The sequence below is a fragment of the Methylophaga sp. OBS3 genome, assembly GCF_026319325.1.
Lineage (GTDB): Bacteria > Pseudomonadota > Gammaproteobacteria > Nitrosococcales > Methylophagaceae > Methylophaga.
In genome coordinates this window covers 1-57,671 of record NZ_JAPDMU010000005.1, presented here as the reverse complement: position 1 = coordinate 57,671, position 57,671 = coordinate 1, and the positions used below count along the sequence as shown (strand labels likewise).

Below are 57,671 nucleotides of genomic sequence, written 5' to 3'. Positions count from 1 at the left end.
AGCCAATGTTAGACCGTTTCACCGAAGAAACTGGTATCCAAGTCAACATGGTTACAGGCAATGCGGATGAATTGCTTAACCGTTTGCAAAACGAAGGACGTAATAGTCCTGCTGATCTACTGCTAACTACCGATGCAGGCCGTTTGCATCGTGCACATCAAGCAGAATTAGTTCAAGCAGTTCAATCTGACGTATTAAGAGATCGTATTCCAGCAGCTTACCGTGACCCTGATGGTTACTGGTTTGGCTTGTCATTGCGTGCTCGTCCAATCATGTATGTCAAAGGTAAAGTTGATCCAGCTGAGCTTTCAACCTACGAAAATTTGGCAGATCCAAAATGGAAAAACCAAATTTGTATTCGCTCATCTAGCAACATTTACAACCAATCATTAGTTGCTTCGATGATTGATGCTAATGGTCTTGAAGCGACTGAAGCATGGGCAAACGACTTTGTGAAAAACTTTGCTCAACCTCCACGTGGCGGTGATCGTGATCAGATCAAAGCGGCAGCAGCTGGCCAATGTAATATTGCCGTTGCCAATACCTATTATTTAGCCGGTATGTTTAACAGTGATGATGCTGTCGAACGCGAAGCGGCTTCTAAGATGGGTGTTTTCTGGCCAAACCAAGATGACCGTGGCACACACGTTAATATCTCAGGTGCTGCTGTCACCAAAGCGGCTAAAAACCGTGAAAACGCTATCAAATTGATGGAGTTTTTGACCTCAGACGAAGCACAACATTGGTATGCGGAAGTGAATGGCGAATACCCGGTCGTTGATGGTGTTGCCAGCAGTGCATTATTGCAAAAATGGGGTGAGTTCAAAGCTGATCCTTTGAATATGGCCATTTTGGGCGATAACAACGCTGAAGCACTTAAATTGATGGATCGTGCAGGTTGGCAATAATCATCTCAGCACGTAAAGTTGGCGGCTTTGTTTAGCGCCAACTTGCCTTAATGTCCAAAATTACATCATTCCAAAGCCTAGTACTGGCCGCCGCATTGCTCTTTGCAATGCCGGTTGCTGTTGTACTGGGCTTTGTTTTTGTTCCAAGTGGTGAAGTTTGGTCTCACCTAGCCTCAACAGTACTAAGTGACTACATAACCAACTCCCTACTATTAATGCTGGGCGTCACTATCGGCACCTTATCACTCGGTGTCAGCACAGCATGGTTAACCACCATGTGCCGTTTTCCAGGACGCGGCATTTTTGAGTGGGCGCTTTTATTACCCATGGCAATGCCTGCTTACATCATCGCTTATACCTATACCGGTATGCTGGATTATGCAGGACCAGTGCAAACCTTACTGCGTGACATTACTGGTTGGGGAATGGGCGATTATTGGTTCCCTCAAATTCGCTCGCTCAGTGGTGCGATGGTCATGCTGACGCTGGTGTTATATCCCTATGTTTATCTACTTAGCCGCGCCGCATTTTTAAATCAATCCGTCTGTGTACTAGATGTTAGCCGCACCCTGGGGAATGGGCCTTGGCGTACCTTTTACAGTGTCGCATTACCTCTAGCTCGACCAGCAATAATCGCCGGTTTGTCTCTGGTGTTAATGGAAACCTTAGCCGACTACGGAACGGTGCAGTATTTTGGTGTCAGCACCTTTACCACCGGTATTTTCCGCACTTGGTTTGGTCTTGGTAGTGCAGCTGCTGCAGCCCAGCTTGCAGCAGGCTTAATGGTGTTTATTTTTGCCCTTATCATGCTTGAGCGCTATTCAAGACGGCAGGCACGATACCATCACACCAGTCGTAGACATCAGGCTATCCAACGTTTTCACCTCAAAGGAAGCAAAGCTTGGTTGGCCTTTTCATTTTGCTTAGCCATTTTGGTTGTCGGCTTTTTATTACCTGCTGGGCAACTATTTAGTTGGACTTACGATGTTTCTGACAAAGTCATCGATGCCCGCTTTACACAAATGCTGTTAAACAGCCTGAAGTTAGCGACTTTAGCTGCAGGTCTAGCATTGGTCATGGCTCTACTTATGGGTTACTGCCAGCGTTTATACCCGGGTAAAACCATGCGCTTTGCCGTCAGACTAGCGAGCATGGGGTATGCCGTACCGGGCGCAGTTATCGCGGTGGGCGTCATGATTCCATTTGCATGGTTTGATAATACTTTAGATAGTTGGATACGTAGCCACTATGACTACTCAACGGGTCTGTTATTGAGCGGCACGATCATCGCCGTGATTTTTGCCTACTTATGTCGTTTCTTAGCGGTTGCCTTACAAACAGTAGACAGTGGACTAGGACGCATCACCCCATCGATGGATGAGGCAGGCCGTTCTCTGGGTTACCGCCCTTTCATGATGCTTCGAAGTGTGCATATCCCAATGTTGAAAGGCTCGTTATTAACTGCCTTATTATTGGTTTTTGTCGATGTATTGAAAGAGTTACCTGCAACCCTGATATTAAGACCATTCAACTTTAATACACTCGCTGTTCGAGCTTATGAGTTAGCATCAGATGAAAGGTTGGCCGAAGCTGCTCCGGCTGCGTTGGCAATTGTTGTTGCCGGTATTATTCCGGTCATTTTAATCAGCCGAACCATCACCCGCAGTCGCCAAACGGCGAGCCATTTAAACGATGCCACAGCACAGGATAATTAATGGCCATTCAGATCGCCCTTGATAATGTCAGTATCGCTTACGGTAGTAATGTCGTTGCCGAGCAAGTATCTTTTTCACTTCAAGAAGGTGAAATTGGCTGTCTGCTAGGACCATCTGGCTGTGGTAAAACCTCATTACTACGTGCGATTGCTGGCTTTGAGCCATTACGGGCAGGCTCGATTGAGCTTAATAATAAAATTGTCAGTGAGCCGGGTCGAAACCTGCCACCAGAGCAACGCCACATTGGCATGGTTTTTCAGGACTTTGCATTATTCCCGCACCTGAACATCGCTAAAAACATCGGTTTTGGGCTACGTAAATTTTCTCGTGAAGACCGTAAAAAGCGGGTTGATGAATTATTAGCGCTGGTTGAATTAACAGATTTTCGTGCTCTTTACCCACACCAGCTATCTGGCGGCCAACAACAACGTGTCGCATTAGCACGAGCGATGGCACCAAGACCCAATATCTTGCTGCTGGATGAGCCATTCTCAAGCATGGACTCTGACTTACGAGAACAATTAGCACGTGATGTTAGGCAGCTACTGAAACGTGATGGTATTACAGCGATTTTGGTCACTCATGATCAAAATGAAGCGTTTGCCATGGCTGATCATATTGGCGTTTTAGGTAAAGGTCAGCTCCATCAATGGGGGTCGGGCTACGATTTGTATCACCGCCCTGCCGACTTGTTAGTTGCTGACTTTATCGGTCAGGGAGTCTTAATCCCCGGACGTGTGATTGGCGAAAGTCAGGTGCAAACTGAGCTTGGTATTGTAACGGGTGAAATTGATGCACAAGACGATCTGCCCCAAGAGGTCGATTTGTTACTGCGTCCCGATGATGTTATTCACGATGACAATAGCCCATTAAAAGCGGAAATCGTTGGCCGCGCTTTTCGTGGTGCGGTTTACCTTTACAGCTTAAAACTAGAAAGCGGACAACCCGTACTGTGTTTGGTGCAAAGTCATCATGATCACAAAATTGGTGAGAGACTCGGCATTCGACTCGATGTCCAACACTTACCCGTTTTTCCAAAAAAATAACTAGCTCAGCCCTGATAAGTCGTCACTTTGACTTGAACTTGTCATCTAAACCTCCTAGTCTGTAGTGAGATAGTGTGAAAAATATTACGGAAGACGCCTAAGTTACATGGAATCGTTTCGGCAACCGATGTCGCATAACTATTCAAATCAAACACTTGGTCTTTTCGTTTAACGATCATTGGTCGTTTTCACTGCGTTAGCAAGTTAATACTGTACAAAGACAACGCCGTCAGTTTCTACAGCTTTTGCTGGCACGTTTGCTATCAAGAATTCTTGTCTTAAATACAGAGTGACAGCGCAATGAATCTAAAAAAGCTTTTTGCCCTTAGCCTATTAGTCCTCTTTACCAGCAGTTGTGCCGCCCCACAGATAGATCGCACAACCCAAATGGCTGATATCGAGACCAAGCCTGAAACGCCTCAACAAGCAAAACAATTGCTCTCTGAAAATCCAGAGCGTTCAGCGGTCTATATCTTTGTCCCCAAATTGCGCACCGATAACGCCCTCGCACAAAGTCTTAATGGCTTTCGCGGAGAGCTAAAAGTAGTCGACATGGTCAGCGGTCAAACCATTGCTATCTTGCCAACTAAACATGGCATTAAATTAGATTTACTACCCAACCATACCTATATGCTCAATATGGGCGAATATTGGCAAGCGGCTGATTATCAAGACCAAGCTGATTGGGCAATGGAATTAGAAATTTCGACAAAAACATTGGGCACAGATAGCTTTAAAGCTTTTGATGTCTACACCGATGGTGTTAATCACATCCAAAAAGCCGACATAAAACGCTTAACAACTGCCGAAACGCTGCAACGTCTGGCCGATTACAAGCTGATGCCAATCAAAATGCCAATGGACGAGCTGGCATTTTCAACCCAAGAAACCAAAACGCTATTTGATAATTGTTTAACACAGTCTGATTTAACGGTCTGTGAATCGTCATTAGCTGGCATGCCAGATAGCCAAATTCCACCGGCAGTCGCAGAGCATGTAGCCCAACTGCGAGCAGAATCAGAACAGAAACAGGCATTAGCCGATCTTGAAGCCTCTTTACCTGTGCAAGTTCGTCGTGACAAATATATGGTGCAATTATCACAACACCTCAAACAGCAGGAATACGCTCAGGCACTCCCACTCTTTGAAAAATTACAGGCTTTACCCGACAAAGCAGATCCCTCTTTAAAGTACTTTTATGGCGAAGCTTTATTAAAAACCTCCCAGCCAGCAGCAGCGTTAAAACAACTTTATAGCTATATCAGTGAGCAAGGAAGTAATGCTCCTCATTACTCACGCGCACTCGAACTGATTAACCAAGCAGAAGCTGCACTGTAAAAGTTTGGAAAGTATTCACAATGAAAAAACTGCTAATCGTGACAATTGCTATTTTTCTTACCGCCTGTGGCCCAAGAAAATTTTCAGTCAATGATAGTTATATTGATATTGCCTCAACAGCAAAAGCCTATCAGCAAACAAATGCGCCTGATAACGGCTTTTATTACACCCGAACGGTTGGCAATATAGCTAAGCCGAACAAACCATGGAGTGGTCATGTAACCACTGAAGGCACCAGCTTGTACATCATGGATTTTGGTTTTGAATTAAAACAAGAAACGTTTGGCAATTATTATCGCGTTCATATTTACCCGCACTATCAAGTGCCAATGAATACCTTTTCTCCTTGGATAGAAATCACCTTCAACAGAAATAGTGATGATGACGATAATCCGTTAATGTTCTATGCCAAGTTACCTGAAAACAAAAGTAGCACCGACAGCTTTGTAACAGAATGGTTTAGTTGTGATACCTGTAATCAAGCACGCGAACTTGATATCCAAAACGCAGCCAATAAGGCCAGTGAAACAACTGATAGGGTTTGGTATCGATTTGTCAGTACACCGGCAAACACACCTGGGTGGCAAGGACACATTGCTGCTCGTGAATCAACTCTGCAATCAGAAGCACAAAAAAAACAACGAGAATTAGAACAACTTGAAGCCAGCCTGCCGCCATCAGTGCTTCGTGATAAATATATGGTGCAACTTTCAAATCACCTTAAACAACAGCAATACCAAGAAGCCATCCCATTGTTTGCCAAATTGGCAGCACTGCCCGGCAAGTCAGATCCGTCACTTAAATTCTTTTATGGTGAAGCCTTGCTAAAAACGGGACAACCCGCTGAAGCATTGAGCAAACTGTATAGCTATATAGGTGAGCAAGGTACCTCTGCCACCCATTATTCCCGTGCCCTTGAGCTGATCAACCAAGCTGAGAGCCAATTGCAATAAGGGGTTTACTCCATGTTTCGTCATTTATTAATACTCGCAGCCTTAGGTATTGCTTCAACGAGTATGTTGTTGCACGCTGAAACCGTAGATGAATTTGAAACCCAGCTCGACCGCACCATTCGCTCCGCTTGTCATGGCTACATGGTAGATGCCCTACCCGATTTTTTATCGGGAATGCGCAGCTGGGTAAACGAGAACACACCATTTTGTCAGACAGTGAGAACGCTGCCGGAATCGGAGTCTGTTGTCCCGATATTTGAAAAACAACGCCAACAACAGTCAACCATATCCACTGCAGAATTTAATAGTGGCATGCGCCGATATTACGGGCGAAATGATGCCGTTTATGTCGAGTGTAATGATTGGATGTGTCAGCATATTCGTCAGCAACTCAAGCATGATGGCACTCCAATTTCATTGGCCGATTACCAGCAAGTCGAAACATACTGTGAACAGCGTTACGAATGTATCGAAAGCTGGTTTCAAACTTGGCCTCGCCCGTTACCTGAACTTTCCAACACGTCGACGGTAACATTATCACTTGATGCCCTACTCGGCTCGAGTCCGCAGCAAGAGGTTGAAACCTCAACAGACACAGCATCAGGTTTAACTTTTGACAATATGATGGGTGTGACAACACCAAAAGCGACTGCCAACAATAATGTGTTAGTAGAAAATGAGCCAGCGTCAGTGACATCATTAGACGACACTTTAAATACTGCTAGCAGCTCAGCAGATACCAGCTTAGATAATGTTTTTTCCGGTCGTGAAGAGATTGCGCTTAATCAAGCTATGTCACGTGTTAATCAATTTCATCAAAGACTACAGAGTACTTGTCAGTGCTCGGTACTCAGTGAAGGGTGTTATCAATTACCCGCTGAATCACTGCTAAACACAGCCCACGAAATTGAAGAAAAACGTTATGGATATTGCACCAACTGGGCAGGGTTAGAAGGTTTTCAACCTGAAACCAGTGAACAAGCAGAAACCATCGCAACGCATTTGGCCAAAATTGAAAAAGAGGTCAAACAACTAGATAACGATATGGAACAAGCCATCGCAGGTTGGCACCGTAAACAGGAACGCATCTTGGCACAGCAACGCCAAGAACAAGAAGACCGTGAAAATGCAGCCTACTTTAGCGGCCTTGCCTCAGTGTTATTACAAAGTGGTGCAGCGGTGAATGGTTTAATCACACCAGAGCAAGCCGCACAAAACTCAGTAAATGTTTACAACAGCATTTCGAGTGGAGACAGCGTCGCCTCTGCGTTTGGCTCATCGATCTCGTCAATTAACTCATCTGCAAGATCTGTCCCCTCATCCTCAGGCCGTTCATCATCAGTTTCTACCGGCGGCACCGTAAGCTTTGCCTGCCAGAAAACTGGCGACCACGTTTGCCGAGAATATTCGGTCAGTAATGCCAAAGCCGATCAGTTTAAGCAGCAATGTCAGAATAGTGGCTTCAGCGTTTTACCATCTTGTAATCGCAGCCAGCCTAACTGTCGTTTTAGCACTGCTGGCAGTACGCAAACCACTTACTACAATAATCCCATGGCATCGGAAATTCCGGTACTACGTGAAAACTGTATCGCTGGTGGCGGGCAGTTTTCACATTAGCCATGAAGCTTATTCAATATTCTGAATTTGCTCGCGCATTTGCTCAATCAAGACCTTTAAGTCCACCGCATAACGCGTGGTATCTGTATCAATAGATTTTGACGCCAATGTATTAGCTTCGCGGTTAAGCTCTTGCATCAAGAAGTCTAAACGGCGACCAACCGGCTCTTTACGGCCCAAGATATGGCGTACTTCGTTCACATGATTTTCCAAGCGGTCTAACTCTTCAGCGACATCACTTTTCTGAGCCAACAGAGCCGCTTCTTGTGCCAAACGCTCGGGTTCTAATTCCACTGTAAAGTCAGCCAATCGCTGCATCATGCGTTCATGGTTCTGCGCCAGGATTTGTGGCATTTGACCACGCACTTTAACCGCAATTTCGGCAATTTCTTGGCAGCGCTGTAACAGCATTTCAGCCAAGGCCTCACCTTCGCGTGCTCTTGTTGCAACAAAGTCTTGCAAGCTATTTTTTAGCAAACTGAGAACCGCAGCATTCAGCGCTTCAACATCAGTCTGCTGGGCACTGACAACACCCGGCCATTGTAATAAACGTAACGGATCTAATGGTGCTGTCGCTGGCGACAAATCAGATAAACGGACACAGGCATCGATCACTGATTTGGCTAAATTTTCATCAATATGAATAGCCTGACCATCAGCAATTGCTGGATTAAAACGCAAAACCGCTTCGACTTTGCCTCGCGCAATGTGCTGTGCAAATAACTTACGAATAGCGATTTCTTGCGGCCGAAAACTCTCATCCATGCGCAGACTGAGTTCTAAATAGCGATGATTGACGCTGCGAATTTCCCAACTCAGTACACCACTCTCAAGTGTCTGTTCTTGGCGTGCAAACGCCGTCATGCTTAAAGTCACCTTTACTTTCCTATGGCAGGTAAAGCGCACATGGTAACGAATCTGTCATGTAAAACCCATCAGCTTGAGACGTTAATCAGTATAATGAGGCGTTTTTTTAATGAGGTATTTCTTATGCGACCAAGTGGCCGTCAACCAGATCAATTACGTGATGTCACCATCACACGCAACTACACCAAGCATGCTGAAGGTGCGGTTTTAATTGAGTTTGGCGACACCAAAGTGCTTTGTACTGCAACGGTCGAAGAGAAAATCCCCCCCTTTCTACGCGGTACTGGCGAAGGCTGGGTAACCGCTGAATATGGCATGCTGCCACGCTCAACTGGTAGCCGTATGCAACGTGAATCTGCGCGTGGCAAACAAAGCGGTCGCACCATGGAAATTCAACGTTTAATTGGTCGCTCATTGCGTGCAGCGATTGATTTGAAAGCATTAGGCGAACGTACCATCACTATCGATTGTGACGTTATCCAAGCCGATGGTGGCACCCGTACCGCATCTATCACGGGTGCTTTTGTTGCACTTCATGATGCTATCGACTATCTGATTAAAAAGCGTAAACTCAAGAAAAGCCCGTTACATGGCCAAGTGGCATCGATTTCGGTGGGTATTTTTGACGGCACGCCGGTGTTAGATCTGGACTATCCAGAAGACTCAAGCGCCGAAACCGATATGAATGTTGTCATGAATGATGCCGGTGCTTATATCGAGCTGCAAGGTACTGCCGAAGGTCACGCCTTCCGTGCAGATGAACTGCAGTCAATGTTAGCGCTGGCAGCCAAAGGCATTGAAGAGCTGATGGAAAAACAACGTGAGGCACTAGCACAATAATGACGCAAATCGTATTGGCCAGCGGTAACAAAGGTAAGCTAAGAGAATTCTCACAGCTACTATCGCCGCTGGGCTTTACCTTGCTACCTCAATCTGAGTTTGATGTACACGAAGCCGCTGAGACAGGCCTGAGCTTTGTCGAAAATGCCATTATTAAAGCCCGCAATGCAGCAGCAATTACCGGCCTGCCCGCCTTAGCTGATGACTCAGGATTAGAAATTGATGCACTTCATGGTGCGCCGGGTATTTATTCAGCGCGTTATGCGGGTGAAGACGCTTCAGATATTGATAACCTCAATAAAGTATTGCACGCGATGCGTGATGTGCCTGAAGCTGACCGCACTGCTCGTTTCCAGTGTGTTTTAGTCTATATGCGACATGCTAACGATCCGACACCGCAGATTAGCATGGGCAGTTGGCAAGGCAGAATACTAACCAGTGCCACCGGTGAGGGAGGTTTTGGTTATGACCCGATATTTCATGTTGTTGAAACGGACTGTAGTGCGGCTGAATTAACCAGCGAGCAAAAGCATGCCATTAGCCATCGTGGTCGAGCGATGCGTCAATTTCTGGAAGCATTTCAATACGTCCGTCATTTGCCTTAAGCTCGGCAAGCGCAATGTTTAATTTCACAGCCTTACCGCCGCTCAGCCTTTATATCCACGTGCCTTGGTGCGTGCGTAAATGTCCTTACTGTGACTTTAACTCCCATAAAGCCAGCGATAACCTACCTGAACAGGCTTATGTTGACGCATTAATCGCTGATTTAGCACAGGAATGTCCATCAGTCTGGGGACGCACTGTACAAAGCATATTTATTGGCGGTGGTACACCTAGCCTATTTTCAGCAGAGGCTTATGATCGTTTATTTTCAGGTATTCGCGCCCTTTTGCCTTTAAAAGCTGATGCTGAAATAACCATGGAGGCCAACCCTGGCACCTTTGAGGCGGCACGCTTTCGGGATTATCGACAACTAGGCATTAACCGTTTATCGATTGGTATTCAGAGCTTTAATAATGCAGCTTTAGAACGTCTTGGCCGTATTCATAACGGTAATGAAGCCCAAAGAGCAGTCGAAATCGCCTATCAAGCTGGTTTTGATAATGTGAATCTCGATTTGATGTTTGGGCTGCCCGGTCAAACGGAAGCTGAAGCAATTACCGATGTAACCACAGCCATTGCTCTACAACCACAGCATATTTCTTATTATCAGCTGACAATCGAACCAAACACGCTGTTTTACCAACAACCACCGACCTTGCCTGATGATGACCCCATTATCGACTGGCAAGAAGGCAACCAAGCGCGTTTGGCTGATGCTGGCTATTTACAATATGAAGTCTCGGCCTACGCCCAGAAAGGCAAACAGTGTCGCCACAATGTCAATTATTGGCAGTTTGGTGATTATCTAGGGATTGGAGCAGGAGCTCATGGAAAAATCTCTGATGCGGCCACCCAGACGATAACCCGCCGGGTGAAACAAAAACAACCGCAAGCTTATCTGGATAAAGCGCACGATAGCCAAGTGTTATTGAAGACCGAGTTACTTCATGCTCGTGACATTGGCTTTGAGTTTATGCTGAATGCGCTTCGTTTGACTAATGGTTTTCCAACACCTTTATTTCAGCAGCATACAGGGATTCCACTAGGTCAGTTTAACGAGGCATTACAGCAAGCGGAAGCGATGGAGCTACTCGAATATGATGTCAGACATATCCGGCCCACAGATAAAGGTAAACGTTATCTCAATACGCTAATTGAGCTATTTCTGCCGGAATAGTATGCTTTTACTAAATTTTAAAACGGAGTTTGTGCCATGTTAAAAACCAGTTTAATTGTCAGCAGTATAATGCTTTTGTCACTGGCGCTTCCGGCACAGGCTGATGTTTTATCGATTGCAGATCCAACTTACACCACACCCAATAGCGCGACCGGCGTATTAAGACCCACCCGCGGTATGAGTATGGCGCAGGTTGAAGCTAAGTTTGGTGCTGCTGCAGAAAAACGTACTGCGATTGGTGAGCCACCAATTACACGCTGGCGTTATGCTGATTTTGATGTGTTTTTTGAGCACAACCTTGTTATTCACTCAGTTGTAATGCGTAAAGAGCAATAGTCAGTTAAGACTATTCAGAAACTGGAATTTCTTCGCCTAAGAAACGACGTCTTGCCCAATTAGGTAAGGTACCAACACGTGCGTGGTGTAATGAGTCAGACTCAATCACAATCAGCACTAATGTGGAAAGCAGAATCGGTAAAATACTCAAGCCACCGATAAAGGCAAATACAGCCTCTTTCATCATGCCAAGATAGGTGTATCCCAGCCAGCCCAATACAGACGTACTGACAACGACTAATAGCACGATAGAGAACAATTTGCTCCAGCGGCGGGCAATCTGCCAATGAATATAGATAAACTCGCTCTGCTCCCGTTTGACGCGACTAGAGCGCCAAAAGGTATAGCCTAAGCAGCAAAACGAGAAAATAGGCACCAACACCATAAAACTAAACAAACTTTTACCCGTTGCCGCAATCGCGGTAAAAAGCAAAATGTGATTTACAATCAGATTGGTCAGAAAAATATCGTGCGGCGTACGCGCCGCACTCATTTCTTCTGCAGTCGGTGCCTGCATCACCACGTTAGCTTCTCAAGTTACTCAAGATAGCATCACGAACCGATTCCATATCGGCATTTACCGTGACGACTGGTGATGTGCTTTGTTTGATAGCCGTATCAGGATCTTTAAGACCATGACCAGTCAGGGTACAAACAACGCTGCTGCCTTCTGGAATTTTACCGTTTTTAATATCCCGTAAAGCACCAGCTAATGACGTTGCTGAAGCAGGCTCACAGAAAACACCTTCCATTTCGGCCAGTAATTTTTGTGCTGCCAGAATTTCTTCATCTGAACACTCATCAAACCAACCGCCTGATTCTTCTTTTACTTTCCAAGCCATATCCCAGCTTTGTGGGTGACCGATACGAATTGCTGTAGCAACTGTTTCAGGATCATCAACCATTGCACCACGCATAAATGGCGCACTACCGGAAGCTTGGTAACCAATCATTTTCGGACGATTACCGACAATCGCACCACCAGCGTATTTGCATTGGCCATCACAGTAAGCACAAGCTTCTGTAACGTGAGCACCATCCGCTGATGAATATTCACAGTAACCAATCCAATGAGCGGTGATATTACCGGCATTACCAACTGGCAAACAATGGAAATCAGGGGCACGGCCTAATTCTTCAACAATCTCAAAAGCAGCTGTTTTCTGACCTTGTAAACGATATGGGTTAATTGAGTTAACAATCGTGACAGGCGCATGAGCAGCCACTTCTTTTACTAAGCGCATACCCTCATCAAAGTTACCTTTGATTTGGATAACAACGGCGTTATGCATCATGGCTTGCGCTAATTTACCTTGGGCAATTTTACCGTCAGGAATAATAACGAAAGCGGTAATACCAGCACGTGCAGCATAGGCGGCTGCCGCAGCTGACGTATTACCCGTTGAAGCACAGATAATTGCTTTACTGCCTTCTTCAACCGCTTTGGTAACAGCCATAGTCATACCACGGTCTTTAAAAGAACCTGTTGGGTTTAGACCTTCGTATTTAACGTAAATATCAACATTTTTACCGATTTGCTTCGGAATATTGTTGAGTTTGATAAGCGGCGTATTACCCTCACCTAGGCTAATCAGACGCGTGTCATCGTTAACCGGCAAGCGATCACGGTAACGTTCAATCAGGCCAGTGTAACGTGGACGAAATGACATAAATTTTCCTCTTTTATTCTTTTTGGGCTGAAAAATTAGCCCAGCGTTTCCATTCGGATACGCATAATCGCATCTTTGACGGTATCCAATGCCTCAATTTGGGCAATGGCCTCGTCCATGTTTTTCTCAGCAACCGGTTGGGTCAGCATAATGATAGGAACCAAGCCTTCATCATCTTCCGGTTGTTTTTGCAAAATGGCTTCAATATTGATGCCTTGCTCACTAAAGATACGGGTAATGTTCGCAAGAACACCTGGTTTATCTTCAGTTTGAATACGTAAATAGTAAGACGTCACCACATCAGACATAGATAAGATCGGCGTGTCTTTAATTGCATCCGGTTGGAAAGCCAAATGCGGTACACGGTTTTCTGGGTCAGATGTCAGTGCACGAACGATATCAACGATATCAGCAACAACGGCTGAAGCAGTTGGCTCAGAGCCAGCACCAGCACCGTAGTATAGTGTTGGACCAACGGCATCACCTTTGACCACAACCGCATTCATTACGCCATTTACATTGGCAATCAGTCGACGATGTGGAATCAGTGTTGGGTGCACACGCAGTTCAACACCTTGTGGTGTTTTCTTGGCAATACCTAAGTGTTTGATCCGGTAACCAAGCTCCGCTGCATATTGCACATCTTCTTGGCTAATTTTGCTGATACCTTCGGTATAGCACTTGTAGAACTGTAGTGGGATACCAAATGCAATTGACGCCATGATGGTCAATTTGTGCGCAGCATCAATGCCTTCTACGTCAAATGTTGGATCGGCCTCGGCATAACCCAGTGCTTGCGCTTCGACTAAAACGTCAGCGAAGTTACGGCCTTTATCGCGCATTTCGGTCAGGATAAAGTTACCTGTGCCGTTGATGATACCGGCTAACCATTCAATACGGTTACCTGCCAGACCTTCACGCATCGCTTTAATAATTGGAATACCACCAGCAACGGCTGCTTCAAAAGCAATCGTCACACCTTTTTCTTGGGCACGAGCAAACAACTCATTACCATGCATGGCTATCAAAGCTTTGTTTGCCGTTACGACGTGCTTGCCACTCTCAATGGCTTGCATCACTAAGTCACGTGCAACGCCAGTACCGCCAATCAACTCAACGACAATTTGTACTTCAGGGTTATTCACCACTGAAAACGCATCATCAGTCAGTGTGATATTGGTCAGATCACAGCTACGTTCTTTATCAAGCTCTCTATCAGCAGCAACAAAAATTTCAATGTCACGGCCAGCACGGCGACTAATCTCACGGGCATTACGTTGCAGTACGCTTACGGTACCGCTACCAACAGTGCCTAGACCGAGAATGCCAATTTTTACTGATTGCACACAGCCCCCTAGCCTTTTTTCATCATGTCACGGATACCGCGAATCGCTTGGCGGGTACGGTGTTGATTTTCGATCAAACCAAAACGCACATATTCATCGCCATATTCGCCAAAGCCGATACCTGGAGATACCGCGACTTTCGCATCTTTTAATAATTTCTTACTGAACTCCAATGAGCCCATTTCACGGAATTGCTCTGGAATTCTTGCCCAGACGAACATGGTCGCCTTCGGTTTTTCAACATGCCAGCCAATCGCGTTTAAGCCATCACACAATACGTCACGGCGTTTGCGATAGGTTTCTGAAATTTCAGCAACACATTCTTGTGGGCCTTCTAAGGCAGTAATCGCCGCCACCTGAATTGGCGTAAACATGCCGTAATCCAGATAAGACTTCATACGCGCTAAGGCCGCCACTAATGTCGGATTACCTGACATAAAGCCAATACGCCAGCCCGGCATGTTGTATGTTTTAGATAAGGTATAAAACTCAACAGCAACATCTTTTGCACCTGGCACCTGCAAAATCGATGGTGCGGTGTAGCCATCAAAACAGATTTCACCATAAGCCAAATCATGAATTACCCAGATTTGATGCTCACGAGCGAACTCGACAACCCGTTCGAAGAAATCCAATTCAACACATTGCGTTGTTGGATTACCCGGGAAATTCAACACCAACATTTTTGGTTTTGGCCATGAGTCTTTAACTGACTTTTCAAGTTCAGCAAAGAAATCCACATCTGGCGTTAGCGGCACATGACGAATATCTGCGCCCGCAATAACAAAACCATAAGGGTGAATTGGATAGGCAGGATTCGGTACTAATACCGCATCACCTGGACCAACAGTCGCTAAAGCTAAATGCGCAAGACCTTCTTTTGAACCAATCGTCACAATAGTTTCAGAGTCAGGATCTAAAGTGACCTCAAATTTACGTTGATACCAATCACAGATCGCTTTACGTAAACGAGGGATACCCCGTGAAACTGAGTAACGATGCGTATCTGGGCGCTGAGCAGCTTCAACCAGTTTATCGACAATATGTTTTGGCGCCGGCTGATCAGGATTACCCATACCAAAATCGATAATATCTTCACCGCGCGCACGCGCTTTCGCCTTCAAATCATTTACAATGTTGAAAACGTAAGGCGGAAGCCGTTTGATTCTGGGAAATTCGTCGTTCAACTGAGCACCTGCGATAAGCTAAAGCGGTTGGCAAACCAAGCAAAATAACTGAAAATCAATAACACTTCAAATCCATTTAATATAGCGAAGAACTATGACGTCACAAGAACAATTGTATAACACTATCTTGGCCGATTTGGATAATGGCAAACTGATATTACCGACATTGCCAGAAGTGGCACTGCAAGTTCGCGAAGTCGTCAACGATCCCAATACAACTTCTGCTCAGTTAGCAGACATTATCGTAACAGATGCAGCACTTTCTGCCCGCCTACTTAAAGTCGCTAATAGTGCATTGTATCGTGGGCGTATTCCGGTTGAGTCAGTACAAACTGCAGTATCGCGGCTTGGCCTGCAAATGGTTCGAAACTTAGTCACCAGTTTGGTGATGGAACAAATGTTTAAACCAACATCTCGCGGACTTGAAAAACGCATGCGCGAACTTTGGGAACATAGCACTGAAGTTGCAGCCATCAGTCAGGTTATTGCCAGTAAACAACCTGGTATCAAAACTGACGAAGCGATGTTAGCAGGTCTGATTCATAACATCGGTGTGTTACCCATTTTGATTCATGCCGAAAGCATCCCTGGCTTACTCGATGATGATGTCATTTTAGAGCAACTCATCGCGAACCTTTATCCGCGGATTGGTGCTGCAATTCTTAAAAGCTGGCAATTCCCAGAAAACCTCATCACGGTCGCTGCAGAACACGCCAACTTGAATCGCAACAGCGGCCCTAATGGTCCCGACTTATGTGACGTCGTTCAAGTCGCTAATCTACAAAGTTACTTCCACACTGAAAAAGCATTAGATCCTCAAGAACGCCATCGTGTGTTGGCATTTGAAAAACTCAATATCGATACGGGACTGAGCGTGGTTGAGTTAGATGAAAATAGTGAGGAATACCAAGAAGCATTAGCGTTATTCCAGAACATGTAATTGTGGTTTGATTTTCGCAAAACCAAAAACGGGCCTGAACGGCCCGTTTTTTTTATTTCTTAAATAAGTTGATTAGCGTTTAATCAAGTTATCGACACTCCATGTACCACCACCGGCAGTCCAGATATACAAGAAAACAAAGCTGAATAATGCAGCTAATTCACCGCCATTCGTTAGTGGCCAAAAGCCTTGTGGTGCATGCACCATAAAATAGGCAACAGCCATCAAACCTGACAGTAAAAAAGCCACTGGGCGAGTAAATAAACCAATCAGCAGTAACGCACCACCAAATAATTCCAATACACCAGCCACACCACTTAAAGACATAATGTCGAACGGGTAACGCTGTTCAGCTGGGAAACCAAAAATCTTCTGTGCACCATGCTGCATAAATAAAAACGCAGTCACGATACGTAGCACACTCAAAATCCGTGGCTGCCACGCTGCCAAAAATTGATTCATCATTTTCTCCTTAATATATTTGTAGTTTTCGCTGCATTGCCCAAGGGCAAAACTGATAGTAGCAAGAATTAATGGTTTTCATGCAGTGAAAAAACCTTTTTTTAAGATTGGAATAAATCAAAAGTCTATGTCACAAACTGTTTTGCAAAACGCGATTTGGCAAACTGTCGCCGCGCTCCCTAAGGGACGCGTGACCAACTATGGTGAGATTGCAAAACGCTGTGGTTATCCGGGATATGCACGATTTGTCGGCTATACCTTAAAATACTTACCTAGTGATTCAACCTTGCCGTGGCACCGTGTTATCAAGGCAAATGGTGTTTTGGCCTTTCCATTAGGTTCGCCAAAATTCGAACAGCAAAAAGCGTTACTCGAAGCAGAAGGTGTCATTGTCACTGGGGACAAAGTGAAGATGCGTCAGTATTTTTGGGATGAATGACTTGGCTTATTGGCTTTGCTCAATTTGCCGCGCTCTTTCAGCCTGTGTATCTGTCATTAATTGATTAATATCTTGCTCGAAACTTTCAATTTGCTGAACTGTCGTCGGCGCTGCTACAACGCCCTCTTCATCCTCTACAGTGCTTTGGGTATTTGGCATAAACAAAGCCAACTGGGTATTAAGTAACCAACCAATGATTAACAAGGTAACTAGTAACCCAATCATTTTCATTTCGAAACCCTATTCATCTAATACGACTTGAAAACTACCGTAAATCAAACGCTGACCATCAAATGGCAGCCCTTCTTCACACATCGCAATAATGCGAGGATCTTGTAGAAATTTTTCCATGCCTTCGTCATGAACAGCTTTTGATGGCCAAGCCACCCAAGACACCACAACTGTTTCATGGGGCTGACATTGAACCGCTAACGGAAATGACGTGGTTTTACCAACTGGCGTGTCATCACCCCAACACTCCACTAGACGTAACGCCCCATACTCTTTAAAAATTACCGCTGCTTCACGTGCTTGTTGCAGATATTTTTCTTTGTTTTCATTTGGTACGGCGGCAACGAATGCGTCAATGTATTCCATTTGTCTCTCCCAGTGTTTTGTATCCATTTTGTTTTTATGCATATCCCTTAATAAATCAATTTGCGCCACAGGTGAAAACACGTCAAGTTTTGTAAAAAACATTTTCCTTAGTGTTATAAGCTGATATCAGGGAATTTAATGGCGTAAATTCTGCCTATCTATTTTGCTAAATAATTGATTGATGATGTTGATAAGTACACCACATACCCTTTTTGCGCGGAACTTTGATCGATTAGCCGTCATACTCACCGGCTTATTACTGTCTGCCTGTCAAAGTGCCCCGATGCAACAAGCACCAGTGTCTGGGCCGTCAATTTATCCCTCAACGTCTCAGCCTAATATCTCAAAACAAAGTCCGTTACTCGAGAAGCTCTATCAGCAACATAATGTTTGGCATGGCACACCCTATCAACTTGGTGGCAGCAGTCGCTCAGGAATTGATTGCTCAGCCTTTGTGCAAGTTACTTATCGGGATTTGCTCGGGATCGATTTACCTCGTACCACAACAGACCAATACCGCAGTGGCCCTCATGTTAATCGGGATGAATTACAAACCGGTGATTTGGTGTTTTTTCGACATGGTCGACATGTCGGCATTTATCTCGAAAACCATAAGTTTTTACATGCCTCAACGTCGCAGGGTGTGATGATCTCAGATATGCGAAATGTCTATTGGTCACGCCATTACTGGCGGTCAATTAACGTTTTACCAGCAAATTATCCGCGTTAGTTTGTATCACAAATACGTTGGTAAAAACCTTTAATCAAATCTGCAGCAGCAGGCGTTTCGCTAACACCTGCTAATAAATCTGAGACAGAAAAATCAGCATCAACAAGTTCATCCGTTTGTTCTTCAATGTATGAGCGCATAATCGCTGCGTTGTACTCAGGATGAAACTGCACACCATAGGCAGCATTACCGAGCCTGAAGGCTTGATTGGGTTCATGACTATTAGCTGCCAATCGCACCGCATTCTCTGGCAATTTGAGTACTGTCTGTGAATGGGTAACGTGGGCTTTGAACGTTTGCGGTAAAGACTGAAATAACGGATCTAAACCAGCCGCTTCTGTAAGTTCAATTTCAACAGTGCCGATCTCTTTACCTTTGGCGTGATAACCAACCTCACCTCCCGCAGCGCTTGCCAATAACTGGTGGCCGTAACAAATGCCAAGAATAGGTGTTTGCTCAGCCAGTAATTGTTTTAACCAGTCCGCAACCGCCACACTCCATGGCAAATTATCTGTGACCATATCGTGCGACCCTGTTATTACAACGCCCGCACACTCTGAAACTAACGGTAAAGTTGCGCCATGTTCCGCATCAATTGTCTCAATCTCGATTTCACCCTGCCCTAGCGCTGTTGCTGTCCAGTTATCAAAGTCACCATATTGCTTGGCAGTTTCAGGAAAAGTTGTTCCCACTTTAATGATGTAAAGCTTTCTCATAACACCTCAAAACCTGAATTAGCCTATATCTGATGATAACTAGGCATCTAATAAGACTTTGGCAATAATGCCGAGTAAAAATCCTGCAATCGCCCCCAGTGGCGGTGCCCAGTGCTTTTCTAACTTTGCTTGAGGAGCGATATCTTGAAAAATAAGATAAAGAATACCGCCAGCTGCAAACAACATGATTCCAGAAACAATGGCCGGATAATCTACCAATAACCAATAGCCAGAAATACCAGCAAGAGGCCCAAGCAATGCCATCAAAGTAAATGCAAATAATATCTGTAGTCGGTTGTAATGGGTCGATTGCTTGATTTCACGATAAGCGTTAAAGCCCTCAGGCAAATTTTGTAGTGCGATCACTCCGGCAAGTAACACGCCCGCCTCTGTTGAAAACGCAAAAGTCGCACCAAGCGCTAATGCTTCAGGAACAAAATCTGCCAACATTGCAATCAACTGGCTCATCGGTGAATTTTTGGCAGCCAGCCATCTATCTAAAATCATAAACAGCACACCACCACCAACAAAGCTGACAACAATGAACAGCGGCGATAAATTTCGAATACCTTCAGGAACCAATACCAGCGTTACCGCCGCCAGCAAAGCACCGCCACCAAAAGCAATTACACTGTGACGCACTTCGTTTTCTAACCAACCAGGGCGAATACGCTCAAACATGGCAACAATGGCACCCGCTGGCATAGCCAAACCTGCGACCAGTGTTAATAAAATGATTTGTTGCCATTCACTCATCATGAGCCCCCATTAATCTAAGACGGCAATGTACCACTTTGGCTGCATGCGTCCGAAGTCTTTGCGTCTGTGATTTTTCAGTGCTTTTTTAGAATCTAGGACAACAGCCTCTCCAGCAACTCTGCTAAAAACCACCCAATGCCAAAATGGTTTGTCATGCTCTTTATGCCATTTAATGGCGAGTAAGGCTTTGTCGGGTAATTGCTGCCAAGAATCAAATGGCGTCTCAACAGGTGACAACGCAATATCAAATTCAGCGAGAAGTTTTCTAACATGATCAGTTTGAGACCAAAGCGCCTTATCTTCAGCAAAGATCCCCATGGCATTGGCTTTCGTTTTGATTTGGTCGTAACTCAGCCTAGCCAACGCAGCACACGCAGCCAAACCACAACCTGATGGTTCTTGTTGGATAACAAACTGCATAGGAATTTATAGCTCGGGCTCAGGAAGTATCGGCGGTGTACTATCCATATACGTTAAGAAATACTGCCATAACTGATGCGTGCGTTGCTTAGTGAGCGTAGTTTTACAGGATAGTGTTACAACACCACGTATAGTGCCATCACGCCACTGCGTAAATACTGCCCCACACTGCGATTCCATATAGGTTTGCCAATCAGCTTGGGATGTCTCTATTGCTGAGACCAGCTCTTTATCTTCTTGATACCTTTTCAGACTGGATTGGTAATATTGATTCAGCGTGTCTTGAGCAGACTCAAGCTCTAGCTTGGCGCATTGATTGATTTCAATCGTGGTCATGGCCTTTTCACAATCAACAACGTTGGATGCCATAAGCATTGATGACAACAAACTCAGCACCACAAACCCAATTATCCGCATTATGATTCCTTTCGATTAGGCTTAAGCCTTGTTAATCATCAATATTTTTAATGAATTTGGCAGGAACACCGCCAACAACCGTGCCAGCAGCAACATCTTTCGTTACCACGGCACCAGCTGCCAAAACAGCATCATCGCCAACGGTGACTCCGGGCAAAATCGTTACATTGGCACCAATCCAGACATTATTGCCAATCTTTACGGGCAACATGTAATTGGCATGTCGAGTGGCTTTGCTGATGCCATGATTAACGGTTGCAATCACCACATTGTGTCCAATCAGCACATCATCGCCAATGGTAATACCGCCTTGGTCTTGAAACTTACAGCCCGAATTAATAAACACCGTTTTACCAATCGTGATGTTTTTACCAAAGTCAGCATTAAACGGTGGAAACAACATAAAGCTGTCGTCGATAGTTTGTCCTGTCAGCTCTGAAAATAAACGTCTAACCTTTTCAGGCGAATGATAAGTGCTATTTAACGTCGCCGTAATTCGCATGGCTTCGTTACTGTAATGCACCAATAACTGATGTGCCTCATCGCCCTCGTGGATCGATAAGCCCTGATTAAAATGGTTAAGTAAATCTTTTAATTCCATAGTTACTTTATTGAGCGAACGCCCTGCTCAGCCTTTTTTATTCATGTATGCGTCAAAATTTTTGATGTAATCATCCAGGTTTTCTTCGAGCATTTTTCGATACTCAGCGACAAAATAATCAACCGTTTCAGCTTTCGCATCTGCCAATTCTTTTGCAGACTCCCAGCCACAAGCACTTAACCAAGCATTAAACCGCGCCGTAGCATACATATTGGAAGCACTGACCTTACCGCTTGATACCGTTTCACTAATTTGATCATTCGATAAATGAATATGGGCATCCGCTCGTTGAAAGAACGCTTCATCAATTTTTTCCATGGGGTTTCCTCTATTTTTATGCTTTAGCTTGCGACGCAGTTAGCGATGGTCGCAAAGTGTTCATCATTAAAATCCGACAAACAACGTAACTTTAGGTGGGATAATTGGTACTTTTCGTCAGCGAACTCGGATGCCTGTGGCACCACGACGGTTTTCATATTGGCATTTTTTGCAGCCATAATGCCTGAAAGCGAATCTTCAAAAGCAACTGATTTATCTGCATCAACATTAAGCTTTTCTATAGTTCGAAGATAAACCGCCGGATCAGGTTTACCAGCGAGCTCCTGCTCTGATGAAGACGTCGCATGAAAATAATCCGCAATAGCAAGCTTGTCGAGCACGACCGGGATTAGCCTTGCAGGTGCATTTGTCGCTAAACCAATTTTGAGATTTTTTGTTTTAAGAAAATCGAGAAGTGCTTTCACACCCGGCATGGCCTGCCCCTGTTCGGCAATTAACTCGGCGACCAAGTCCACCACTTCATTTTCGACGTCATCAAGGCTTTTATCTGACCACGGAAAATGACTAAACCAAAACTCAGTCACTTCACGCTTTGTCATTACTGCTGTTTTTGCTGAAAGCTCTTCAGAAACATGAACACCCACTGATGAAAAAACCTGCTTCTCAGCAGCTTTCCACATTGGCTCTGAGTCGATCAGCGTGCCATCCATATCGAAAATTACAGCTTGTAGCATGATGAATCTAAGCTATCAACGACTAGGCATTTTGTTTAATAAACGCCGACCAAGTTTCATCGGGTGTCCAGATATTATGTAAAGCCGCTTTAGCCTGCCACTCTGAAACTTCCAGATGTTGAATACTATATAGATAGATGAAGCTGGCTACCCGCCAATTCAACGCACAATGCACCCAAATCGATTTATTAGTATGTGCTTGCATGATGGTCCGAAACAACTCGTATTGCTCAATTTTAGGGTGATGCCATACGATTGGAATATGTATATAGTTCATGCCAAGTGATGTGACCAACGCCCCTTCATTAGCAACCGCTTTTTCATGGTCAGGCATGGCCAGATTCACCACAGTATCAACACCCGCTTCTGCAATGAACAAAAACTCATCAGCATTGGGCTGCCCAGATGTATGGATATTTTTTGTGACTTTTTGGTAATTAAGGATCTGCATACCGAGATTACCCTTACTCAAAAAACCATGACATGGTCACAGAGATATTGGCCGTCTTTCTGAACCAACACCATTTCAGCAACAAACTCACCTTCAGCTTTTGTGAAAAACTGCTTCCAAATAATGGCTACCGAATCAGGTCGTCTAAAGACAGCAACAGGCTGACGCGCTGCAAAAAAGCCTTTTTGTGATTGGTATTGTTCACACACTTTTTGTAGATAATCTTGGCTAACGATTGTCTTCAAACGGTCTGTGAAATCTTTAATATGTTTTTTATGATTAATTTCTGTTGAGCCATCCATCAAGTTATCCATTATTGGATTAGCTATCGCTAAAATTTCATCGTCAGACATTTCAACAAAAATCATCAACACTCCCAAATAAACATAAAGGCATCAAATAAATTTTATGGCACTTAAACTGAGTGCAAATATTTTTTGGTTTTAGCTAAATGCTCAGCCAAAGAATCGAGTAGCAATTTATATTCTGCTGACTGTTCAACTAAAACAGTCTGCCCAATCAAATCCGCTAAAACCTGATCTTTGTTCAAACATTTATCGTGAATAGCCTGTTTAAAATCTGCTGAGAGTAATTTCGTCAGTTTACCTGCCAACTCTTCGACTAGCTCTTTATCTGAGTCTGGCGTTGACGGGAATTCATCTAGTTCTTCTACGATGTTTTGGAATGGTTCTATATATTCTTCACGTTGACTAGCAATCTCTTCGAGCGCTTCATGACCGTCTTCTTCGGCTAATAATGCCCCCATTGCACGGTAAAAGTTGGCTGTCTCAATGACTTGTTTCAAAATCTCTAGCGCATCGGCTTGTTCATCTGAGCGTATTATCGACATCTCACTTTGTTCCTGAGGTTGGTATTGGCGGCTCACCAACTATCACTTTGATGGCTTCAGGGATAACTTCAAACGCTGCTGGCGTCTTGGTTTTGAATTCACCATCGGCCTCTAGTGACTTGGGTCTCGTGGTTTGAATACTAAACTTTTTGGCTGACTTACGAACGATTCTGTCAGTGTTGTGTTTGGCACCATTACGTAGGATAGGCCCTAGTAGAATAAGTTTCCACCATGGTTGTGGCTTGATAAAAAACAAACTTAATTCATCATCCAGCAAGCTCGCCCGTTCATCAACAATATTACCGCCACCATAAAAGCGGCCATTGCCAACAGCTAAATGAATTGCTTTTGATGAACAGTAGCCATCATCGTAATTGATCTTAACCTTAAAACTCTTATTACGCTTAAGTGCTCGAAAAAAGGCCGTCAGATAAGCAAACACACCAAAGTATTTTTTACTCTCTGGCGTTATTTCACGTGTCACATCAACACCAAGTCCAACGTGAGCGACATTAATAAAATAATGGCCGTTGACCTTACCTAAACTGATTGACTCGCGCTTACCCTCAGCAATCACTTGCGCAGCTGACAACAAGTCAGCGGGTACACCAATGGATTTCGCAAGATCATTCGCCGTACCCATTGGGAAAATCGCTAATGTTCGTTGGCAGTTATAAATCACTTCAAGCGCGGAACTAATCGTGCCATCGCCACCAGCCACGATGACAATCCCGTCTTCACGATCATATTCTTCAATTAATGCCACCAGATGTTCTTCACTTTCTGACTCATTTATTGACACATCAATACCTGCATTTTTCAACAACTCGATAGCAGCTTGCAAAGCTTCGACTTGCCCATTTCGACTGTGCGGATTAACAATCAACAAAGCATGCTGCAAGTTATTACTCCTCGATTGAGAATAGATGGTTGTACAAATTAGAAGATGAAAGCTTGGCGCTATGAAGGAAGTTAATTGGATTGTTGCTGCAGTGCAATAATCGAGATTAAAGTCATTTAAGGAAAAGTGAGAAAACTGTTAGCTGATAAATGTTCCCATGAACTCCAAACCTTCAGGGGTTAGTAGCCAAGCCAAAGCGGCAATATTCATTATCACAGTTATCCAGTAAACCTGTTTAAACTCTTTTTTAATTGATTTATGTCTCAGTTTGTTCTGAGCGTAAAAAGCACCTGGCCAACCGCCAGCAAGACTCAATAAATGCAACTGATTTTCAGATGTACGCCAACGGTTATTTTTTGCTGCTGATTTATCTAAAGTGTAGTTAATGAACGTCAGAATACTCATAGCTACATAGACATAGAGCAATTCAATTGGCGCGCGACCAAGCGACACCAACCCTGCCAATGCCAAACAAAATGTAATTATGATGATAGTCCCTACAATGGGTTTCTTATGAGTTGGCTTACTTTTTAAAGCGCGATCACGAGCAAAACTGACATTAACCGCTTTGAATTTACCACTCGCTTCTTTCACCAGTTCATAAACAATGACATCGCCATCAACGGGTCTTCTCGAACGTCTTGTGAAAGATTTGATATGAACAAATGCTCTGTCGCCACCGCCATTCGGCTCAACAAAACCAAAGCCTTTGTCATCATTCCAGTTGCTTAGTTTTCCTTGAAATTTCACGTTATCCTTCCCATGGATTAATTATATTTTTAGCGGCTGATCTTAAATTTATGACTGTTTTATCACTCAAGACTAAATATGTATTTAAGAGATTTTAAAATAAAAAAAAACGGGCCTGAAGCCCGTTTTTCAATTTAGCTCGTTTTGTAACTTACTCTGGTCGCATATGTGGGAACAGCAACACATCACGAATCGATGGTGAGTCAGTTAATAACATCACCAGACGGTCGATACCGATACCTTCACCCGCTGTTGGCGGCATACCGTATTCCAGAGCACGGATGTAATCCGCATCGTAATGCATCGCTTCAAGATCACCAGCATCTTTATCAGCAACCTGAGCTTTAAAGCGCTCAGCTTGATCTTCAGCGTCATTTAATTCCGAGAAACCATTGGCGATCTCACGGCCACCAACAAAGAACTCAAAACGATCTGTCACAAAGGGATCACTATCACTTCGGCGAGCCAATGGTGACACTTCTGTTGGGTAAGCGGTGATAAAAGTTGGTTGCATCAATTGATGCTCAACGGTTTTCTCAAAGATCTCGATTTGGACTTTCCCCAAACCGTAGCTATCTTTCAGCGGAATAGCTAAGTTTTTAGCAACCTCGCTTGCTGCTTCTAAACTTTCCAATTGCTCAGGTTTAAGCTCTGGGTTGAAGTGCAGAATTGATTCTTTCACCGACATACGAATAAACGGCTGAGCAAAATCGATATCAAGACCTTGATATTGCACTTTGGTTGAACCCAGTACGTTTTGCGTGACGGTACGCAGCATATCTTCCGTCAGATCCATCAGTTCGATGTAATCCGCATAAGCCTGATAGAACTCAACCATGGTGAACTCAGGATTATGACGGGTTGATAAACCTTCGTTACGGAAGTTACGGTTGATTTCAAATACTCGCTCAAAACCACCGACAATCAAACGTTTCAAATATAGCTCTGGTGCGATACGCAGAAACAGATCCATATCTAATGCGTTGTGATAGGTCGTAAATGGTCTTGCTGTAGCCCCCCCAGGAATCGCCTGCATCATTGGCGTTTCAACTTCGAGGTAGTTTTTATCCATCAGGTAACGCCGTACACCATCAATGATTTGGGTACGTAGTTTGAAAACTTCACGGCTAGCTTCATTCATGATGAGGTCAACATAACGTTGACGATAGCGTGTTTCTTGATCTGACAGACCGTGGAATTTTTCTGGTAATGGACGCAGTGATTTCGTTAATAGTTGAATGCTATCAACATGTACTGAGAGCTCACCTTTTTGGGTACGGAATAATGTCCCTTCGGCACCGATAATATCGCCCATGTCCCAGCTTTTGAACTGTGGGTAAACACCTTCAGGCAGTTCATCACGAGCGACATAAACCTGAATATCACCAGACATATCACGAATGGTCGCAAAGCTCGCTTTACCCATTACACGTTTGGTCATCATACGACCAGCAATGGCGACACGGCGCGGTTCAGCTTTCAGTTTATCGCCATCCCACTCAGCATATTCGGCTTGTAATTCACCGTTCATTACATTACGGCGGAAATTATTCGGGAAGGCATTACCTTGCTCACGAATGCTAGCGAGTTTTTCACGGCGCTGAGCAATCAGCCGGTTTTCATCAAATTCAGTTTCTTGGGTCATTTTATAAGCCTGATTTCAGTGAGGCCTCGATAAACTGATCAATATCACCATCGAGAACTGCTTGCGTGTTGCCGGTTTCGACACCGGTACGGAGGTCTTTAATGCGAGACTGATCCAATACGTAAGAACGGATCTGACTGCCCCAGCCGATATCTGACTTCGATTCTTCGGCTGCTTGTTTGACTTCGTTTTGTTTCTGTAACTCTAACTCGTAAAGTTTTGCCCGTAAGGCATTCATTGCCCTGTCACGGTTTTGGTGCTGACTACGTTCAGTCTGACATTGCACCACGGTATTAGTTGGTACGTGAGTAATACGCACCGCAGAGTCAGTGGTATTAACGTGCTGACCACCGGCACCACTTGAGCGGTAAGTATCAACGCGTAAATCTGCAGGATTAATATCAATCTCAATCGTATCGTCTACTTCAGGATAAACAAACACAGATGAAAAAGATGTATGGCGACGCGCACCTGAGTCAAATGGTGATTTCCTTACCAAGCGGTGAACACCTGTTTCGGTTCGCAACATACCAAATGCATATTCACCTTCGAAGCGAATCGTCGCGGACTTAATACCTGCAACCTCACCGGCCGAGACTTCCATCAGCTCAACTTTGTATTCGTTGGCTTCCCCCCAACGCAAATACATCCGCAGCAGCATATTGGCCCAATCTTGAGCCTCAGTACCACCTGAGCCAGCTTGAATATCCAGATAAGCGCTATTTTTATCGAGCTTGCCAGAGAACATTCTCTGGAATTCGAGTTTTTCTAGACCTTTTTCTAATTCATCCAAATCTTGGGTGATGGAGTCAAAGGTATCTTGGTCGCCCTCCTCAACTGCCATTTCCAACAATTCTTTGGCATCTTCGAGTGTTTCACGGTGGCCGGATAACGTGCCCACCAGCTTTTCCAGACTCGCCCGCTCTTGTCCGAGCTTTTGGGCACGTTCGGGATCATTCCAAACGTTGGGATCTTCTAATTCGCGAGTGACTTCAACTAAGCTTTCGGCTTTGCTATCGAAGTCAAAGATACCCCCTGAGATCGTCACTGCGATCCCGAAGGTTTTTAATGCGAGTCATGGTTGCGCCGAGTTCCAAAGTTCACCTCATCTGCTGATTGCGATGTTGATCAGAAAACCGCGTATTGTAACGGAAAAATGGCCTTATTGTTTAGGCAGATAGCGTAATGGATCGACAGGTTGCCCATTTCTGCGAATTTCAAAATGCAGTTGGTCTCGTTGTGTACCTGTGCGTCCAAGGGTAGCGATTTTTTGTCCTGCTCTGACGTTATCACCTTCTTTCACCAACAATGAACTATTGTGCGCATAAGCACTAAGGTAGACATCGTTATGTTTGATGATAAGTAAGTTGCCGTAACGTGATAAACCATTACCGCTATAAACCACGCGACCTGAAGCCGCTGCAACGACGTCTTGGCCTGCCCGCCCAGCTATTTTGATACCTTTTCGTGTTGCTTCTGCATTTGAAAAGCTTGATAACAGAGGCCCTTTAGTTGGCCATTGCCAAGCTGGCGTACCCGTGCCCGTTGGTGCTGGTGATGATGGCGGTGGCGACGACGGTTTAGGGGTCGCTTTTGCTGGCTGACTCGTCTTAGGTTTTGAAGCCTGTGTTTTTGGTGCAGATGTTGTCGGTGCCGTTTTTGGCCGACTCGTTGCAACTTGCTGTCTCACTGGCGCAGCTGATGCCCCTCTGAACCGTAATTTTTGTCCAACATAAATTGTGTAGGGTGGACGAATACCATTTATGCGCGCCACATCACGATAATCCATACCGTAACCAAAACTAATGGAATATAAAGTGTCGCCTTTTTTAACGGTATAGGTTTGTGGTGGTGTTTGGCTTCTCGTCTGCTTCTGTGGTGAATGGCGATCATAGTGACCTAACGGCGCAACAGCTTTACCGCCACCACAGGCAGTTAAAAAAAGCGTCGTTAAAATCAGCAGTCGTTTCATATCACCGCAGTATTAGCCAAGCAGTCACAAGAATAAAGATTGTTAACCAGCCTAACCAGTCCATCCATTGATGCAATTTGTTTTCTAACGCCGGGCCGCCCCAACGCATTAAGCCTGCAACCAAGAAAAACCGTAGGCCACGTCCGACCATTGACCCTAAAATAAATGGCAGTAACAACATGCCTACCGCACCAGCTGCGATAGTAAAAACTTTATAAGGAATTGGCGTAAACCCTGCCATAAAGATGGCCCAGAATCCCCAATCGTTAAACCATTGTTGTGCGGTTAAATATCCTGCTTCATAGCCAAACTGAATTATCCATGGCTCTACCATCTGCAAGGCAAACATACCGATAAGATAGCCTAGTAGTCCACCAGCAACGGAAGCCACCGTGGTAATAAAAGCATAGAACCAGGCTTTTTCAGGTTTTGCCAACGACATTGGCGCCAGCATAACGTCAGGCGGTACTAAGAAAAATGATGACTCGGTAAAACTCACCACAGCCAGCCAGAAGCTTGCGTATTTGTGTCGTGCCCACTTCATCGTAAGCACATAAAGAGATGAAAATAATTTCATTAGATTTGTCCGCTTAGTAGCGGTACAAAACTGACCGCCTCCCACTCTGATTCCTCAAACGTATTGCCATTACGGTCAATGACTCGTAAAGACTGGCCTTTGCTCGTTCCCACTGGGATAACAAGTCGACCACCTGGCGCGAGTTGATGTAATAGGCTTTCTGGGATTTGTTCAGGCGCACAGGTAACGATAATTCCGTCATACGGTGCATTCTCTTCCCATCCCCAGCTGCCATCGCTATGTTTGAGACGAATATTATTGAGCTTTAGTTGATAAAAACGTTCACGAGCTTGTTTCAATAATGGCGAAATACGCTCAACACTGAACACTCTTGGCACTAGGCCAGATAAGACTGCAGTTTGATATCCAGAGCCTGTGCCGACCTCAAGTACTTTATTGCGGGGATTACCTTGCAACAAAATTTCTGTCATGCGCGCGACAATAAATGGCTGTGAAATTGTCTGGCTGTGGCCAATTGGCAACGCGGTATCTTCATAAGCGCGGCTAGCTAAGGCCTCATCAACAAAAAGATGGCGTGGGCATTGACGCATGATCGCCAATACCTGCTGATTGTTAATACCGCGATCTTTCAGACGTTGAATCAAGCGATCCCGCGTCCTTTGTGAGGTCATACCAATACCGCGAGGATCACTTATCATGGTGTTGTATCTTCCAACCAGCGCGCTACACCGTCGATGGCATCGTAACGTGTCAGGTCAATTTGCAAAGGTGTAATCGAAACAGCGCCACGTCGAATGGCATCAAAATCGGTGCCTGGACCTGCATCTTGTTCGGCTCCTGCTGGACCAATCCAGTACATAGGGCGACCACGAGGATCAAGTTCACGAATCACTGGCTCAGCTTTATGCCGGTGACCAAGGCGTGTACTTTCAAAACCAATAATTTGATCTATCGGAATATCAGGGACATTTACATTTAGAATCGTGTCGGCAGGAAGTGATGCTTTACTTAAGCGGGTGACCAATTGCTGTGCAACCCAACCTGCAGTTTCATAATGACGTCCTTCAAAGCTCGCAAGTGAAATTGCAATCGCAGGCAAGCCCAAAAACCGGCCTTCCATTGCCGCAGCAACGGTACCTGAATATAAAACGTCATCACCAAGATTTGCTCCAGCATTGATGCCAGAAACAACCATGTCAGGCTCTTCTTCCAAAAGACCAGTAATAGCAAGATGCACACAGTCAGTTGGTGTGCCTTCAACACGATAAATACCGCTGTCTAAACGGTCTAAACGTAAAGGATTTTCTAAAGTCAGCGAGTTACTGGCACCACTACGATTACGATCTGGCGCCACCACGGTGATTTCGCCACAATCTTTCAGCGAGTTGGCCAGAGTATGTAGACCACGCGCCATGTAGCCATCGTCGTTGCTGATCAAAATTTTCATGTATTTCCGCTTGTTGGCTCGCTATTAAACAAGCGCTCATCTTAGCAAGAATGCGCCCTGCAAGTCATAAAAAAGGGCATCAAATCATGCCCTTTTTTTGTTTTTGTGCTTAATTTCGCAGCTGGTTTTGGGACTGACCGCCACCATAACTGAAAAACTGCATTGGTTGACCACCTTTAGTCACTTTAACCGCGCAGTATTTAAACTCAGGTATTTTCGCAGCCGGATCTAATGCGGCATTCGACAGCCTGTTAACCGCTGCTTCGTAGAAACAAAATGCCATAAATACGGCCCCGGTTGGTACCGCCAAATCAGCACGTGCAATCATCGAGATTTCACCACGCCGAGTCGAAAGCGTAATTAAATCGCCCGGATGTACACCCAACTCATCCAAAGTGACGGGATTAAGCGTTGCCACAGCTTCTGGCTCTAATGCGTCTAAAACATTGGCGCGACGTGTCATTGAGCCTGTATGCCAATGCTCTAACATCCGGCCAGTAATCAATACATACGGATATTCTTCATCCGGACGCTCAGCAGGAGGAACAATATCGGCAGGTACAAACTTACCAAGGCCATTATCACGAGGAAAATCTTCTTTAAAGATAACCGCTTCGCCGGGATCGCCCTCGTTAAAGCATGGATAAACAACGGCACCTTCATTCTCAAGTCTTTGCCATGTAATACCTGCCATATGCGGCACAGCTTTGCGGATCTCTGCAAAGACCTCAGAGGCATCTTTATAGTGCCAGTTAAGCCCCATACCATTAGCAATCTGCTGAATGATCCATAAGTCCTGACGCGCATCGCCGGGTGGATCTAATGCCTGACGTCCAAGTTGAACCAATCTATCGGTATTGGTAAACGTACCCGTTTTTTCTGGGAAACCTGAGGCCGGCAATACGATATCTGCCAGATATGCCGTTTCCGTTAGAAAGATATCTTGCACCACCAGATGATCTAATTCTGCCAACGACTGGCGAGCATGATTGGCATCAGGATCTGACATGGCAGGGTTCTCACCCATCACATACAAACCTTTTAACTTGCCATGATGAATCGCATCCATGATTTCAACGACGGTTAATCCTGGATTTGGATCTAATGGTGACTCCCATAATTGTTCAAAATACTCGCGGGCTCTGCCATCACCAACAGGTTGATAATCCGGAAATACCATGGGGATAAGCCCCATATCCGATGCGCCTTGTACGTTATTTTGACCACGAAGTGGATGCAGCCCGGTACCCGGACGGCCAATTTGCCCTGTCATTAATGCAAGCGAAATTAAACACCGCGCATTATCAGTACCATGCACATGTTGAGAAATCCCCATCCCCCAAAGAATCATTGATGCTTTAGAGGTGGCATACAGTCTCGCCACTTCTCGTAATGTCTGAGCAGGAATGCCACAAATCGGTGACATGGCTTCAGGTGAATAGGATTTGAGGTGGGCTTTCATCGCCTCAAAACCTTCCGTTCGACTGCTGATGAAGTCAGCATCAACCAAATCTTCTTCAACAATGACATGCATAATGGCATTGAGCATCGGCACATCACTGCCCGGTGTAAATTGCAATTGATAGGTTGCTTCACGGCCCAGCTCAGTACCACGCGGGTCCATCAATACCAACTTGGTGCCTTTACGAACGGCATTTTTCATCCATGTCGCACCAACCGGATGATTCACTGTTGGGTTAGCACCGATCAGAATGATAACTTCGGCTTCATCGACATCAGCTACCGGATTAGATACCGCGCCCGAACCTAAACATTCAAGCAGCGCCACAACTGATGAGGCATGGCACAAACGCGTGCAGTGATCGACGTTATTGGTTTTAAAGCCAGTACGAATCAGTTTTTGGAATAAATAAGCTTCTTCGTTGCTACCCTTGGCACTACCAAAACCAGCTAATGCTTGCGGACCGAGATCATCACGAATACTGACAAAGCCTCCACTGGCTTTGGCAAGCGCTTCTTCCCATGTCGCTTCACGAAATACTTTTTGCCAATCATTGGGATCGAACTCAAAATCAGCTGACTTTGGCACATCCTCACGGCGAATAAGTGGTTTGGTCAGTCGGTGTGGATGATGCACATAGTCAAAACCATAACGACCTTTGACGCATAAACGACCATGATTAGCAGGCCCATCACGACCTTCAACATGCAGAATTTTGTTGTCTTTAACGTTATAAGTTAGCTGACAACCAACACCACAATACGGACAAACAGAATCGACTTGCTTATCAGGCACCACCATACCCACTTCATTCGCTGGCATTAAGGCGCCGGTAGGACAAGCCTGCACGCACTCACCACAAGCAACGCATGAGCTATCGCCCATCGGATCATCTAAATCAAAGACAATCTCGGTGTGATGGCCACGCATCGCTAAACCGATAACATCATTATTTTGCTCATCACGGCAGGCACGAACACAGCGTGTACATTGAATACAGGCATCCATGTTAACGGCAATACCCGGGTGTGATAGATCCGGCTTAGGTTGTTGACGAGATTTAAATCTTGGCGTGCTGACGTCAAGTTTGCCTGCCCAATAATCCAACTCCGAATTCAAAGTGTGGGGCTGCTCACTGACATCGGCTTTTAGTAACTCCAACACCATTTTTTGTGAATGCAAAGCCCGTTCACTGTTGGTTTTTACTTTCATATCGTTACTTGGGTAACGACAGCACGATGGTGCTAAAACCCGCTCACCTTCCACTTCAACGACACAAGCGCGACAGTTACCATCTTGCCCCTGACGCTCTGAGTAGCAAAGATGTGGAATTTCAATCCCCTCACGCTGTGCTGCTTGTAGAATGGTCTCATCGGCTCGTGCACTGACTGATTTACCGTTAAGGGTGAACGAGACTAATTCGATTTGTTCTTGCAGTTGTGAAGCCATTATTTTAGCTCCTCAGGAAAGTATTTGATGACACAGCGAAGTGGATTTGGTGCTGCTTGGCCGAGGCCACAAATTGAGGCATCAACCATCACTTGTGACAACTCTTCGAGTAAGGTTTCGTCCCACTTGGCTTCTTGCATCAGTGTGACCGCTTTAGATGTACCGACACGGCAAGGCGTACACTGGCCACAAGATTCATCTTCAAAAAAGCGCATCGCATTAACCGCAAGATCTTTTGCTTTGTCTTTGTCTGAAAAAACGACGATAGCCGCACTACCAATAAAGCAGCCGTATTCGTGCAAGGTATCAAAATCTAAAGGTACATTTGCCAGCGATGCCGGCAAAATCCCGCCTGATGCCCCGCCCGGAAAATAGCCATACAAGGTGTGGCCTTCTTGCATGCCGTCACAATACTCATCAACTAGCTCACGTAATGTGATACCAGCAGGCGCTAAATGCACACCGGGTTTATTAACCCTTCCGCTCACTGAAAAAGACCGTAAGCCTTTGCGACCATTACGACCATGTTTAGTCAAACATTCAGGGCCTTTTTCAATAATGTCGCGAACCCAGTAAAGCGACTCCATGTTGTGCTCAAGCGTTGGCCTGCCAAATAAACCAACCTGCGCAACAAATGGAGGTCTTAACCGAGGCATACCACGTTTGCCCTCAATGGATTCAATCATCGCTGACTCTTCACCACAGATATAAGCCCCCGCGCCACGACGCAGGTGTATCTGAGGCAAATTAGGTACCGGTGGCTGATTTTTTAATTTAACCAGTTCCACCTCAAGCATCTCACGGATGGCGGCATACTCGTCTCGCAAGTAGATATAAATTTCATCAATGCCTACCGCCCAAGCCGCGATCAGCATGCCCTCAAAAAAACAGTGAGGGTCGCGGTCAAGATAATATTTATCTTTAAAGGTACCAGGCTCACCTTCATCAATATTGACGGCCATTAATCTTGGCGCTGGTTGATCTCGTACAATTCGCCATTTACGTCCAACCGGAAAACCCGCGCCGCCAAGACCACGTAAACCAGAGTCTTCCATTTTGGTCAGCACATCTTCGACCGGAATTTGACCGTTTACGCATTGCTGATAGGTCTGATAACCATATTGCTCGCTATAGGTTTCAAAACGAAGCGGCTCGATATCTTCAGGCTTGCTGTTTTTTGCCGAGACCTCAACAGTCACTTTTTCAACATTGGCAAACTCAATCGGATTCATGCCAACTACCGCGACAGGCGCTTTATCACAGCGTCCAATACAGGGAACGCGTTGGATTCTGACGCCCTCTCCCATACCATTTTCTAGCGATTCAATTAGTTGGTTAGCGCCCAGCATTTCACAGGTCATCGAATCACAGACTCGAACAGTTAATTGTGGGGGCGGGGTTTGATCTTCTTTGATGACATCAAAGTGATGATAGAACGTAGCAACTTCGTACACTTCTGCACGAGACAATTTCATCTCATGAGCAAGTGCCAATAGGTGGGCAGCTGAAATATAGTGATAAGTGTCTTGGATTTTGTGAAGATGTTCTATGAGCAAATCTTTGCGTCTGGGCTCATCACCCAATAGTGACTGCACTTCAGCCAAGGCTTTCATATCGACCTGACGCCCTTTACCAATCGGTCTAGGTTTCTTAAGGGCCGCGCCTGCCTTCTGGACGCTAATTGGCTGTCCGCTCATATTTGCCTCTTTACAATATGCTGTTCAATCTAACGTTCTTAATTACGCAAAATTATGAAACTACCATGACCTGATAGCCGTTGTGAAGCGGTGTTCATACCGGTTTTAAGTATTGGGTTAATGAATATTCCGACATAAAAAATGGACTGATATTTTGCTACTTTTCGTTAGCCATTCGAGCATAGGCTGACTGCCCATTTTTACTAGCTTTAAGGCGCTTTTTGGCGTGGATATATCTTTGGATAGAAAACAGGATTATTTTCAGGCACAAAAAAGCCGGCAATAAGCCGGCTTAAAAAACTATTCTGAATTTGGATTCGGCAATAAAAATGCCAATTTTAATGTCGTTTATGCGCAATTTTGCGATTATTTGCTCGCGTGCTCTTTTTGCTCTAATTCTTTTAACCATAAATCATGGTGTTGCTCAGCCCAAGCTGTATCAACATGACCTGTCGTCATCCCTTCCAGAGCACCCTCTGTACCGACCGTACCGATATAAATATGACCCAACGAGAATGACATCAATAAAAATGCTGTCAGAATGTGAATCAGATGAGCACCGATAATGATTTCACGTTCTTGGCCAAAGTTCGGGAAATCCAATACCAGTCCAGACAAACAAAGTGCAACACCAGCGGTCGCCAACGTCCAGAACCAAAGCTTCTCACCACCATTAAACTTACCGGCTGACGGATGTTTGTCACCCACCATGCCGCCAAAGTCTTTAAACCATTGAATATCAACTTTGGTAAAGAGGTTATCTTTGAACCACTTAATCAGGATGATAAACAAGGCCACCATAAATACCGGGCCAATGACATTATGTATCCATTTTGCTGCTGTGGCATAAGCTGAAAAGCCGGGATAACCTAATAATGGAATCAGAGCAAAGCGACCATACAGCAAGCTAAGTCCTGTAATCGCCAATAAGATAAACAGCACGGCCGTTACCCAGTGCAAACGGCGCTCATTTAAAGTCCAACGCTCAACCGTCTTACCAGTTCGTGGATGACCTATTTTGACCTGGCCACGCCACATGTAAAAAGCCACCAAGGTAATAATGACAAAACTTAGCAACCAACTGCCATAGGTTGCAATTGGGCCATTGCGAAGTTGGCGCCAGTTTTGTCCCGCGCCTTGAATCAGTTCGTTGGTCTCCTGCCCCTTAACGGTGCTGATACCTTTTGAATTATCACGAACTTGACGCCAAGTATCGGCACGCGGATTTGTTTCTTGGGCTCCAGGCTCAGCATCTGCCAAACCAACATATAAATATCCAGTTAGTGGTAGCAGTACGATAGCCAGCAATATCGCGATAGTTGCGATAAAAGACTTTCGGTGACGATTGGCTAAAGCAACGTTAGCAGTCATGCGGACTCCAATTAACGATCCGTTTGAACACTGTTAAAACGCTGCTTTAGAATCACTTCACGTTCTTCAGCAGATAATGCATGTTCATCAGGACTACCTTTGTATTCACCCGCTTTATGCATGGTCACATCTGTATCTTCATAACAGGCACTCAGCATAAAGATCGCGATAATCAGGCTTAATCGTTTCATCATTAATCCTTATATGCAGTGTCCCAACCCCAGTTATCAGGGCGGCCACCACGACGGACAACACGACTACGGAACAAGTCAGCAACGATATCACCATCACCGGCTAACAATGCTTTGGTTGAACACATTTCAGCACACAACGGTAATTTGCCTTCAGCAATACGGTTACGACCGTATTTTTCTACTTCGGCTTTAGAGTTATCTTCTTCAGGACCACCTGAGCAGAAAGTACATTTATCCATCTTGCCACGTGCACCAAATGCACCATCTTGCGGATATTGTGGCGCACCAAACGGACAAGCATAAAAGCAATAGCCACAGCCGATACAAATATCTTTATCGTGTAAAACGACACCATCATCAGTGGTATAGAAACAATCTACAGGACACACCGACGCACAAGGGGCATCTGAACAATGCATACAAGCAACGGAAATAGATTTTTCACCAGGAATACCATCATCAATGGTCACCACGCGGCGACGGTTGATACCCCAAGGTACTTCATGTTCATTTTTACAGGCTGTGACACAGGCATTACATTCAATGCAGCGCTCGGCATCACAGAGAAACTTCATTCTTGCCATTTTTCAGTATCCTCTTGAGATTAGACAGCGCGGATGCGACATAACGAAACTTTCGTTTCTTGCATCGCTGTGACTGAGTCGTAACCGTAGGTAAAGACAACGTTACAAGACTCACCTAGGACATGTGGATCTGAACCTTTCGGATATTTATCCCGCAAGCTTTCACCTTGATAATGACCACCAAAGTGGAAAGGCATAAACACCACACCTCTATCTACACGATTAGTAACCATTGCCATGACTTTGATTGACCCACCTTCAGGTCCATCAACCCAAACTTGTTCACCGTTTTTAACACCAGCATTGTTAGCATCAGCTGGGTTAATTTCGATAAACATATCTTGCTGTAACTCAGCCAGCCATGGGTTTGAGCGGGTTTCGTCACCACCACCTTCATACTCAACCAAACGTCCACTGGTCATAATCAGCGGGAAATCTTTGCTGAAATCCTGCGCCTGAATAGAACCATAACGTGTTGGCAGCCGGTAGAAGCTACGACGGTCTTCATAAGTTGGGTATTTTTCAACCAAATCACGGCGGTTGGTATACAACGGCTCGCGGTGAATTGGCACTGGATCTGGGAATTGCCAAACAATTGCACGAGCTTTGGCATTACCACTTGGTGATAAACCATGTTTGATAGCAACACGTTGAATACCGCCAGATAAGTCAGTTTTCCAGTTTTTGCCTTCTGCTTCGGCTTTTTCTTCCGCCGTTAACTCATTCCACCAGCCAAGCTCTTTGATCATGTCGGCACTGACTTCTGGGTAACCGTCTTCAACGTCACTACCCGCAGAGTAAGAACCTTCCGCCAGCAGGTTTTCGCCATTACGTTCAACACCAAAACGTGCACGGAACGCACCGCCGCCTTCAGCAACAGGTACTGACGTGTCATACATGATATGAGTACCAGGGTGTTTCATTTCAGCTGTACCCCAGCAAGGCCATGGTAAGCCATAAAACTCACCATCACATGGGCCACCTTCAGCACGCAGTGTTGTTTTGTTAAATGTGTGCAGGTTTTCAGCTTGGAGCTTCAAACGCTCAGGTGTTTGACCTGTATAACCGACCGACCACATGCCACGGTTGTATTCACGGGTAATGTCTTCAATCATTGGCTCTTCGCCAACTACTTGGACGTTTTTGCACAATTCATTTTCAAAGCCAAACTTCTTGGCAAATTTGTACATGATGACGTGGTCTGGTTCGGACTCAAACAATGGTTTGATAACTTGCGAGCGCCATTGCACCGAACGGTTCGAAGAGGTCAATGAACCATAAGTTTCAAATTGGGTGGCTGCGGGTAGCAGATATACACCATCTTTACGGTCATTCATAACCGCTGAAACGGTTGGATAAGGATCGACAATGACCAGCATATCGAGCTTTTCCATGGCAGCTTTCATTTCTGGGCCACGTGTTTGACTGTTTGGTGCGTGCCCCCACAACACCATCGCTTTGATAGCATCGTTTTGATCGATATTGGCTTTGTCTTCCAAAACACCATCGATCCAACGAGAAACGGTAATACCGTTGGTGTACATAGGACTTAATTGCTTACCATCAGATTCTTCATAAGCACGCTGATCAAAACGTCCTTTAAGCCAGTCTAAATCAACGCCCCAGACGCGAGCCCAATGTTGCCAAGCTTCTTCAGCCAGGCCGTAGTAACCAGGCAAGCTGTTTGAAACAACACCAAAGTCGGTTGCACCTTGAACGTTGTCATGGCCACGGAAAATGTTGGTACCACCACCGGATACCCCCATATTACCCAGCGCCAATTGCAGAATACATAGGGCTCGGGTGTTACTGTTACCAACAGTGTGTTGAGTGATCCCCATACACCAAATAACAGTACCCGGGCGGTGTTCAGCCATAGTCTTGGCTGCTTGATAAACTTCCGCTTCTTTAGCACCGGTTAAGTCTTCAACTTTGTCCGGTGTCCAATTAGCCACTTCCGCACGGATATCATCCATGCCGTAAACACGCTGCTCAATAAAGGTTTTATCTTCCCAGCCATTTTCAAAAATGTGCCAGAGCATGCCCCAAACGAATGGGATATCACTACCACTACGAATACGGATATATTGATCAGCATGCGCAGCAGTACGGGTAAAGCGCGGATCGACAACAATGATCGGCGCACCACGTTCTTTACCACGGAAAATATGTTGTAACGATACCGGATGTGCCTCTGCCGGATTCGCACCGATAATGAAAATCGACTTCGAGTTATGGATATCGTTGTACGAGTTGGTCATCGCCCCGTACCCCCAAGTGTTGGCTACACCAGCTACCGTTGTCGAGTGACAAATACGTGCTTGGTGATCAACATTGTTGCTACCCCAAAATGCAGCAAATTTACGGAACAAATAGGCTTGTTCGTTGCTGAATTTGGCACTACCTAACCAGTAAACAGAGTCAGGGCCCGATGTTTCTCGAATATCGAGCATTTTTTGACCGATTTCTTCAATGGCGTCTTCCCAGCTCATACGCTGCCATTCGCCATTTACTTTTTTCATCGGGTATTTAAGGCGTTTGTCACCGTGGCCGTGCTCACGTAAAGAAGCACCTTTTGCACAATGCGAGCCCAAGTTGAATGGATGTTCAAAACTTGGTTCTTGTCCAATCCAGACGCCGTTTTGGACTTCTGCAACCACACCGCAACCGACACTACAGTGACTACAAACACTGCGAACTTTGGTGATTTCGCCTTCATCGTATGCGGGTTGACCACCTTCAGCAGCTTCCGCTTTTTCGATCATTGCCGTTGGCAACATGGTCATGAATGCAGCACCACCAGCGGCAATACCGGAGCCTTTCAAGAAGGTTCGACGGTCAATACCCGAAGAACGACTGATAATGGCGGCAGGGTCTCGTTTAATTAATTTCATGACGGTGATCTTCTAGAAATCGGCAGTTTTATAGAATGTATCTACATGTTCCGTATGCTGATATCCCTTTGAAGACTGCGGCTTGACAGCAGTTTTTTCGGGTGCGGGAGTGGGTTGTGCATGCACCGCTTTACTACTTAAAGCGACTGCAGCGGAGCCGCCAGCAAGAGCGGTCAACGTATGCAAAAATTTTCTGCGCGATGATGAAGACTGCGAGCTCATGGTGATCTCCGGATCAGATAACAGCATTTTGGCGACAGATGCCATGCGTCATTGCGACAACTGAATGAATATGAATTATCCCGCATATAGGCTTTATCATCAAGCCAAGATGAGCACTTAAACGGCGGTTAAACGCTGACTTTCACCTTCAAAAAACAACTGGGCAAGTTCAGCTAAAGCCGCATAAAAATTTGCACTTGGCGCTGTCTTCAAATCAACAATAAACCGAGGTAGCCACTTTGCCATATGATGGTTAAAAAATTCTGATGCAGTCACAACCGGTGTGCCATTTGCGCTGAGAATTAAACGCATCACATCACATAATGCAGCGATATGATCCTCAGGCTCTTTTTTACCCTCTTGGCGCACCAGACCCAGCTTACCTAAGTCGACTCGCAAATCAGCCAAAGGCTTCTCATTCAGAAAGCCGGTTTGATAATAAGATGCATAAGGGATTATCTCGCCTTGGGTAAGGCCGATAAAGAGTTCGTGATATTCACGAGCTTGTTCAGCTTCGGTAGTATTACTTGCCGCGTTAATCAATTGCTGCCAAGCCTGACCAAGTGCCGATGCTGGTGTGTCGACTTTTAAGGCAGCAATATTATGTAACAAATCGGTTGTCGCGGGTCTTGCCAATAAATTCGCCAGCAACGCATAAATCTGTGCTCGCCATTGAAGGGTTTCTTGCAAATCTTCCTGCATTATTAACTCCGTCTAAACTGCGCTTTGACACGACAGTCTTCACACATTTTCAGATGTTCTAATTTGCCATCCTGAAACATCGGGTGGTCTTTTAATTTACCGATGATGGTGTCGATCATTTTCTGTGTGGCAAAAGGTTTATGGCAACTAATGCAGTGGAAAACTGGCTCTTCGTGCAATAGCCGCTTCTGGCGCGCCTGTTCACGATCAAAGAGATATCGCGGCGATAATTCGATAACCTTTTCAGGGCAAGCCGTCTCACACATACCGCATTGCACACAAAGATCTTCAATAAAGTTAAGTTGTGGTTTATCAACACCATCAACTAAGGCACCAACCGGACACACCGAGACACAAGACATACATAAGGTACAGCCTTCCGCATTAACTTTGATCTCACCAAAAGGTGCTGTATCAGTCAGTTTTAACTCAGCAATCGGTGCGGGTGCATATTGATGTAAGTGCGTTAAAGCCAGATGACTCACGCGACGCTTGTCGTCTAAACCAGCAAAACTGGCTGCCTCGCTCAACAGCATTTTTGGCTGCTGATTAAGATGCGTTTTTAACGCATCAATCCGTTGCCCATTAAACCAACTGATTGCTTGCTCAAACCCCAAGCCAGCAATCATGTCATTGGCTAAGCTAATTTGCTGTTGCACACCCTGCCAATCATGATCTTGATGACTGCCAGCATCCCAGACGGTGATGTTAGCTGCACCATAGGCTAATGCTGCCAGCCAAAAAGGTAAGCCTAGGGCGCCGATTTCTTCAATTGCAAACGGGACGATATTGTCAGGTAACTGTTCGGCATAAACCGATAACAATTGTTCACCTTGCAAGCTATCGTGAATCAACAATTGCATAGGCTTATCTTCGACAGCCTTGTACTGCTTAAACATCGCCCGCAGTCTTTCAAGGCTATGATCTAAAGTTGGTAAGGCATAACTAATCGCGCCTGACGGACAAACTGTTGTGCAACTGCCACAACCTTGGCACAAATTTGGGTTAACCTGAATTTGTTCACCAAACGATTGAATCGCATCAGCCGGACAGGCATCTAAACATTGCTCACAAGCACTGACCCCACGACGTTTATGGGCACAAATAGAAGATTTGTAGTTAAAAAACTTGGGCTTATCAAATGTGCCCACCAGATCTGGCAGCTGTTTTAAAGCCTCGGCTAAAGCTTGTGGGTTATCAGCAGGCGCAAAATAACCGATTGGTGATACCACCATGGTCATTAGTGGTTGTTCACTTAAATCCAGCACCAAGTCATATTTTTGCTTAACACCAGCAACGACGGCAGAAAAATCGCCTAACCAACCACTGAGCTCAGTTAGCTCACCTTTCAAGCGTGTAACAGGTTGCTCAGTAACTAACTCGCCACCATCAAGAATAAGCACTTCAATAACCAAACCATGACAATGGGCAATGACAGCATTGATATTGGCTGCATCACCAATAACCAATAACCGGCCTGCTGATTCATAACTCACCCAGTCGGCAACCTCAAAAGGCAAGTTACCCGCTTCAATTACTGCATTATGCAAGTTTGTCATCCTCAGATTTGGTTGGGGTTGGATCGCTTGGTTTTTCTGCATCTGGTTCTGCTGATGCAACTAATGATTCAATTTGTTTATCAAGCATCCGACGCATTTCATGGGTGACCACATCACCTAAGCTGGCAAAGTTTTGATAGTTGTAGTCATTTTCATACTCATCCAGACCATCTGGTTTACCGATCCCCGGTTTACGAAAGATATCTCTTAATGCTTGTTTGCGACTTGCCGCATCAAGTTCTGGATTTTGCCATGCGGGTGTTGGCGATTCTGTCTCTACAAGTTCTGTAGCAATGACTTCTGGCGCAGGCTCAACATTGTCTTCAGCTGGAATCGTTGGCTGTTGTGCTTCTTCAGCTGGAGACGACTGTTCAAGTTTTCGTGCTGACCAGCGCGAAAAAAAACCAGATTTTTCGTTATCAGCCATTGGCGGTCTCTGAGGAAGCATTTTCTTTCCAGCGCTGACGACGCCGTTTTTTAGGTTTTTGTGGCTGATAGTGCGCTAAAACATAACGCTCTAACCAAACACAAAGTACATCCGGTAGCGGCGCATCAAAGACCATTTCGCCTGCTTCCATGTAGGATGCGGCTTCGTCAAAATCAACAGTAAGCATGACTGGCAGCAAGTCATCGCCAACTTCTCGGCAAACCAGATATACCTTAGTTTGTTCAGCCGTTAAGTTAACGTAATAACTTTCACAAAATTGTCGGTAAAGCTGAAGACGCAATCCCGTTAAGGTAATCACCTCACCTTGCTGTTGCGCACTGTCGATATCGTCATCGCTTAGCCCCGGCACAACACCTAACAGACGCCAACTGGATTTCGCCCAGCGGTGCTTGCTCGGCTGTTTTAGCAGTAAGCCGGAAACATCAAAATGGTCAGCGGGCGTATCAAGCATGGCAGGCAATGAAGTTATTTTTCACGCCTTTATGTTATCAAATAACCAAGTATTTTACTCAGCTACCGTAACTTCGCTGACCTTTTGTAAACCTCGGGGTAATTTATGCCCGCGTTTGCCGCGTTCACCAGCATAATGCGCCAGATCGGCAGGTTTTAACGTGAGATGTCTTCGTCCAGCATGCAGCGTTAAACTGTAATCTTGCGGTACCAAACTAACCGACTGCAGCCATTCTTGACCTGCGGTGAAGCGTGCAGATGGAATATTAATCAGTCGTACACCTTTACCTTTGTTCAACTCCGGCACTTCGCTAATTGAAAAGACCAATAGACGTCCATCACCAGCAGCGACTGCCAACTGCATATCCGCGTTATCAGGCAGCATCATTGGCGGTAAAAGCTCAGCACCTTCAGGTAAATTAAATAGCGCTTTACCCGCTTTATTTTTTGCCAGCAAATTATCAAACTCGGTGACAAAACCATAGCCAGCGGTATTCGACAGTAAGACTTTCTGTTTACTTTCCGCAGTCATCACGGCGACAAAATGTATTTCCGCAGGTGATTGTAATCGACCACTTAATGGTTCGCCCTGGCCTCTTGCTGACGGCAAGGTATGGGCTGGCAGTGAGTAACTTCGGCCGGCTGAATCCAAAAAGACAATTTGTTGATTACTACGGGCTTTAACTGAGGTTAGATATCGATCGCCGGTCCGATAATTCAGTGACACAGGATCGACATCATGACCTTTCGCAGCTCGCACCCAACCACTGGCCGACAACACAATGGTTAGCGGTTCGGTTGGCAGTAACTCAGTTTCACTCAGTGCTCTCGCCGCTTCTTGTGGCTTAATTAAGCTACGGCGTTCATCACCAAATTTTTCGGCATCTGCTGTCAGCTCTTTGCGGATCAGTGTTTTCAGCCGCGTTTCAGAGCCCAATAATTGTTCAAGTGTTTTACGTTCTTTTGACAGTTCATCCATTTCGCCCTGGATTTTCATTTCTTCCAGTTTGGCTAAGTGACGTAAACGTAACTCTAAAATGGCTTCCGCTTGACGCTCTGACAGATTAAAGCGAGCCATTAACTCAGCTTTTGGTTCATCTTCGTGACGAATAATCGCAATAACTTCGTCAATATTTAGATAGGCAACCAATAAGCCTTCGAGCACGTGCATACGATCGACGACTTTATCCAAGCGATGTTGCAAACGGCGAGTTACGGTCTGGATCCTATAGGTCAACCACTCAGACAACATGTCTCTCAAGTTTTTAACTTGAGGGCGACCATCAAGGCCAATCATGTTCATGTTGACGCGATAACTACGCTCAAGATCAGTCGTCGCAAACAGGTGAGACATCAGGCTTTCGATATCGACACGATTTGATTTCGGCACTATCACTAAACGAACAGCATGCTCATGATCTGACTCATCTCTTAAGTCAGTGACCATTGGCAGCTTTTTGCTTTGCATTTGTGCGGCGATTTGCTCAAGCACTTTGGCACCAGACACTTGGTATGGCAGTGCATTAATAATGACTTCACCCTCTTCAACTTGGTAGCAAGCACGTTGGCGAATAGAGCCATGACCGGTCTCATAAATCTTACGAATATCGACTTGTGATGAGATGATTTCGCCACCAGTTGGAAAATCTGGCCCCTGCACAACTTCGAGCAACTCATCCAATGTTGTGCGAGAAGATTTCAGTAACAATAAGCAGGCTTCAACGACTTCACGCAAGTTATGTGGCGGAATATCCGTCGCCATACCAACAGCGATACCGGTTGCGCCATTGAGTAAAACATTCGGTAACCGAGCAGGTAATAACTCTGGCTCATCCATAGTGCCGTCAAAGTTTGGCACCCACTCAACGGTCCCCTGTCCTAATTCGCTCAGTAAAGTTTGTGCATAAGGGGCAAGACGAGCTTCGGTATAACGCATTGCAGCAAAAGATTTAGGGTCATCCATTGAGCCCCAGTTACCTTGACCATCGATCAAAGTGTAACGATAAGAAAATGGCTGGGCCATTAACACCATCGCTTCATAACAGGCAGAGTCACCGTGAGGATGATATTTACCTAATACGTCACCAACGGTACGAGCAGATTTTTTATGTTTGGAAAGCGCGCTGAGACCCAACTCCGACATGGCGTAGATGATGCGGCGCTGAACCGGTTTCAAACCATCTGCTAAATGTGGCAGGGCACGGTCCAAAATAACGTACATGGAATAATCCAAATACGCCTTTTCGGTAAAATCCCGAAGCGGTTGTCGCTCTAGATCATCAATGATTGTACTCATGTATTTCTCTCTGTTCCGCTCAGATTGTCGCCAAATCGGCAAGATCGCCGTGCTGTTCTAGCCACTGTTTGCGATCTGCTGAGCGTTTTTTAGCCAACAGCTTATCCATCATCATGTAGGTATCATCTTCAGCATCGATGGTCAGACGGACCAAACGTCGCGTATCTGGGGCCATGGTGGTTTCTTTGAGCTGAATCGGATTCATCTCACCTAGCCCTTTAAATCGCTGAATGCTGACTTTGCCTTTGATATTTTCACGCTCAATGCGATCCAAAATGATTTTGCGTTCTTCATCATCAAGCGCATAAAACACTTGTTTACCGACGTCGATACGATACAACGGCGGCATTGCGACACAGATATGTCCAGCACTGACTAATGGGGCAAAGTGTCGAACAAACAATGCACATAACAATGTAGCGATGTGAAGTCCATCTGAATCAGCGTCGGCGAGAATACAAATTTTTCCATAACGCAGGCCAGATAAGTCATTTGACCCAGGATCGACACCAATTGCCACGGCAATATCATGAACTTCTTGTGAGGCTAGAACCTGAGACGGCTCAACTTCCCATGTATTCAAAATCTTACCGCGTAGCGGCATGATGGCTTGAAAAACACGGTCACGACCTTGTTTGGCACTACCACCTGCCGAGTCCCCTTCCACCAGAAATAATTCGGTACGGGTCGGATCTTGTGACGTACAGTCTGCTAATTTTCCTGGCAATGCTGGACCTGACTGTACGCGTTTACGGACGACTTTTTTCGCTTGTTTCAATCGCGACTGAGCGTTGTTAATAGCGAGCTCAGCAATTTTTTCACCATCTTCAACATGATGATTTAACCAAAGACTAAATGCGTCTTTAACCGCACCAGTGACAAAAGCAGCACACTGTCTTGAAGATAAACGCTCTTTGGTTTGACCCGAAAATTGTGGATCTTCAATTTTGACTGACAAAACGTAGCAACAACGATCCCAAATATCTTCGGCCGTTAGTTTCACACCGCGTGGTAATAAACTGCGAAACTCACAAAACTCACGAAGTGCATCTAACAAACCACTTCGAAGACCGTTTACATGCGTACCGCCTTGAGCTGTCGGAATAAGATTCACATAACTTTCAGCAATCACCTCGCCGGGCTCAAGTTGCCACATCAAGGCCCAATCAACTTCTTGATCAGCGTCAGCGAAATGCCCAACAAACGGCTTAGCTGGAATACAAGGCATATCTGTCAGTGCCGTCGACAGATAACTATTCACACCATCTTCATAACACCAACGGTCTGATTGTTTTTCAGCACCACTCAAATCATCAAAGGTGACCACTAAGCCCGGACATAACACGGCTTTAGCTCGAAGCACATGACGTAAACGAGAGACCAAAAATTTAGGCGCATCAAAGAAGCTGGCATCAGGCCAAAAACGCACACTGGTTCCGGTATTTCTTTTACCAACCGTGCCTGTTTCGCTCAGTGGCTCGATTAATGCCCCGTTTGCAAAAGCAATTTGATAACTGATGCCGTCACGTCGAATACCCACTTCCAAACGTGTCGAAAGCGCATTTACGACAGAAACCCCGACGCCATGCAAACCACCAGAGAAACGGTAGTTTTTGTTTGAAAACTTACCCCCAGCATGCAGACGAGTCAGGATAACTTCAACGCCCGGCACACCTTCTTCAGGATGAATATCCACCGGCATACCTCGTCCGTCATCGATGACTTCTAAGGAATTATCTTTGTGGAGAATGACTTGGATAGATCGCGCATGACCTGCGATGGCTTCGTCGACACTGTTATCAATAACCTCTTGAGCCAAGTGATTGGGTCGCGCAGTATCGGTATACATGCCCGGCCGTTTGCGAACCGGTTCTAGTCCCGTTAGTACCTCAATCGCCGAAGCATCATAAATCGTGGTCATTGTCTTGCAGTCATTAAATTTTAGGTTGTCCGCAGGTTAGCAGGATAAAAGCCAGAAGTACAAGCATAGCGGCATTCAGTCAATCAAGAACGTCTACATGCTCAGGCCCAGCCTAGTCGCTAATCTTTATAAAAGAAAAATATCTGTTATGTTTTGCTTGAGAATACCGCAAGGACACCGCGATGAAATATGCCCTGTTAAGTAGCCTAGTTATTGTGCATTTAGCCGCCTGCACACCATCAGCCAATGATGAACTCCCTGCTTTTGAACAAGAAGCGAAAGCAGCGATTACTGAGTTTGCTGGCCAACTCAAATCAGCATTGCAAAACGCTATGCAATCTGGTGGCCCAGGAACTGCCGTCAACGTATGTCAAGTTCAAGCCCCGAAAATAGCTGAAGCACTGGCAGCCAAAACAGGATTCGAAATTGGCCGTACCAGCTTGAAAGTCCGTAACCCAGCAAATCAACCCCAGCCATGGCAACAAATCGTGCTGAATAACTTTGAAAGCCAAAAACAGTCTGGCACACCTGTGAATGAAATGCAGTTTGTCGCTGTCAGTGATGACAGCGAGTCACTGAGATTCATGAAAGCTATTAATACCGAAACTGTTTGTCTCACTTGTCATGGACAAAATATATCCACGGCACTTCAGACAGAAATAAATCGTCTCTATCCCGAAGACCAAGCTACCGGCTTTAAACAAAACGATATTCGTGGCGCCTTTAGCGTCGTGAAATATCGTGATGATTAAAAAGGCGTTACTTCAGCGTAATTAACTCGCTACGGCCTTTACTGACAAAATCAATTTTGTCTTCACGAGCCAGCCAACCAATCGCACGCTGTAAAGTCTTACTATCCAATGAACAAGCTTCTGCAACTTTGGCCATGGTTGATGGGCCGTTTTGCTGTAGAAATTGCCATAAAACACCAGCGCTAGTACCAATACTGTCAGTCATTGCCTACTCCTTGTGGGGTTATACAAAAATTCACTGGCAATTCGTGTGCCATTTCATAATCGCTTTATTTTCTGGCACCTTGATGACAAACATATGAAATATAAGTAATTTTCTGCGCTATTTCTGTGCAAAAAAGTATCTAACACGCACCATTTACGAACAAGTGAATTGTTGTTGGTAGGCGCCCAAAATCTGCTGACAGGCTTGTTTTAGTGTTGAGAGTGGTGCCGCAATATTCATTCTCATAAAGCCACTCCCCCCTTCCCCAAACATGGCGCCAGGATTCATTGCCACACCACAGTCATTCACAAAAAACTGTCTCAATGCTTTGTCGCTGAGATTAAGATCGCTGCAATCCAGCCACAACAAATAGGTACCTTCAATCGGTTGAATACGAATCAGTGGTAAATGTTTAGCAAAAAAGTCTTTGACCCAATCACGGTTAATGGCCAAATAATCAAGCAGCGCGTCTAACCACGCTTCGCCATCTTGGTAAGCGGCTTGTGTTGCAACAATACTAAAAGGATTTGCTGAGCTGACATGCCAACGTTTGAATTCTGCCTCGATAGCTTTTCGCTGAGCCGCCTCTTCCACGATTAATGACGATAAATTGAGTCCTGCGATATTAAACGTCTTACTGGCAGAGACAGTGGTAATCACTCGACCAGGCTTTGCTAAGGTGGTTAATGGCGTATTTTGAAATCCTTTGAACACCAAATCCATATGTATCTCATCTGAGATAACCACCAAATTATATTGCTCGGCAATGGCTAACACCGTCTGCAACTCTTCAACCTGCCAAACACGACCGACAGGATTATGCGGTGAACATATTAATAAAAGCTTTGCCCCCGCCTTAGCTTGTGCTTCAAGTTGCTCAAGGTTCATTCGGTAACCATCGTCAGTTTTTAACAATGGATTCAGTACCAATTGACGACCGGTTTCAGTGACGGCTGAGAAAAAAGGAAAGTACACCGGTGATTGCACAATAACGCCATCATTAGGCTGAGTGAGTGCATTAATCACCGCATGGATTGATGGCACCACACCCGGACACATCAAGATATGTTGCTTATCGATCGACCAATTAAACCGCTTTAGGTACCAGTTCTGTATCGCCTGATACAAACTGTCTGGAAACTGGTGATAACCAAAAATAGGATGTTCTGCACGCTGTTTTAACGCTTTATTAACCGCTGGCGGCACAGAAAAATCCATATCCGCAACCCATAATGGGATTACATCTTGCAGGCCAAATATTACCTCACGATTATCGTATTTTTGTGCTCCAGAGCCTTCCCGCGTTATGACTTGGTCAAAATCAAACTCACTCAAGATTTACGTTCCCAGATAGTGACTTCAGACAGAGTGTGTTGGAATTTACGACGCGTTTCACGGATCACAAATGGCAATGATGTCGGCTCACTCACCAAATTAAAGTTGGCGTCTAACATGGCATGTAAACCATCCAAGGTGGTGAAGCTTTCACCATCTTTTTTGAAACCACCCAACCATTTGTTTTTATCTGTATGCTCTTCAAGCCATGTGTAAGGCGAAGCCAAAACCAATAAACCGCCGGCATTCACGCGTTCATGAATAGCACTAAGGAATAAGGCTGGATCATACAAACGGTCTAATAGATTGGCTGCAACAACAAGATCATAGCCCGTAAATACCGACTTCAAATTACAGGCATCGCCCTGCATAAACTCAACTTTATCGGCAACATCATCAAGCCCTAAATCGGCCAAGCGTTGTTCGCGATACTCAACCAGGTCACCTTCATCTGTAATGGTGTAACGCACCACACCACGTTGCTGCATTTGCACACCAAGATTAATGAGACGTGCCGAAAAATCGATGCCCGTTACAGCGTCAAAATGACGCGCTAATTCAAAGCTCCCACGGCCTACGGCACACCCTAAGTCGAGGGCTTTTTGACGAGGTTTATCCCCCATCGCACGCACAGCGAGATCGACCAAGGTTTGTTGAAAATTGGCGACATCAAAATAACGCGGGCCAAAATGAAACTCGGCATATTCAGATAACATTTTGTCTGACTCATAATGTGAGTCGACAATATTCACCGGCGCTTCTGACACCACATAACGAAAGCCAGCATGTTGGAAAAAGTGGCGTCTAAAAGCATAACGAGAGGCCTTTCGACTTTCGTTACCACACGAAATCCAGCTACCACCTTTAATTAAATTATGTTGGCTATCATAAGTTGGTGTCGTGAAATCATCATAAATGGGATGCACTTTAAAGCCATCAAAAGGATAAATCGGCGTTTCAGTCCATTGCCAGACATTCCCGATAACATCGTAGAAGTCGCCTTGTTTGAAGGCATTTACCGGGCAAGATGACGCCGCATAATCCAAATGGATATTGCCGTTCGCTTGCTGGCCGGTCAATTCATCAATCCCAGCATGCTCATATAGCCGATACCATTCATCTTCCGTTGGCAGCCTTACTGGCTCACCAGTTTGTTCGGCTTTCCAGTTACAGAATGCTTTTGCTTCAAGATAATTGACTTCTACCGGCCAATCCCATGGCATATCGACAACCTCAGTCATCAACCGTAATTGCCATTTATCGCCGCTTCGTAACCAGAATGTTGGAAAATCAGCTTTGGCAAATTGGCGCCACTTTAAGCCTTCCTCACTCCACCAGTTATCTTGCTGGTAGCCGCCTGCTTCAACAAAGCCTAGAAACTCAGCATTACTTACCAAAAATTGGCTAGCTTTAAAGTCAGCCACATCAGTTTGATGCTGCCCGTATTCATTATCCCAACCATAAACAGGATCATTAAAGGATTTACCAAGACGCACTTCACCACCAGGTACTGCTAATACTTTATTGGTTGGCGCTTTGCCTGTTTGAGTAAAAGGTCGCCATTGCGGTTGTTTACACACTTTGTCTAATTGATGCTGACGGATCAGAACTGACGAGGTTTCCAAGTGAATTTGCTCATGTTCGATCCCCATCATGATCGCCCACCAAGGATTTTGCCAATCAATAGGTAATTCTAGCGGCGCAGTTTCAATCACTTGGTTGACCAGTTTTTTAACCGCTTTGCGATAGTCTTTTACTTCACTAACTGCTGGCCAGTCATAGTGATTCTCATCCAAATCATCCCAGCTCATTTCATCAACGCCGACGGCAAACATGGATTCAAACTTTGGATTAACACGTGTTTTAATTAGTCCCGTTAACAACATCTTATTGATAAAAAATGTTGCTGTATGACCAAAGTAAAAAATTAATGGATGACGCAATGAAATCGACTTTTCATAAAAGCCACGGTCGTCTTTAAGCGTCTCAAACAAAGACTCGTAACGGTCAAAATTGCTATTAAAGTACTCAGCAATTTCCAATCGCTTGGCAGCGATATCATTACCTTCTAACAAGGGAGTACGAAGATGATTGACCGGCTCTTTGACGGATAAAGCGCTTTTGGCATTCATGGGTAACAGTCCTTTATCTTAGCTTGTCGGTGTCAGACGCATACCGTGACGATTTGTTGCATTTAATGTTTATATTTATTTAGCAGTTGGCGGCTAACCATGCTGTTTTGGCAGACAACTCAACCGAGCAACTCCACTTGTATGCGAGGTTGATTGTTTCAGCACAAGCATAAACACCATGCCCGCGAACAATGACAACTTTATGATCAGCTAGGCCTGATGCGACTTTTGCCGGCGACAATGCCACGTAATCCGTGTAATTAATGTGAATAACTGGCACGACTGGAAAATAATATTGGCCTTCGAAATCGACCGGAGTGAAGTCGTCACCATTGAGGGTCATGGCAACAGCATGTGGACCGTGACTATGAAATACAGCACGCGCATTAGGATTTTGTTGATAAACAGCAATATGCAACGGTGCGTCTAATGAAGCCCCCTCACCGAGATCACCGTCAATACTGCATTTAATGAGATCATCAACCGTTAAGGTGTCGGCACAGCAACCTGTTGGGGTCACCCAAACCTGATCGTGCCAACGAAAAGACGCATTACCACTATGGGAGTCATTACACCCATATTGGCGTAACCAAAGATAATGCTGGACTAACGCTGCTTTTAAATTCGCGAGATCTTTTTCAGGCATCTCCGTCCTCAGGCTGACTTTGCTGAATATGTCTCAGCCATTGTGCCGCCTGATTACGTTGTTTATCAAATCGACCTGCTTGTTTTAGCAAACTTTCGGCACGTTCCAAATTTTTCAAATGAAACTGCACCATACCGCCCATCAACAAAGCATCACCTTTTTTGCTATTGGTGAGTTTCTCAGTGGCAGCCTCTAACGGGGCAACAGCCTCTTGCCATTGCTCTTCACTGACATAGAGTCTTGCTAGTTTAAGATCTGTTTCGCCGCTATTGTCCTGACCGCGTATTTTTTCAAGTACCGCAGAGGCTTTATCTGCTTCGCGCGCTGCCAACCAACTATCAGCGAGTTTTTCCATATTCGAGAAGTTGGCCGCAATCACCCCATCATCAATGGCTTTTTGCAATAATTGTCCAGATTTGAATGGAATGTTCAGATAGCGATACATATTGCTGAGTCGCATCACAATATCGTCATCGCCCAGATTGAGACGCTTCATCAACATCGATACCGCTAATGATGACAACTGCTTATCTTGACGTGCGTATAACGAACCCAACTGATCCCAATAGGTTTTATCGTCAGGATGCAAAACTAATAAGGTTTCCAGCACATTGATTGCCGAGTCATATTGCTTCATCTCAATATGTGCAGCCAGTTGCATGCGGTACCAGTCTTCTTTAGGTGAATTGGTGCGACGAATCGCCGTACGAATATGCTCAACCGTTTTGCTAAATTGTTTTAGCTGATAGTGCGCCGTTGCCAGTAACACATAGACATTGGTGTCTGGGTTGGCTTCATTTGCTAACCAACGCGTCAGCAAATCCACACCTTGTTGGTATTTACCATCTGCGATTAACAGCTGGGCGAGGTTATATTGCAGATTATGGGTTACTTCTGGTGGTAACGCATTGAGCTCTAATGCACTACGAAACTGCTCTGTTGCACGAGGATAATCTCCCGTTTCAGAGTACAAATAACCCAGCGTTTGTAACACGACAGCGCGTTCGTAACTACCCGCATCGGTCTCATCAATTAACTTCAACAAAGCCGCTTCAGCAGGTTGATATCGCTCATCAGCCATCTGTTGCTGTGCAGATTCCAGAGCTTCGTAGGTCTCTTGTGATAACAAGTACTCTTCGGCACTGGCCGATGTCATCAAACTCATGACAAGCAGGCTGGATAGGGCAAGTTTTGCAAATAATGTTTTCATCAGCGGGCCAATTTAAACTCGATTTCTTGAGTTGCACGACGTTCTACAGCTTCGCCATCTACTTGTTTTGGTTTGAATTTCCACTTCAAAATCGCCGCCAATGCCGCAGCATCAAATACATTCTCAGGGTTAGACTTAATGATCTGCGGATCTTTAACTCGACCATCTTTAGTAATGGTAAAGGCTATGGTTACAACACCCTCGATACCACGCCGCTGTGCCATACGTGGGTAGTTAGGCGGGATACGAACCAATGGCACGACTTCACCATCCATCTGCGGTTGTGCTGATGGGGCTGGACCTGGATCTGGCGCAGGTGCAGATTTAAAGTCACCTAAATGTGGACCACCAGTGATATTCAGTGGCACATCAATATTTGGTGCACTCAATTGCGGCTGAGGTACATCCGGTTGCTCTGGTGGCGGTGCATCCGCATTTGGTGGTGGCGGTGGCGCTTCAGGTGGTTCTGGTTTTTCAGGTGGTTGACGACGTTTTTCTTCCGGCGGCGCTTCCTCTTCCTGAAGACGCACAAAGTCCAAAATACGAATATCTTCGTCTTCCCGAGCAGTTAAACCATCGGTACTGGTCATTTTCTGCATCAAGGTAAACAGGCCGAAATTGACCAATACCGCCAGCACTAATCCAAGCAATATACGCATACTGCCCCGCTAGTCGCGTTCTGCGGCAATAGACACGTTTGCCACACCTGCTAGACGCGCCTGATCCATCACTTCAATCAGAATGCCGGTTTTGGCATTTTCATCTGCAAGAATAATGACCGCACCTTCTGGGTTTTCAGCGTGTAAACGTTCAACGTTAGCGCGGATCGCACGACGGTCAATTTGGCGTTTATCAATCCAGATCTCATCGTTTTCACGGATGGCGATCAGAATATTCGCACGTTCTTTTTCAACAGCGGTCTGTGCCGAAGGTCGGTTCACATCAACACCGGTTTCTTTCACAAACGATGTGGTGACGATGAAGAAAATCAGCAGAATAAACACCATATCAATCAGTGGTGTCATGTTGATTTCTGCGATACCGCCACTTTGTCGACGGGAATGTCGGTTTCTCATAACAAATCCTAATCTCGACGCAGTGCGTCGGCTACGTTATCAACGGTGCGTGTCACCCGTTGCTGTAGTTGTGTACTGAAATACAGTCCAGATAACGCCGTTAACAAACCGCCCATCGTGGTGATAAGCGCAATTGAAATACCTGCCGCCATACCGCGGGTGTTACCCGTGCCAAACACGGTCATGACATCAAATGTTTGAATCATGCCGTTTACTGTTCCCAGCAGACCTAACATCGGTAATGCCATGGTTAGTGTTTTAATCAACACCAAATAACGTTCCAAACTGATACGACTTTCAGCAATCAGACCTAATCGAATCTGCTGTGCGTACCAACTGCGTCTGTCGCTACGTTGATGCCAGTGTTCGATCAGCTTTTGTTTATCTTTAGGGTGTAAAAACAACAGAAAAACATAACGCTCGATGATTAATGTCCACATGACAATCGACGCCAGCAGGATGAGCCACAGCACTAAGCCGCCGCTCTCCATTAAAAGCTGAATGTTAAACAGATTATCGGTCACGGCTTATTACTATGATGCTCGGCGTTACGGGCAACGATTGAGGCACTTTCTTCATCCAAAATTTGGATAAGACGGTTACTCTTGCTCGATAAAGCACTATGAATCAGCAAAATTGGAATCGCGACGGCCAAACCTAACTCGGTAGTGACCAGAGCTTGTGAAATACCGCCTGACATCAATTTCGGATCACCCGTACCAAACAAGGTGATCGACTGGAAGGTTTCAATCATGCCCGAAACCGTACCCAACAGCCCCAACATCGGCGCAACAGCAGCCAAAATCGCCAGCGTTACCAAGCCGCGTTCGATAGCAGGTGTTTCTCTTAAAATCGCTTCGTCGAGTTTCAACTGTAAGGTTTCCACATCATCAGCATGTTTATCATCATAAACAGACAAGATGCGACCAAGTGGGTTCGACGTATTCGGTGTAGTTTCTTTTTGTTGTTGTCTGACGCCACGCTCAGCTTTAAATAACAAGACAAAACGTACCAGGGCAATCAATAAACCAATCACACCCAGCGCGATGATGATGAAACCAATCCAACCACCTTGTTGAATACGTTCTTTCAAATCAGGTGTTTGTACCAGCAATGCCATTAAAGCACCACGAGTTGGATCCACTACCGCCTCATGCCATTCGTTGGCATCGGCATCGACAAAGTCACGCGCGACATCTTGTAAACGAGGTACGGGTTGGCGAGCTAACTCAACCAAGCTGTGGTTTTCAGGTAAATAACGCAGGTAACTGCCATCCGTAAAGAAAGTGAATACACCGATACGGGTAATATCACGCTCTTCTACATCACCAGAAATGGTGATAACAGGTGAGTTAAAGGTTTCAACTTTACCTGACTCGGTCATTTCTTGTTGAAGCGTCAGCCATAACTCACGTAATTCTTCGATGGTTGGCTGTTGTTTACGCTCACCCAGCTCTTTCAAAAATGCAATACGTTCTGGGTATTTCACTGTGACTACTGAGCTTTCCAACATGGCACGACTATCGTTAGCCATTTGGCGAACGGTACCGAAAAGCTCACCTAAAGAACCAGAACGTTCTCTTAATAAAGATTCCTGCTCAGCCAAGACATTTTCATTGGCTTCAAACTGACTATTTAAGGTTTGCGTACGACGTTCTTGTTGCGCCAGTTCTGCTTTTGCTTCGGCTAATAATTCAGCCTGACGATTACGTTCAGCCAGAAACGCTGACTCACGCATTTGGTTTTGCTGTTGTTCAACAACACGGTCGCGTTTAACTTGCTCTAACAACTCATCTAAGTTGGCAGGTGTTTGGG

At 45.2% G+C, this 57,671-nt stretch carries 62 protein-coding genes (1 of these 62 running past the window's edge); 14 read left to right on the top strand and 48 right to left on the bottom strand.

All coding sequences use genetic code 11. The features are described from left to right. From OMP94_RS10275 to OMP94_RS10250, 6 genes are all read left to right on the top strand, one after another. A protein-coding gene (locus OMP94_RS10275) for a Fe(3+) ABC transporter substrate-binding protein (RefSeq protein WP_266278210.1) crosses the window boundary here: on the top strand, positions 1-908 show its 3' portion. It extends 121 nt beyond the left edge of the window; 908 of the gene's 1,029 nt are visible here — the last part of the coding sequence; the start codon falls outside the window, past its left edge; the stop codon is at positions 906-908. Positions 909-958: 50 nt separating this feature from the next. Further along, positions 959-2,623, top strand: coding sequence for an ABC transporter permease (locus tag OMP94_RS10270; protein WP_266278209.1), 1,665 nt, complete (start codon positions 959-961; stop codon positions 2,621-2,623). Further along, a complete protein-coding gene (locus OMP94_RS10265; RefSeq protein WP_266278208.1) occupies positions 2,623-3,669 on the top strand; it encodes an ABC transporter ATP-binding protein in 1,047 nt (348 codons plus the stop codon). Before OMP94_RS10270 ends, OMP94_RS10265 begins: the two co-directional genes overlap by 1 nt. Before the next feature lie 387 nt (positions 3,670-4,056). Further along, positions 4,057-5,007: a tetratricopeptide repeat protein gene (locus OMP94_RS10260; protein ID WP_266278207.1), complete on the top strand. Its 951-nt coding sequence runs from the start codon at positions 4,057-4,059 to the stop codon at positions 5,005-5,007. 20 nt (positions 5,008-5,027) lie between these two features. Further along, positions 5,028-5,960 (top strand): tetratricopeptide repeat protein, encoded by a 933-nt coding sequence (locus OMP94_RS10255; RefSeq protein WP_266278206.1) that lies wholly within the window; start codon positions 5,028-5,030, stop codon positions 5,958-5,960. Positions 5,961-5,972: 12 nt separating this feature from the next. Then, a complete protein-coding gene (locus OMP94_RS10250) occupies positions 5,973-7,577 on the top strand; it encodes a hypothetical protein (RefSeq protein WP_266278205.1) in 1,605 nt (534 codons plus the stop codon). A 9-nt stretch (positions 7,578-7,586) separates the two neighbouring features. Here OMP94_RS10250 and OMP94_RS10245 read toward each other — a convergent pair whose 3' ends face one another. Beyond that, on the bottom strand, positions 7,587-8,441 hold the full coding sequence (locus tag OMP94_RS10245; protein ID WP_266278204.1) for a YicC/YloC family endoribonuclease: 855 nt from the start codon (positions 8,439-8,441) through the stop codon (positions 7,587-7,589). A 126-nt stretch (positions 8,442-8,567) separates the two neighbouring features. On the opposite strand from OMP94_RS10245, the gene rph reads away from it, so the two are divergent. The 4 genes from rph to OMP94_RS10225 are packed head-to-tail and all read left to right on the top strand — an operon-like array spanning position 8,568 to position 11,400. Continuing rightward, positions 8,568-9,284 carry a ribonuclease PH gene (gene rph, locus OMP94_RS10240; RefSeq protein ID WP_266278203.1) on the top strand — a complete coding sequence of 239 codons (717 nt, stop codon included), beginning with the start codon at positions 8,568-8,570 and terminating at the stop codon, positions 9,282-9,284. After that, on the top strand, positions 9,284-9,889 hold the full coding sequence (gene rdgB, locus OMP94_RS10235; RefSeq protein WP_266278202.1) for an RdgB/HAM1 family non-canonical purine NTP pyrophosphatase: 606 nt from the start codon (positions 9,284-9,286) through the stop codon (positions 9,887-9,889). The genes rph and rdgB overlap by 1 nt, the downstream gene beginning before the upstream one ends. Before the next feature lie 14 nt (positions 9,890-9,903). Continuing rightward, the gene (gene hemW, locus OMP94_RS10230; protein WP_266278201.1) at positions 9,904-11,064 is read left to right on the top strand and encodes a radical SAM family heme chaperone HemW; all 1,161 of its coding nucleotides are present in this window, start codon (positions 9,904-9,906) and stop codon (positions 11,062-11,064) included. Between the two features lie 36 nt (positions 11,065-11,100). Next, positions 11,101-11,400: a hypothetical protein gene (locus OMP94_RS10225; RefSeq protein ID WP_266278200.1), complete on the top strand. Its 300-nt coding sequence runs from the start codon at positions 11,101-11,103 to the stop codon at positions 11,398-11,400. Positions 11,401-11,410: 10 nt separating this feature from the next. On the opposite strand, the gene OMP94_RS10220 is transcribed toward OMP94_RS10225, so the two are convergent. Genes OMP94_RS10220 through alaC form a run of 4 tightly spaced genes read right to left on the bottom strand, consistent with a single transcriptional unit; the run spans position 11,411 to position 15,603 of the window. After that, positions 11,411-11,917, bottom strand: a complete 507-nt coding sequence (locus OMP94_RS10220) for a hypothetical protein (protein WP_266278199.1) — start codon at positions 11,915-11,917, stop codon at positions 11,411-11,413. Between the two features lie 7 nt (positions 11,918-11,924). Further along, the gene (gene thrC / locus OMP94_RS10215) at positions 11,925-13,070 is read right to left on the bottom strand and encodes a threonine synthase (RefSeq protein ID WP_266278198.1); all 1,146 of its coding nucleotides are present in this window, start codon (positions 13,068-13,070) and stop codon (positions 11,925-11,927) included. A 35-nt stretch (positions 13,071-13,105) separates the two neighbouring features. After that, complete coding sequence (locus tag OMP94_RS10210; protein WP_266278197.1) at positions 13,106-14,416, bottom strand: homoserine dehydrogenase; 1,311 nt, start codon at positions 14,414-14,416, stop codon at positions 13,106-13,108. Positions 14,417-14,424: 8 nt separating this feature from the next. After that, positions 14,425-15,603, bottom strand: a complete 1,179-nt coding sequence (gene alaC / locus OMP94_RS10205) for an alanine transaminase (protein WP_266278196.1) — start codon at positions 15,601-15,603, stop codon at positions 14,425-14,427. Positions 15,604-15,697: 94 nt separating this feature from the next. On the opposite strand from alaC, the gene OMP94_RS10200 reads away from it, so the two are divergent. Continuing rightward, positions 15,698-16,543, top strand: coding sequence for an HDOD domain-containing protein (locus OMP94_RS10200; RefSeq protein ID WP_266278195.1), 846 nt, complete (start codon positions 15,698-15,700; stop codon positions 16,541-16,543). 72 nt (positions 16,544-16,615) lie between these two features. On the opposite strand, the gene OMP94_RS10195 is transcribed toward OMP94_RS10200, so the two are convergent. Continuing rightward, positions 16,616-17,008: a DoxX family protein gene (locus tag OMP94_RS10195; RefSeq protein WP_266278194.1), complete on the bottom strand. Its 393-nt coding sequence runs from the start codon at positions 17,006-17,008 to the stop codon at positions 16,616-16,618. A 124-nt stretch (positions 17,009-17,132) separates the two neighbouring features. Here OMP94_RS10195 and OMP94_RS10190 point away from each other — a divergent pair, with 124 nt between their 5' ends. After that, positions 17,133-17,444 carry an MGMT family protein gene (locus OMP94_RS10190; protein WP_266278193.1) on the top strand — a complete coding sequence of 104 codons (312 nt, stop codon included), beginning with the start codon at positions 17,133-17,135 and terminating at the stop codon, positions 17,442-17,444. A 6-nt stretch (positions 17,445-17,450) separates the two neighbouring features. On the opposite strand, the gene OMP94_RS10185 is transcribed toward OMP94_RS10190, so the two are convergent. Then, entirely contained in the window at positions 17,451-17,675 is a 225-nt protein-coding gene (locus OMP94_RS10185; RefSeq protein WP_266278192.1) for a hypothetical protein, read from the bottom strand. A gap of 9 nt (positions 17,676-17,684) precedes the next feature. Beyond that, the gene (locus OMP94_RS10180; RefSeq protein WP_266278191.1) at positions 17,685-18,041 is read right to left on the bottom strand and encodes a DUF1428 domain-containing protein; all 357 of its coding nucleotides are present in this window, start codon (positions 18,039-18,041) and stop codon (positions 17,685-17,687) included. Positions 18,042-18,324: 283 nt separating this feature from the next. On the opposite strand from OMP94_RS10180, the gene OMP94_RS10175 reads away from it, so the two are divergent. Next, positions 18,325-18,771: an NlpC/P60 family protein gene (locus OMP94_RS10175; protein WP_266278190.1), complete on the top strand. Its 447-nt coding sequence runs from the start codon at positions 18,325-18,327 to the stop codon at positions 18,769-18,771. Here the strand turns inward: OMP94_RS10175 and OMP94_RS10170 are convergent. The 31 genes from OMP94_RS10170 to parE all read right to left on the bottom strand — a co-directional run bounded on the left by OMP94_RS10170 (position 18,768) and on the right by parE (position 48,500). Further along, positions 18,768-19,487: a glutamine amidotransferase gene (locus OMP94_RS10170; RefSeq protein ID WP_266278189.1), complete on the bottom strand. Its 720-nt coding sequence runs from the start codon at positions 19,485-19,487 to the stop codon at positions 18,768-18,770. The genes OMP94_RS10175 and OMP94_RS10170 overlap by 4 nt on opposite strands. 39 nt (positions 19,488-19,526) lie before the next feature. Next, the gene (locus OMP94_RS10165; protein WP_266278188.1) at positions 19,527-20,246 is read right to left on the bottom strand and encodes a ZIP family metal transporter; all 720 of its coding nucleotides are present in this window, start codon (positions 20,244-20,246) and stop codon (positions 19,527-19,529) included. A gap of 9 nt (positions 20,247-20,255) precedes the next feature. Then, positions 20,256-20,666 (bottom strand): hypothetical protein, encoded by a 411-nt coding sequence (locus OMP94_RS10160; protein ID WP_266278187.1) that lies wholly within the window; start codon positions 20,664-20,666, stop codon positions 20,256-20,258. Positions 20,667-20,672: 6 nt separating this feature from the next. Next, on the bottom strand, positions 20,673-21,083 hold the full coding sequence (locus tag OMP94_RS10155; RefSeq protein WP_266278186.1) for a lysozyme inhibitor LprI family protein: 411 nt from the start codon (positions 21,081-21,083) through the stop codon (positions 20,673-20,675). 31 nt (positions 21,084-21,114) lie between these two features. Continuing rightward, positions 21,115-21,684: a sugar O-acetyltransferase gene (locus OMP94_RS10150; protein ID WP_266278185.1), complete on the bottom strand. Its 570-nt coding sequence runs from the start codon at positions 21,682-21,684 to the stop codon at positions 21,115-21,117. A gap of 27 nt (positions 21,685-21,711) precedes the next feature. Further along, the gene (locus OMP94_RS10145) at positions 21,712-22,002 is read right to left on the bottom strand and encodes a DUF3144 domain-containing protein (protein ID WP_266278184.1); all 291 of its coding nucleotides are present in this window, start codon (positions 22,000-22,002) and stop codon (positions 21,712-21,714) included. 23 nt (positions 22,003-22,025) lie between these two features. Then, positions 22,026-22,697, bottom strand: a complete 672-nt coding sequence (hxpB, locus tag OMP94_RS10140) for a hexitol phosphatase HxpB (protein ID WP_266278183.1) — start codon at positions 22,695-22,697, stop codon at positions 22,026-22,028. 22 nt (positions 22,698-22,719) lie between these two features. Then, the gene (locus tag OMP94_RS10135) at positions 22,720-23,148 is read right to left on the bottom strand and encodes a protein tyrosine phosphatase family protein (RefSeq protein ID WP_266278182.1); all 429 of its coding nucleotides are present in this window, start codon (positions 23,146-23,148) and stop codon (positions 22,720-22,722) included. Between the two features lie 17 nt (positions 23,149-23,165). Continuing rightward, on the bottom strand, positions 23,166-23,516 hold the full coding sequence (locus OMP94_RS10130) for a hypothetical protein (RefSeq protein WP_266278181.1): 351 nt from the start codon (positions 23,514-23,516) through the stop codon (positions 23,166-23,168). A 47-nt stretch (positions 23,517-23,563) separates the two neighbouring features. Further along, positions 23,564-23,998 carry a hypothetical protein gene (locus OMP94_RS10125; RefSeq protein ID WP_266278180.1) on the bottom strand — a complete coding sequence of 145 codons (435 nt, stop codon included), beginning with the start codon at positions 23,996-23,998 and terminating at the stop codon, positions 23,564-23,566. Position 23,999: 1 nt separating this feature from the next. Then, positions 24,000-24,899: a lipid kinase gene (locus OMP94_RS10120; RefSeq protein ID WP_266278179.1), complete on the bottom strand. Its 900-nt coding sequence runs from the start codon at positions 24,897-24,899 to the stop codon at positions 24,000-24,002. Between the two features lie 138 nt (positions 24,900-25,037). Next, positions 25,038-25,649 (bottom strand): cold shock and DUF1294 domain-containing protein, encoded by a 612-nt coding sequence (locus OMP94_RS10115; protein ID WP_266278178.1) that lies wholly within the window; start codon positions 25,647-25,649, stop codon positions 25,038-25,040. 151 nt (positions 25,650-25,800) lie between these two features. After that, complete coding sequence (gene lysS / locus OMP94_RS10110) at positions 25,801-27,294, bottom strand: lysine--tRNA ligase (protein ID WP_266278177.1); 1,494 nt, start codon at positions 27,292-27,294, stop codon at positions 25,801-25,803. Between the two features lies 1 nt (position 27,295). Continuing rightward, positions 27,296-28,373, bottom strand: a protein-coding gene (prfB, locus tag OMP94_RS10105; protein WP_266278176.1) for a peptide chain release factor 2 whose coding sequence is annotated in 2 segments (ribosomal slippage) — positions 27,296-28,318 and positions 28,320-28,373 — 1,077 coding nt in all. Because the reading frame shifts where the segments join, the coding sequence is not laid out codon by codon here. Positions 28,374-28,456: 83 nt separating this feature from the next. Further along, positions 28,457-29,266 (bottom strand): peptidoglycan DD-metalloendopeptidase family protein, encoded by an 810-nt coding sequence (locus OMP94_RS10100; RefSeq protein ID WP_266278175.1) that lies wholly within the window; start codon positions 29,264-29,266, stop codon positions 28,457-28,459. Between the two features lies 1 nt (position 29,267). Next, positions 29,268-29,843 carry a YqaA family protein gene (locus OMP94_RS10095; protein WP_266278174.1) on the bottom strand — a complete coding sequence of 192 codons (576 nt, stop codon included), beginning with the start codon at positions 29,841-29,843 and terminating at the stop codon, positions 29,268-29,270. Beyond that, on the bottom strand, positions 29,843-30,502 hold the full coding sequence (locus OMP94_RS10090; RefSeq protein WP_266278173.1) for a protein-L-isoaspartate(D-aspartate) O-methyltransferase: 660 nt from the start codon (positions 30,500-30,502) through the stop codon (positions 29,843-29,845). Before OMP94_RS10090 ends, OMP94_RS10095 begins: the two co-directional genes overlap by 1 nt. Beyond that, a complete protein-coding gene (gene surE / locus OMP94_RS10085; protein WP_266278172.1) occupies positions 30,499-31,251 on the bottom strand; it encodes a 5'/3'-nucleotidase SurE in 753 nt (250 codons plus the stop codon). The genes OMP94_RS10090 and surE overlap by 4 nt, the downstream gene beginning before the upstream one ends. A 109-nt stretch (positions 31,252-31,360) precedes the next feature. Then, complete coding sequence (gene fdhF, locus OMP94_RS10080) at positions 31,361-34,162, bottom strand: formate dehydrogenase subunit alpha (protein ID WP_266278171.1); 2,802 nt, start codon at positions 34,160-34,162, stop codon at positions 31,361-31,363. Then, complete coding sequence (locus OMP94_RS10075; RefSeq protein ID WP_266278170.1) at positions 34,162-35,859, bottom strand: NAD(P)H-dependent oxidoreductase subunit E; 1,698 nt, start codon at positions 35,857-35,859, stop codon at positions 34,162-34,164. The genes fdhF and OMP94_RS10075 overlap by 1 nt, the downstream gene beginning before the upstream one ends. A 366-nt stretch (positions 35,860-36,225) precedes the next feature. Next, on the bottom strand, positions 36,226-37,230 hold the full coding sequence (locus OMP94_RS10070) for a formate dehydrogenase subunit gamma (protein ID WP_266278169.1): 1,005 nt from the start codon (positions 37,228-37,230) through the stop codon (positions 36,226-36,228). An 11-nt stretch (positions 37,231-37,241) separates the two neighbouring features. Further along, the gene (locus tag OMP94_RS10065) at positions 37,242-37,424 is read right to left on the bottom strand and encodes a hypothetical protein (protein ID WP_266278168.1); all 183 of its coding nucleotides are present in this window, start codon (positions 37,422-37,424) and stop codon (positions 37,242-37,244) included. Next, a complete protein-coding gene (fdh3B, locus tag OMP94_RS10060; RefSeq protein ID WP_266278167.1) occupies positions 37,424-38,008 on the bottom strand; it encodes a formate dehydrogenase FDH3 subunit beta in 585 nt (194 codons plus the stop codon). The genes OMP94_RS10065 and fdh3B overlap by 1 nt, the downstream gene beginning before the upstream one ends. A 20-nt stretch (positions 38,009-38,028) precedes the next feature. Continuing rightward, entirely contained in the window at positions 38,029-40,902 is a 2,874-nt protein-coding gene (locus tag OMP94_RS10055) for a formate dehydrogenase subunit alpha (protein WP_266278166.1), read from the bottom strand. A gap of 12 nt (positions 40,903-40,914) precedes the next feature. Further along, complete coding sequence (locus tag OMP94_RS10050; protein ID WP_266278165.1) at positions 40,915-41,169, bottom strand: twin-arginine translocation signal domain-containing protein; 255 nt, start codon at positions 41,167-41,169, stop codon at positions 40,915-40,917. Between the two features lie 72 nt (positions 41,170-41,241). Next, positions 41,242-41,826, bottom strand: coding sequence for a TorD/DmsD family molecular chaperone (locus OMP94_RS10045; RefSeq protein WP_266278164.1), 585 nt, complete (start codon positions 41,824-41,826; stop codon positions 41,242-41,244). 2 nt (positions 41,827-41,828) lie between these two features. Next, a complete protein-coding gene (locus tag OMP94_RS10040; protein WP_266278163.1) occupies positions 41,829-43,385 on the bottom strand; it encodes a 4Fe-4S binding protein in 1,557 nt (518 codons plus the stop codon). Then, a complete protein-coding gene (locus tag OMP94_RS10035) occupies positions 43,369-43,812 on the bottom strand; it encodes a DUF3306 domain-containing protein (RefSeq protein ID WP_266278162.1) in 444 nt (147 codons plus the stop codon). Before OMP94_RS10035 ends, OMP94_RS10040 begins: the two co-directional genes overlap by 17 nt. Further along, positions 43,805-44,284, bottom strand: coding sequence for a DUF3305 domain-containing protein (locus OMP94_RS10030; protein ID WP_266278161.1), 480 nt, complete (start codon positions 44,282-44,284; stop codon positions 43,805-43,807). The genes OMP94_RS10035 and OMP94_RS10030 overlap by 8 nt, the downstream gene beginning before the upstream one ends. Positions 44,285-44,338: 54 nt before the next feature. After that, positions 44,339-46,579, bottom strand: coding sequence for a DNA topoisomerase IV subunit A (gene parC / locus OMP94_RS10025; RefSeq protein WP_266278160.1), 2,241 nt, complete (start codon positions 46,577-46,579; stop codon positions 44,339-44,341). Between the two features lie 19 nt (positions 46,580-46,598). After that, positions 46,599-48,500 carry a DNA topoisomerase IV subunit B gene (gene parE / locus OMP94_RS10020; RefSeq protein WP_266278159.1) on the bottom strand — a complete coding sequence of 634 codons (1,902 nt, stop codon included), beginning with the start codon at positions 48,498-48,500 and terminating at the stop codon, positions 46,599-46,601. A 182-nt stretch (positions 48,501-48,682) separates the two neighbouring features. On the opposite strand from parE, the gene OMP94_RS10015 reads away from it, so the two are divergent. Beyond that, positions 48,683-49,252, top strand: a complete 570-nt coding sequence (locus tag OMP94_RS10015; RefSeq protein ID WP_266278158.1) for a Tll0287-like domain-containing protein — start codon at positions 48,683-48,685, stop codon at positions 49,250-49,252. 7 nt (positions 49,253-49,259) lie between these two features. Here OMP94_RS10015 and OMP94_RS10010 read toward each other — a convergent pair whose 3' ends face one another. The 9 genes from OMP94_RS10010 to OMP94_RS09970 all read right to left on the bottom strand — a co-directional run. Beyond that, positions 49,260-49,457, bottom strand: a complete 198-nt coding sequence (locus tag OMP94_RS10010; protein ID WP_266278157.1) for a winged helix-turn-helix domain-containing protein — start codon at positions 49,455-49,457, stop codon at positions 49,260-49,262. 153 nt (positions 49,458-49,610) lie between these two features. Next, positions 49,611-50,792 carry a MalY/PatB family protein gene (locus OMP94_RS10005; RefSeq protein WP_266278156.1) on the bottom strand — a complete coding sequence of 394 codons (1,182 nt, stop codon included), beginning with the start codon at positions 50,790-50,792 and terminating at the stop codon, positions 49,611-49,613. Then, entirely contained in the window at positions 50,789-52,924 is a 2,136-nt protein-coding gene (gene ovoA, locus OMP94_RS10000; protein ID WP_266278155.1) for a 5-histidylcysteine sulfoxide synthase, read from the bottom strand. The genes OMP94_RS10005 and ovoA overlap by 4 nt, the downstream gene beginning before the upstream one ends. 79 nt (positions 52,925-53,003) lie before the next feature. After that, positions 53,004-53,570: a class II aldolase/adducin family protein gene (locus OMP94_RS09995; RefSeq protein WP_266278154.1), complete on the bottom strand. Its 567-nt coding sequence runs from the start codon at positions 53,568-53,570 to the stop codon at positions 53,004-53,006. After that, positions 53,563-54,780, bottom strand: coding sequence for a tetratricopeptide repeat protein (locus OMP94_RS09990; RefSeq protein WP_266278153.1), 1,218 nt, complete (start codon positions 54,778-54,780; stop codon positions 53,563-53,565). Before OMP94_RS09990 ends, OMP94_RS09995 begins: the two co-directional genes overlap by 8 nt. Then, the gene (locus OMP94_RS09985; protein WP_266278152.1) at positions 54,780-55,439 is read right to left on the bottom strand and encodes an energy transducer TonB; all 660 of its coding nucleotides are present in this window, start codon (positions 55,437-55,439) and stop codon (positions 54,780-54,782) included. Before OMP94_RS09985 ends, OMP94_RS09990 begins: the two co-directional genes overlap by 1 nt. A gap of 9 nt (positions 55,440-55,448) precedes the next feature. Next, positions 55,449-55,856, bottom strand: a complete 408-nt coding sequence (locus tag OMP94_RS09980) for an ExbD/TolR family protein (protein ID WP_266278151.1) — start codon at positions 55,854-55,856, stop codon at positions 55,449-55,451. Between the two features lie 8 nt (positions 55,857-55,864). Then, positions 55,865-56,380, bottom strand: a complete 516-nt coding sequence (locus tag OMP94_RS09975; RefSeq protein ID WP_266278150.1) for a MotA/TolQ/ExbB proton channel family protein — start codon at positions 56,378-56,380, stop codon at positions 55,865-55,867. After that, positions 56,377-57,671, bottom strand: a 1,295-nt coding sequence (locus OMP94_RS09970) for a MotA/TolQ/ExbB proton channel family protein (RefSeq protein ID WP_266278149.1), incomplete at its 5' end; no start/stop codon positions are given. The genes OMP94_RS09970 and OMP94_RS09975, both read right to left, overlap by 4 nt.

Coding starts and splice junctions, on each gene's coding strand:
- OMP94_RS10270 (WP_266278209.1), top strand. CDS start 959: ATGTCCAAAATTACATCATTCCAAAGCCTAGTACTGGCCGCCGCATTG.
- OMP94_RS10265 (WP_266278208.1), top strand. CDS start 2,623: ATGGCCATTCAGATCGCCCTTGATAATGTCAGTATCGCTTACGGTAGT.
- OMP94_RS10260 (WP_266278207.1), top strand. CDS start 4,057: ATGGCTGATATCGAGACCAAGCCTGAAACGCCTCAACAAGCAAAACAA.
- OMP94_RS10255 (WP_266278206.1), top strand. CDS start 5,028: ATGAAAAAACTGCTAATCGTGACAATTGCTATTTTTCTTACCGCCTGT.
- OMP94_RS10250 (WP_266278205.1), top strand. CDS start 5,973: ATGTTTCGTCATTTATTAATACTCGCAGCCTTAGGTATTGCTTCAACG.
- OMP94_RS10245 (WP_266278204.1), bottom strand. CDS start 8,441: ATGACGGCGTTTGCACGCCAAGAACAGACACTTGAGAGTGGTGTACTG.
- rph (WP_266278203.1), top strand. CDS start 8,568: ATGCGACCAAGTGGCCGTCAACCAGATCAATTACGTGATGTCACCATC.
- rdgB (WP_266278202.1), top strand. CDS start 9,284: ATGACGCAAATCGTATTGGCCAGCGGTAACAAAGGTAAGCTAAGAGAA.
- hemW (WP_266278201.1), top strand. CDS start 9,904: ATGTTTAATTTCACAGCCTTACCGCCGCTCAGCCTTTATATCCACGTG.
- OMP94_RS10225 (WP_266278200.1), top strand. CDS start 11,101: ATGTTAAAAACCAGTTTAATTGTCAGCAGTATAATGCTTTTGTCACTG.
- OMP94_RS10220 (WP_266278199.1), bottom strand. CDS start 11,917: ATGCAGGCACCGACTGCAGAAGAAATGAGTGCGGCGCGTACGCCGCAC.
- thrC (WP_266278198.1), bottom strand. CDS start 13,070: ATGTCATTTCGTCCACGTTACACTGGCCTGATTGAACGTTACCGTGAT.
- OMP94_RS10200 (WP_266278195.1), top strand. CDS start 15,698: ATGACGTCACAAGAACAATTGTATAACACTATCTTGGCCGATTTGGAT.
- OMP94_RS10195 (WP_266278194.1), bottom strand. CDS start 17,008: ATGATGAATCAATTTTTGGCAGCGTGGCAGCCACGGATTTTGAGTGTG.
- OMP94_RS10190 (WP_266278193.1), top strand. CDS start 17,133: ATGTCACAAACTGTTTTGCAAAACGCGATTTGGCAAACTGTCGCCGCG.
- OMP94_RS10185 (WP_266278192.1), bottom strand. CDS start 17,675: ATGAAAATGATTGGGTTACTAGTTACCTTGTTAATCATTGGTTGGTTA.
- OMP94_RS10180 (WP_266278191.1), bottom strand. CDS start 18,041: ATGGAATACATTGACGCATTCGTTGCCGCCGTACCAAATGAAAACAAA.
- OMP94_RS10175 (WP_266278190.1), top strand. CDS start 18,325: ATGCAACAAGCACCAGTGTCTGGGCCGTCAATTTATCCCTCAACGTCT.
- OMP94_RS10170 (WP_266278189.1), bottom strand. CDS start 19,487: ATGAGAAAGCTTTACATCATTAAAGTGGGAACAACTTTTCCTGAAACT.
- OMP94_RS10165 (WP_266278188.1), bottom strand. CDS start 20,246: ATGATGAGTGAATGGCAACAAATCATTTTATTAACACTGGTCGCAGGT.
- OMP94_RS10160 (WP_266278187.1), bottom strand. CDS start 20,666: ATGCAGTTTGTTATCCAACAAGAACCATCAGGTTGTGGTTTGGCTGCG.
- OMP94_RS10155 (WP_266278186.1), bottom strand. CDS start 21,083: ATGCGGATAATTGGGTTTGTGGTGCTGAGTTTGTTGTCATCAATGCTT.
- OMP94_RS10150 (WP_266278185.1), bottom strand. CDS start 21,684: ATGGAATTAAAAGATTTACTTAACCATTTTAATCAGGGCTTATCGATC.
- OMP94_RS10145 (WP_266278184.1), bottom strand. CDS start 22,002: ATGGAAAAAATTGATGAAGCGTTCTTTCAACGAGCGGATGCCCATATT.
- hxpB (WP_266278183.1), bottom strand. CDS start 22,697: ATGCTACAAGCTGTAATTTTCGATATGGATGGCACGCTGATCGACTCA.
- OMP94_RS10135 (WP_266278182.1), bottom strand. CDS start 23,148: ATGCAGATCCTTAATTACCAAAAAGTCACAAAAAATATCCATACATCT.
- OMP94_RS10130 (WP_266278181.1), bottom strand. CDS start 23,516: ATGATTTTTGTTGAAATGTCTGACGATGAAATTTTAGCGATAGCTAAT.
- OMP94_RS10125 (WP_266278180.1), bottom strand. CDS start 23,998: ATGTCGATAATACGCTCAGATGAACAAGCCGATGCGCTAGAGATTTTG.
- lysS (WP_266278177.1), bottom strand. CDS start 27,294: ATGACCCAAGAAACTGAATTTGATGAAAACCGGCTGATTGCTCAGCGC.
- OMP94_RS10100 (WP_266278175.1), bottom strand. CDS start 29,266: ATGAAACGACTGCTGATTTTAACGACGCTTTTTTTAACTGCCTGTGGT.
- OMP94_RS10095 (WP_266278174.1), bottom strand. CDS start 29,843: ATGAAATTATTTTCATCTCTTTATGTGCTTACGATGAAGTGGGCACGA.
- OMP94_RS10090 (WP_266278173.1), bottom strand. CDS start 30,502: ATGATAAGTGATCCTCGCGGTATTGGTATGACCTCACAAAGGACGCGG.
- surE (WP_266278172.1), bottom strand. CDS start 31,251: ATGAAAATTTTGATCAGCAACGACGATGGCTACATGGCGCGTGGTCTA.
- fdhF (WP_266278171.1), bottom strand. CDS start 34,162: ATGGCTTCACAACTGCAAGAACAAATCGAATTAGTCTCGTTCACCCTT.
- OMP94_RS10075 (WP_266278170.1), bottom strand. CDS start 35,859: ATGAGCGGACAGCCAATTAGCGTCCAGAAGGCAGGCGCGGCCCTTAAG.
- OMP94_RS10070 (WP_266278169.1), bottom strand. CDS start 37,230: ATGACTGCTAACGTTGCTTTAGCCAATCGTCACCGAAAGTCTTTTATC.
- OMP94_RS10065 (WP_266278168.1), bottom strand. CDS start 37,424: ATGATGAAACGATTAAGCCTGATTATCGCGATCTTTATGCTGAGTGCC.
- fdh3B (WP_266278167.1), bottom strand. CDS start 38,008: ATGGCAAGAATGAAGTTTCTCTGTGATGCCGAGCGCTGCATTGAATGT.
- OMP94_RS10055 (WP_266278166.1), bottom strand. CDS start 40,902: ATGAAATTAATTAAACGAGACCCTGCCGCCATTATCAGTCGTTCTTCG.
- OMP94_RS10050 (WP_266278165.1), bottom strand. CDS start 41,169: ATGGCATCTGTCGCCAAAATGCTGTTATCTGATCCGGAGATCACCATG.
- OMP94_RS10045 (WP_266278164.1), bottom strand. CDS start 41,826: ATGCAGGAAGATTTGCAAGAAACCCTTCAATGGCGAGCACAGATTTAT.
- OMP94_RS10040 (WP_266278163.1), bottom strand. CDS start 43,385: ATGACAAACTTGCATAATGCAGTAATTGAAGCGGGTAACTTGCCTTTT.
- OMP94_RS10035 (WP_266278162.1), bottom strand. CDS start 43,812: ATGGCTGATAACGAAAAATCTGGTTTTTTTTCGCGCTGGTCAGCACGA.
- OMP94_RS10030 (WP_266278161.1), bottom strand. CDS start 44,284: ATGCTTGATACGCCCGCTGACCATTTTGATGTTTCCGGCTTACTGCTA.
- parC (WP_266278160.1), bottom strand. CDS start 46,579: ATGAGTACAATCATTGATGATCTAGAGCGACAACCGCTTCGGGATTTT.
- parE (WP_266278159.1), bottom strand. CDS start 48,500: ATGACCACGATTTATGATGCTTCGGCGATTGAGGTACTAACGGGACTA.
- OMP94_RS10015 (WP_266278158.1), top strand. CDS start 48,683: ATGAAATATGCCCTGTTAAGTAGCCTAGTTATTGTGCATTTAGCCGCC.
- OMP94_RS10010 (WP_266278157.1), bottom strand. CDS start 49,457: ATGACTGACAGTATTGGTACTAGCGCTGGTGTTTTATGGCAATTTCTA.
- ovoA (WP_266278155.1), bottom strand. CDS start 52,924: ATGAATGCCAAAAGCGCTTTATCCGTCAAAGAGCCGGTCAATCATCTT.
- OMP94_RS09995 (WP_266278154.1), bottom strand. CDS start 53,570: ATGCCTGAAAAAGATCTCGCGAATTTAAAAGCAGCGTTAGTCCAGCAT.
- OMP94_RS09990 (WP_266278153.1), bottom strand. CDS start 54,780: ATGAAAACATTATTTGCAAAACTTGCCCTATCCAGCCTGCTTGTCATG.
- OMP94_RS09985 (WP_266278152.1), bottom strand. CDS start 55,439: ATGCGTATATTGCTTGGATTAGTGCTGGCGGTATTGGTCAATTTCGGC.
- OMP94_RS09980 (WP_266278151.1), bottom strand. CDS start 55,856: ATGAGAAACCGACATTCCCGTCGACAAAGTGGCGGTATCGCAGAAATC.